The sequence below is a fragment of the Neolewinella persica DSM 23188 genome, from assembly GCF_000373105.1.
Taxonomy (GTDB): domain Bacteria; phylum Bacteroidota; class Bacteroidia; order Chitinophagales; family Saprospiraceae; genus Neolewinella; species Neolewinella persica.
Window position 1 is genome coordinate 30,203 of record NZ_KB890440.1, and the last position, 57,671, is coordinate 87,873.

35 protein-coding genes (1 of these 35 cut by a window edge) are annotated in these 57,671 nt (G+C 52.7%); 12 read left to right on the top strand and 23 right to left on the bottom strand.

Annotated elements, in window-relative coordinates:
• Nucleotides 1-126: 126 nt before the first annotated feature.
• Together B036_RS0117200 and B036_RS29835 are read right to left on the bottom strand one after the other, a co-directional pair.
• Nucleotides 127-1,845 (bottom strand): amidohydrolase, encoded by a 1,719-nt coding sequence (locus tag B036_RS0117200; protein WP_020569973.1) that lies wholly within the window; start codon nucleotides 1,843-1,845, stop codon nucleotides 127-129.
• Between the two features lie 370 nt (nucleotides 1,846-2,215).
• Nucleotides 2,216-2,470, bottom strand: a complete 255-nt coding sequence (locus B036_RS29835; RefSeq protein WP_052333972.1) for a transposase — start codon at nucleotides 2,468-2,470, stop codon at nucleotides 2,216-2,218.
• 408 nt (nucleotides 2,471-2,878) lie between these two features.
• Here B036_RS29835 and B036_RS0117210 point away from each other — a divergent pair, with 408 nt between their 5' ends.
• Nucleotides 2,879-5,227, top strand: a complete 2,349-nt coding sequence (locus tag B036_RS0117210) for a TonB-dependent receptor (RefSeq protein ID WP_020569975.1) — start codon at nucleotides 2,879-2,881, stop codon at nucleotides 5,225-5,227.
• Nucleotides 5,228-5,294: 67 nt separating this feature from the next.
• A complete protein-coding gene (locus B036_RS0117215; protein WP_020569976.1) occupies nucleotides 5,295-6,218 on the top strand; it encodes a DUF4249 family protein in 924 nt (307 codons plus the stop codon).
• A gap of 313 nt (nucleotides 6,219-6,531) precedes the next feature.
• On the opposite strand, the gene B036_RS0117220 is transcribed toward B036_RS0117215, so the two are convergent.
• The 4 genes from B036_RS0117220 to B036_RS0117235 form a co-directional block, all read right to left on the bottom strand.
• Nucleotides 6,532-7,800 carry a 1-acyl-sn-glycerol-3-phosphate acyltransferase gene (locus B036_RS0117220; RefSeq protein ID WP_020569977.1) on the bottom strand — a complete coding sequence of 423 codons (1,269 nt, stop codon included), beginning with the start codon at nucleotides 7,798-7,800 and terminating at the stop codon, nucleotides 6,532-6,534.
• A gap of 80 nt (nucleotides 7,801-7,880) precedes the next feature.
• A complete protein-coding gene (locus B036_RS0117225) occupies nucleotides 7,881-10,046 on the bottom strand; it encodes a xanthine dehydrogenase family protein molybdopterin-binding subunit (protein ID WP_020569978.1) in 2,166 nt (721 codons plus the stop codon).
• A 7-nt stretch (nucleotides 10,047-10,053) separates the two neighbouring features.
• On the bottom strand, nucleotides 10,054-10,524 hold the full coding sequence (locus B036_RS0117230; protein ID WP_020569979.1) for a (2Fe-2S)-binding protein: 471 nt from the start codon (nucleotides 10,522-10,524) through the stop codon (nucleotides 10,054-10,056).
• Between the two features lie 186 nt (nucleotides 10,525-10,710).
• Nucleotides 10,711-11,307 carry a hypothetical protein gene (locus B036_RS0117235; protein WP_020569980.1) on the bottom strand — a complete coding sequence of 199 codons (597 nt, stop codon included), beginning with the start codon at nucleotides 11,305-11,307 and terminating at the stop codon, nucleotides 10,711-10,713.
• Between the two features lie 152 nt (nucleotides 11,308-11,459).
• Between B036_RS0117235 and B036_RS0117240 the strand changes: the two genes are divergently transcribed.
• A complete protein-coding gene (locus B036_RS0117240) occupies nucleotides 11,460-12,497 on the top strand; it encodes a bestrophin family protein (protein WP_020569981.1) in 1,038 nt (345 codons plus the stop codon).
• Between the two features lie 112 nt (nucleotides 12,498-12,609).
• On the opposite strand, the gene B036_RS29840 is transcribed toward B036_RS0117240, so the two are convergent.
• Nucleotides 12,610-13,524 (bottom strand): CPBP family intramembrane glutamic endopeptidase, encoded by a 915-nt coding sequence (locus B036_RS29840; RefSeq protein WP_020569982.1) that lies wholly within the window; start codon nucleotides 13,522-13,524, stop codon nucleotides 12,610-12,612.
• Between the two features lie 297 nt (nucleotides 13,525-13,821).
• Here B036_RS29840 and B036_RS0117250 point away from each other — a divergent pair, with 297 nt between their 5' ends.
• Nucleotides 13,822-23,133 carry a PKD domain-containing protein gene (locus B036_RS0117250; protein ID WP_020569984.1) on the top strand — a complete coding sequence of 3,104 codons (9,312 nt, stop codon included), beginning with the start codon at nucleotides 13,822-13,824 and terminating at the stop codon, nucleotides 23,131-23,133.
• Between the two features lie 285 nt (nucleotides 23,134-23,418).
• The gene (locus B036_RS0117255; protein WP_020569985.1) at nucleotides 23,419-25,359 is read left to right on the top strand and encodes a glycosyltransferase family 2 protein; all 1,941 of its coding nucleotides are present in this window, start codon (nucleotides 23,419-23,421) and stop codon (nucleotides 25,357-25,359) included.
• Nucleotides 25,360-25,508: 149 nt separating this feature from the next.
• Here B036_RS0117255 and B036_RS0117260 read toward each other — a convergent pair whose 3' ends face one another.
• The 4 genes from B036_RS0117260 to ppk1 all read right to left on the bottom strand — a co-directional run bounded on the left by B036_RS0117260 (nucleotide 25,509) and on the right by ppk1 (nucleotide 30,547).
• A complete protein-coding gene (locus B036_RS0117260; RefSeq protein WP_020569986.1) occupies nucleotides 25,509-27,110 on the bottom strand; it encodes an ATP-binding cassette domain-containing protein in 1,602 nt (533 codons plus the stop codon).
• A gap of 317 nt (nucleotides 27,111-27,427) precedes the next feature.
• Nucleotides 27,428-27,907, bottom strand: coding sequence for a type I restriction enzyme HsdR N-terminal domain-containing protein (locus tag B036_RS0117265; protein WP_020569987.1), 480 nt, complete (start codon nucleotides 27,905-27,907; stop codon nucleotides 27,428-27,430).
• The gene (locus B036_RS0117270) at nucleotides 27,879-28,469 is read right to left on the bottom strand and encodes an acyl carrier protein phosphodiesterase (protein WP_020569988.1); all 591 of its coding nucleotides are present in this window, start codon (nucleotides 28,467-28,469) and stop codon (nucleotides 27,879-27,881) included. The genes B036_RS0117265 and B036_RS0117270 overlap by 29 nt, the downstream gene beginning before the upstream one ends.
• Before the next feature lie 17 nt (nucleotides 28,470-28,486).
• Complete coding sequence (ppk1, locus tag B036_RS0117275) at nucleotides 28,487-30,547, bottom strand: polyphosphate kinase 1 (RefSeq protein WP_020569989.1); 2,061 nt, start codon at nucleotides 30,545-30,547, stop codon at nucleotides 28,487-28,489.
• A gap of 431 nt (nucleotides 30,548-30,978) precedes the next feature.
• Here ppk1 and B036_RS0117280 point away from each other — a divergent pair, with 431 nt between their 5' ends.
• Nucleotides 30,979-31,422 (top strand): DinB family protein, encoded by a 444-nt coding sequence (locus B036_RS0117280; RefSeq protein ID WP_020569990.1) that lies wholly within the window; start codon nucleotides 30,979-30,981, stop codon nucleotides 31,420-31,422.
• A 15-nt stretch (nucleotides 31,423-31,437) separates the two neighbouring features.
• Here B036_RS0117280 and B036_RS0117285 read toward each other — a convergent pair whose 3' ends face one another.
• Together B036_RS0117285 and B036_RS0117290 are read right to left on the bottom strand one after the other, a co-directional pair.
• Nucleotides 31,438-32,349, bottom strand: coding sequence for a CHAT domain-containing protein (locus B036_RS0117285; RefSeq protein WP_020569991.1), 912 nt, complete (start codon nucleotides 32,347-32,349; stop codon nucleotides 31,438-31,440).
• Nucleotides 32,350-32,402: 53 nt separating this feature from the next.
• The gene (locus B036_RS0117290) at nucleotides 32,403-35,825 is read right to left on the bottom strand and encodes a caspase family protein (RefSeq protein ID WP_044103018.1); all 3,423 of its coding nucleotides are present in this window, start codon (nucleotides 35,823-35,825) and stop codon (nucleotides 32,403-32,405) included.
• 237 nt (nucleotides 35,826-36,062) lie between these two features.
• Here B036_RS0117290 and B036_RS0117295 point away from each other — a divergent pair, with 237 nt between their 5' ends.
• Nucleotides 36,063-37,637 carry a protein adenylyltransferase SelO gene (locus B036_RS0117295; RefSeq protein ID WP_020569993.1) on the top strand — a complete coding sequence of 525 codons (1,575 nt, stop codon included), beginning with the start codon at nucleotides 36,063-36,065 and terminating at the stop codon, nucleotides 37,635-37,637.
• A gap of 213 nt (nucleotides 37,638-37,850) precedes the next feature.
• Here B036_RS0117295 and B036_RS0117300 read toward each other — a convergent pair whose 3' ends face one another.
• From B036_RS0117300 to B036_RS32990, 3 genes are all read right to left on the bottom strand, one after another.
• Nucleotides 37,851-38,927 (bottom strand): AI-2E family transporter, encoded by a 1,077-nt coding sequence (locus B036_RS0117300; RefSeq protein WP_020569995.1) that lies wholly within the window; start codon nucleotides 38,925-38,927, stop codon nucleotides 37,851-37,853.
• A gap of 272 nt (nucleotides 38,928-39,199) precedes the next feature.
• Nucleotides 39,200-40,579, bottom strand: coding sequence for a HEPN domain-containing protein (locus B036_RS0117305; protein WP_020569996.1), 1,380 nt, complete (start codon nucleotides 40,577-40,579; stop codon nucleotides 39,200-39,202).
• Nucleotides 40,580-40,802: 223 nt separating this feature from the next.
• A complete protein-coding gene (locus B036_RS32990) occupies nucleotides 40,803-42,473 on the bottom strand; it encodes an N-acetylmuramoyl-L-alanine amidase (RefSeq protein ID WP_071596790.1) in 1,671 nt (556 codons plus the stop codon).
• A 428-nt stretch (nucleotides 42,474-42,901) separates the two neighbouring features.
• On the opposite strand from B036_RS32990, the gene B036_RS0117315 reads away from it, so the two are divergent.
• Nucleotides 42,902-45,655 carry a putative LPS assembly protein LptD gene (locus tag B036_RS0117315; RefSeq protein WP_157472198.1) on the top strand — a complete coding sequence of 918 codons (2,754 nt, stop codon included), beginning with the start codon at nucleotides 42,902-42,904 and terminating at the stop codon, nucleotides 45,653-45,655.
• A gap of 180 nt (nucleotides 45,656-45,835) precedes the next feature.
• Here the strand turns inward: B036_RS0117315 and B036_RS0117320 are convergent, their stop codons facing one another.
• Both B036_RS0117320 and thyA read right to left on the bottom strand, forming a co-directional pair.
• Nucleotides 45,836-46,315, bottom strand: a complete 480-nt coding sequence (locus B036_RS0117320) for a YkgJ family cysteine cluster protein (RefSeq protein WP_020569999.1) — start codon at nucleotides 46,313-46,315, stop codon at nucleotides 45,836-45,838.
• Nucleotides 46,316-46,574: 259 nt separating this feature from the next.
• Entirely contained in the window at nucleotides 46,575-47,480 is a 906-nt protein-coding gene (gene thyA, locus B036_RS0117330; protein ID WP_020570001.1) for a thymidylate synthase, read from the bottom strand.
• A 354-nt stretch (nucleotides 47,481-47,834) separates the two neighbouring features.
• Between thyA and B036_RS0117335 the strand changes: the two genes are divergently transcribed.
• On the top strand, nucleotides 47,835-48,710 hold the full coding sequence (locus tag B036_RS0117335) for an SDR family NAD(P)-dependent oxidoreductase (protein WP_020570002.1): 876 nt from the start codon (nucleotides 47,835-47,837) through the stop codon (nucleotides 48,708-48,710).
• Nucleotides 48,711-48,947: 237 nt separating this feature from the next.
• Here the strand turns inward: B036_RS0117335 and B036_RS0117340 are convergent, their stop codons facing one another.
• The 5 genes from B036_RS0117340 to B036_RS0117370 form a co-directional block, all read right to left on the bottom strand.
• The gene (locus B036_RS0117340) at nucleotides 48,948-49,592 is read right to left on the bottom strand and encodes a protein-L-isoaspartate(D-aspartate) O-methyltransferase (RefSeq protein WP_020570003.1); all 645 of its coding nucleotides are present in this window, start codon (nucleotides 49,590-49,592) and stop codon (nucleotides 48,948-48,950) included.
• 66 nt (nucleotides 49,593-49,658) lie between these two features.
• Nucleotides 49,659-50,123: a pyrophosphohydrolase domain-containing protein gene (locus B036_RS0117345; protein ID WP_026232078.1), complete on the bottom strand. Its 465-nt coding sequence runs from the start codon at nucleotides 50,121-50,123 to the stop codon at nucleotides 49,659-49,661.
• A gap of 137 nt (nucleotides 50,124-50,260) precedes the next feature.
• A complete protein-coding gene (locus tag B036_RS0117350; protein ID WP_020570005.1) occupies nucleotides 50,261-51,136 on the bottom strand; it encodes a choice-of-anchor V domain-containing protein in 876 nt (291 codons plus the stop codon).
• A gap of 158 nt (nucleotides 51,137-51,294) precedes the next feature.
• Nucleotides 51,295-52,401 (bottom strand): choice-of-anchor V domain-containing protein, encoded by a 1,107-nt coding sequence (locus tag B036_RS0117360; protein ID WP_020570006.1) that lies wholly within the window; start codon nucleotides 52,399-52,401, stop codon nucleotides 51,295-51,297.
• A 388-nt stretch (nucleotides 52,402-52,789) separates the two neighbouring features.
• Nucleotides 52,790-54,295: a hypothetical protein gene (locus tag B036_RS0117370; protein ID WP_020570007.1), complete on the bottom strand. Its 1,506-nt coding sequence runs from the start codon at nucleotides 54,293-54,295 to the stop codon at nucleotides 52,790-52,792.
• 294 nt (nucleotides 54,296-54,589) lie between these two features.
• Between B036_RS0117370 and B036_RS0117375 the strand changes: the two genes are divergently transcribed.
• The 3 genes from B036_RS0117375 to B036_RS29850 form a co-directional block, all read left to right on the top strand.
• Nucleotides 54,590-54,928 (top strand): P-II family nitrogen regulator, encoded by a 339-nt coding sequence (locus tag B036_RS0117375; protein WP_020570008.1) that lies wholly within the window; start codon nucleotides 54,590-54,592, stop codon nucleotides 54,926-54,928.
• A gap of 261 nt (nucleotides 54,929-55,189) precedes the next feature.
• Nucleotides 55,190-56,473 carry an ammonium transporter gene (locus B036_RS0117380; protein ID WP_020570009.1) on the top strand — a complete coding sequence of 428 codons (1,284 nt, stop codon included), beginning with the start codon at nucleotides 55,190-55,192 and terminating at the stop codon, nucleotides 56,471-56,473.
• A 304-nt stretch (nucleotides 56,474-56,777) separates the two neighbouring features.
• Nucleotides 56,778-57,671: the 5' portion of an outer membrane beta-barrel protein gene (locus B036_RS29850; protein WP_020570010.1), read on the top strand. 267 nt of this gene lie beyond the right edge of the window; only the first 894 of its 1,161 coding nucleotides appear in the window; the start codon lies at nucleotides 56,778-56,780; its stop codon lies beyond the right edge, outside the window.

Consider the following 57,671-nt stretch of genomic DNA (forward strand, 5'->3'; position numbering starts at 1 on the left):
TGGTTCCCCCACTTCCCTTAGTGTAGCTTCTTAGTGCCCTGAATGCCTTAGTGGTTCCCCCCACTTCCCTTAGTTGTAGCTTCTTAGTGCCCTTAATGCCTTAGTGGTTCCTCTTTCAGAGCTCGATTAAAAAGCCTTCTTCCCCGCCACATAAGTACCCAGCACCTCAGTATCCATGATTTCTTCATCCTGGCAGCTGAGCAGGTTCTTAGACAGCAGGATAAAGTCAGCCTGCATCATCGGAGCCAGCGTGCCCAGCCGATCTTCCTGAAAGGCGCCGTAGGCAGCTGCACCGGTGTAGCTGTGCAAGCCTTCAACGCGCGTCATGCTTTGCTCGGGAAAGAAAGTGGCCTTTCCGTCGGCCCGTTTGCGGGTAACGGAGGCGTAGAAACTCTCGATCGGGTCAACGTCCTCCACCGGAGCATCGGTACCGTTGACGATCACGGCACCCGCATCCAGCAGGCTACGCCAGGGGTAGGCGCCGGAAGCTGCCCGTTCGGTGCCCAGGCGATTCTCCGCAAATAGGGCATCGGAGGTACAGTGGATGCCCTGCATCGAGGCAATCACGCCCATCTCCCCAAAGCGCGGAATGTCTTCCACCGCAAGGTGCTGGCTGTGTTCGATGCGCCAACGATGGTCGTCTTCGGGCTTGACGTACTTAGCCATCACGTTCAGGGTTTCCTGATTGGCTTTGTCGCCAATGGCGTGGACACACAACTGCATGTTATGTTTTTTGGCCAGTTGAGCGATGCTGTCTACGGTCTCTACCAGGGTGGTATTCTGGCCTACGAAACCGGGGTTGTCGAAATAAGGCTCGATCAGCCAGGCGCCGTAGCTGCCCAGGGCACCGTCCAGTTCGGTTTTAATGGCGGCGCAGGTGAAATTCTTGCCGTAGTGGGGGAGGCCGTCCATGTTGCCTTCCATTTCCTCATAAGAATGGCGGAGCATAACCCACAGGTTAAGTCGCAACTGATCTGTTTCGTCAAGTTCTTTGTACCAGTCCACTTCGCGGAACTTAGTGCCCGCGTCCTGAAAGCTGGTAACGCCCTTGCGCAGGCATTCCTCCTGGGCGGCCTCGATGCCCAGGAGCCATTCTTCTTTCCGGGACTCCGGGGTCATCGTTTGGATCCAGTTTTGGTAAGAATCGGTGATCAGGTCCATGGCACGTTCCTCGAAAACGCCGGTGGGGTCACCACTGGCATCGCGGAGCACGCGGCCACCGCGTGGGTCGGGGGTCTCCCGGCTAACACCGGCAATCTCCATGGCTTTAGCGTTGGCAAACAGGCCATGACCACTGGCGTGGCGCAGGATGACGGGGTGCTCCTGCGTCAGCCGGCTAAGTTCGTCGTGGATGGGGTAGCCACCGACGGAGTGGTCGTGCGGCTTGTCCCATTTTTCCTGGTGCCAGCCCCGGCCCGAGATCCAGTCGCCCTCCGGGGTGTCTTCAGCCCGTTCGGCCACCATGGCGACGATCTCGTCCCAGTTTTTCGAGCGTAGGAAATTGAGGTTACGCAGGCTGCTGCCCAGGCCACTGAAGTGGGCGTGGCCCTCCACAAAGCCGGGCATGACGAATTGACCGTCGGCGTTCAGCCGCTCTGTATTTTTATCGATTTGGCTGCTCCAGGCCGTCGTGTCGTTGCCCACGGACAATACCCGACCGCCCTGACCGATGATCATGGCCGTAGCGCAGTAGTCTTCGGCGGCCGCGATTTCGACGCCGGGGCAGTCCACGCCGGTCCAGATTTTTGCGTTGAAGACCAATAGGTCGGCCTGGTTGCCGGTTTCGGGTTCACCCTCGCAGGCGCAAAGCAGGAGAAGGCAGGAAAGGGGAAAGAAGAGTCTCATTTAGTATTGGTTATGGGCGCGGCCGCAGGTGCAACGAAAGTTGAAGAGCAAGGGCTGCCAAATGTAGCTTGGGGCCAAAATTACGCATTATGCTGGAAGAGAGGGGGATAAATCCTTACAGATCATGATCCTGGAGGTATTGACCTTTATTTTGTCCCGGGTGTGAGGCCGGAGGCCGAAACCAGCGGGCAAGGACGGATAACTTCCCTGGCGGCGCGCAGCGCCGCAACTACTACGTCTACTACCTCCCTCCCCGGGTAAAAATCCGCTTTGCGGCTTTTCACCCGCGGCAAATAAAGTTCGACCACTCCGTGATCACCATTTTAATAGATATTTCCAGAGACATTCACCGTAGCGTTAACCGGACTAATTAACCTAAAGCGTTGCTCGAAACACTTTTCACTGCTTTTAAAATTTCGGCAATTGACTTTGTCCGGGGAAGGCTGTGCACAATGTGGATGTGATCGGACGTACCGCCAACCGCCAGCACAATGCTACCAAAATCAACGAATAAATCAGCAATTAAGAGGTGTACCTTGTTTTCAATATTTGTATCAATATAGGGCATTCGGTATTTTGTACTCCAAGTGGTGTGAAGAATAATACGGTCATAGGATTGTGGCATAGAAGACAAGTTTAGACTGTAATTGTAGCTAATTTGTTTTGTAAAAACAAATTGTGTTTATTTTGTCTAGACCCGGAGGGTCGTCTTGGGTAGCGAGGGGATTCATCCCCTCGTATTCGTTTCAACATTTGGTCGAGGCATTAGGTACCCAACAAAATCGATGGGGTAAAACCCACCGCTACATTGGGCGACCCTCCGGGTCAAAAGGCTAGGACCACTTGGCTACTTAAAACTTCACCCTGCACCCGCGGCCCCGCCCTAAACCATTAAATAAAGCACAAAGCACCATGCTCTTCTCCCTGAAGAGAAAGGTTAAATCCCGCCCAAAAGCAACCATAATCCCAATTTCCTACGTCATTACCTCAGACAAACCTTAAAACCCAACTAACTTTTTTAAACTCACTGGTTTTGAACAAACTTATTTTGTTGCTGCTGACCCTGGCAGCCATACCGCTTGGTGCTCAGACCACCATCAGCGGCTACTTTACTGATGAAGCCAGCGGAGAACCCCTCCTCAGTGCCAACGTAATCGACCTGAACACCGGCGAGGGTGCCCTGTCCAATACTTACGGCTTCTACAGCCTGACCCTACCAAAAGCCGACAGTGCCCGCCTCCGCTTCAGCTACATTGGCTACCAAAGCCGGGAGATCACGGTCGCGCTGCGCGGTGACCGTAAGATAGACGTGCAAATGAGCCCCTCCGTCGATCTACAGGTGGTGGAAGTCACCTCCGACCGGGGGGAACGCATCGAACAACAAACCCAGATGAGCCGCACGGAAATTCCGGTGGCTCAAATCAAACGCATCCCGGCCTTGCTCGGCGAAGTAGACGTGCTCAAAACGTTGCAACTACTGCCCGGCGTGCAGAGTGGTGGAGAGGGAACGACCGGCCTCTACGTCAGAGGGGGAAGCCCGGATCAGAACCTGGTGCTCCTGGATGGCGTGCCGATCTACAACGTCAGCCACCTGCTGGGCATCTTCTCCGTCTTCAACGCCGATGCCCTGCGCAACGTGACGCTGACGAAGGGCGGGTTCCCCGCCCGCTACGGTGGCCGACTCTCCAGCGTGCTCGAGATCAATATGAAGGAAGGTAATCTCAATAAATGGGAGGGCGAAGGCTCCGTTGGGCTGATCTCTTCCAAGCTTACGGTGAGTGGTCCCATCAAAAAAGGTAAAACCAGTGTCCTGCTTTCCGGCCGGCGGACCTATGCCGACTTCATCGCCAAACCGCTGATCAAAAGCGCGGCCAGCCAGGACGGCTCGGAAGTGGACCTCAGCCTGTATTTCTACGACTTGAACGCCAAGCTCCAACATAAGGTCAACGATAAGCACCGGCTGTTTCTCAGTTTCTACTCTGGCGCCGATGTCTTCGGCACGGAAATTAAAGAAGACGACGACACCTTTGGCGGCGGTACCGATTGGGGAAACATCATCACTGCCGGCCGCTGGAACTGGGAGATCAGCCCGAAGCTGTTCATGAATACGACGGCTACCCTCAGTCGCTACGAGATCAATATCGACGCGTTGGCTGACGATGGCGTGGATGACTTTCGTGCCCGCTATGTCTCGGGGATCTACGATTTCGGCGGGAAGGTCGACCTGGACTATATCCCCAGCCCCGACCACTACGTCCGCTTCGGTGGCGGTTGGACCAACCACACCTACCGGCCGGGTGCCGTCTCCCTCAAGGCAGAAAGCGACGGAGAAGTGGACCTGGATACGCTCGTGGGGTCGCAAACCGATTACAGCAATGAGTTCTACGCTTACGCCGAAGACGATTTTCGGTTGGGGGCGCTGAAGGTCAATGCTGGTCTGCACTTCTCCGCCTTCTCCGTCAATGATGAGTTGTATACAAGTCTGCAGCCACGTCTTGGCTTACGGTACCTCGTTAAGGAGGATATCTCGTTCAAGGCCAGCTTCAGCACCATGCAGCAGTACATCAATTTACTGACCAGTGAAGCGCTCAGCTTGCCTACCGATTTATGGGTGCCCAGTACCAATCGGGTCAGGCCACAAAGCAGCTGGCAGGTAGCCGCCGGCGCAGCTAAAACCTTTGGGGGAGATCAGTTCGAGATAAGCCTGGAGGCCTATTACAAGCAGATGAAGAACGTGGTGTCTTTCCGCGAAGGTGCTTCTTTCATCCTCGGCCTGGAGGATGCCTGGGAAGATAAAGTTACCCAGGGCGATGGCGAAGCCTATGGCCTGGAGCTGTTCATTCAGAAGAAACAGGGCCGTTTCACTGGATGGCTGGGCTACACCCTGAGCTGGAATTGGCGGCAGTTCGACGAGATCAACAGCGGGGAACGTTTTCCTTTTCGGTATGACCGGCGGCATGACTTAAGCATCGTTGGAAACTACAACCTGAGTGACCGCGTCTGGGTGTCTGGTGCCTTTGTGTATGGTACGGGGAACGCCGTTTCGCTGCCGACCTTTGGCTACCAGACGGCCCAAAGAAATGATGGCTCCGGTTTCACATCTTCTTTTGTGGAGGCCGGTGTGGAAAAAAATGGTTTCCGAATGTCGAATTATCACCGGTTGGACCTCAGCATATCCTTCCGGAAGAAGAAGCGAAAATGGGAACGTACCTGGGTAATCGGCGCGTATAATGCCTACTGGCACCGTAACCCGTACTTCCTTACCGCCGGGAACTTCACCACCTGCGACGATAATACCGGCCAGTGCACCACCAAACGCCGGGTGCGGGAGATCAGTATCCTGCCCATCATCCCCTCCGTTTCCTACCAATTCAAATTTTAAACCAGGACACTGTTCCCCAGCATTTATGCTGGTAACCTTTTTCCCGCCATCCTAACTTTAAGCCCCGATGCGTACCCTAATCTACCTTTCCTTAATCATCGTCTTCCTGGCCTCTTCCTGCGACGAAGACAGCTTCAGCCAAACCGTAGATATTCCCATCCCGGAACACGAACCGCTGCCGGCACTTACCCTTGATTTAAGAAGCGGAGATACTATTGCTAATTCGGTCCTGGACCTCAGCCGGGGGATACTGGAGGAAGCCGACCAGACCATAGGAAATAAGCAGGTGGAGCTGTACCGCGACGATGTCCTGATAGCAGCCAGTGATCCGAACAGCCAATCCGTTCGATTCTTTGATTTGATGCTGGCTGCTCCAATAGGTACGGAAGAAGCTACGTACCGGTTAGTGGGGAAAATTGACGGTTTCACGGAGGTGGAAGCAACGCAAATTATGCCGGTAATTCCCGAATTTACCTTGATCAGTTACGAGCCGGAGGGGGCTATCGACATCGATGGATTTCGTACGGATGAAATTATACTTGATCTCGAAGACGACCCCGCTAAGGAAGACTTCTACGGTTTCCGGGTCACTAACACGCCAAGGGACCAAATATCCTGTTTTATCAATAGCAGTGGTGATACGATCGTTTGTGATACTTTTCGAAATGAGTTCGTCCGGGACTACTACCTGCAAAGCCCCGACCCTTTGTTGAATGAGGGTACTGGTTATGGACTTGTCTTGAGCGACCAATCGTTCAACGGCAATACTTACCGGGTACGGTTACAGGCCGACAACTATAACCGGGACTCCATGCCGACCCTGGTAGTGTATCGCCTGACTGAGGATGCTTACCGCTACGCCGTTTCTCGCAACGCTTATGAGGACTCGGTGGGCAATCCGTTCGCAGAACCGGTCAATGTGCACAATAATGTAGCGGAGGGGTATGGGTATTTTGTACTTAGTAACGGGGTTAGGGTGGTGTTGGAGTAGCTCGTCGGCCGAGGGGTTTTAGCCCTACTCCAGCTAACGTGAATTAAGCGCTAAAATGGGCACTTTTCTGTTGAAACATTTGCGATGGCAATCAAATGGTGAATAATTTATCGAGGAAGAAGCGAAGTGCAGCGTAGCTAAGTGAGTGGTTAGTGCGGCAGCCTATTCTCTCCTTCCTTCTTTCAATTAATCGCTTATTCATTATTCGCTGAATCCCAAGCTAATTGTAAAATAGTGAGACTCACTTTAGCTCTTGGGGTTAACGTTGCTAATCTAATTGCCCAGGATTTGGAACGTCATTAGCCGTCCGAATTTACCCCACAACCTCTTCAGCAGAAAATGACTTAATACCAGCAGAAACCTCCTCACGCATTTTTACCAGCCTTCCCCGCTCAGCGGCCACCATCCTTTCCATCTTCCGGTTGGCATACCATTGCTGCACCTTTTCCAGCTGGCGTAGCGACCACCCGACCGTGAAGATGCTGACCAAAAGCCAGGTTTTTCCAGCCCAGGGCAACAGCAATAATAGGGTAGGGTAGATAAGCAATGTGCCAACGGCCAGAGCCGCAAAGCGGACGGGACTGTAGAATTCGATGTGCCTGGGCTGTGAAGCACCGATGAATTCTGCCAGCAGCCAAAGGGGGAGTTGTGGAAGCTGGAAGAGGCTTGCCAGAAAGACTTTTACCCACGGTACAGCACCTTGCTTTTGTCTTTTCTTTGCACCTACGACCGCGCCATCTACTATTCCTTGCTGGTATAAAGCATTGAAATAGTGAGCTAGTTCCGGGTCTTTCTCCGGGGTGTTGGCGGCAATACCCAGCTCCTGATCAAGCTGTTTGCCGTCGTGGGTAATGCCGTAAGTCTGGCCTGCCTGAACGTCGTTTCGATGCAGAACTAATCTCCCCTCCCCAATATTTGCCCGTGCCTGGTCGGGGAATTGCACGACGAGGGAACTCAGGCGCGAACGCAGGTGGGAAGTAAGGTTTTTAATAGCATTGGCCTCTCCGCTCCGATACTCCGCCAGGTACTCCGAGGCCAGGATCGGTTTGCCACAACGAACCATGACCTGCCCCCGTACACGATCTGCATTCGTGAAATTGGCACCGACGGGCACGATGTACACCTCTTTCAACGCCGGGTCACGCTCAAGCGCCCCAAGCGCGATACGCGCCGTCCCTTTCCGGATGGGCCGAAGTGCCTTTTCATGGATGGTACGCCCTTCCGCAAGGATCATGATGGCCCGTCCAAGACTAAGTGCCTTATAACAGGCGTCAAACGTATCAAAATTATCTTTAAGCTTTGTGTAGCCACCATCTTCTAAACGGTAGACTGGCAATATGTTAACGGCATTGAGCAAAGCGATAAAGAAACTATTTTTGAACAAATTTCCCCGGGCCAGAAACCATAAAGTCCTGGGCTGGAAGCAGGCCATGATGCATGGTTCGATGAAGGCGGTCGGGTGATTGGCCGCCAGGATCACCGGTGCGTCGGCAGGAATGTTTTCCAGGCCAGTGATGTCGATGTTCCGGTAATAGTAGCGTAGGATATAGCGGGCAACGGGGCGAACGAGATAGTAGACCATGGCGCGCAAGGTACAAGTTGCAGGTTACAAGTTGCAACCTGTAACCTGTAACCTGCAACCTGCAACTTGTAACCTGCACCCTAAAGCGGCACCCGTCGCCGCCGCTCCCCGGTAAGCCGGTAAACAGCATTGGCAATAGCCGCACCAATTGGCCCCAATGGCGGTTCACCTACCGCACCGGGTTTGTCATCGTTCTCGAGCAACACCACGTTGATTTCTTTTGGCGCGTCCCGCATCAGCGCCATTTTGTAGGCACCGTAGATAACGGGGTAGAGGGATCCGTCTTTTACCGTCATGCGCTCATGCAGGATCGCACTCATGCCCATGATGATGCTGCCTTCGCACTGGGCGCGCACCTGGTCGGGGTTGATGACCATTCCGGGGTCCATTACGCAGGTGACTTTATGAACCTTGATGTCACCGTCCTCTATGGATACCTCCGCAACGTGGGCGCAGGGCGTATTCGCATCGGTGCTGGCGGCAAAGCCCATTGCCCGGCCATCCCTTGCTTCGTTGTGGTAACCGGCTTCTTCGGCGGCTCTTTGGATGACCTTAGCCAGCCGGAGATCGGCCTTGGTTTCCGTCAGGTGATCCAGCCGGAAAAGCACGGGGTCTTTGCCAGCCTTCTCGGCCAGTTCATCCATAAAACTCTCGATGGCAAAAGTATTCGCCAGCAGCCCCAGGCTGCGCCACCAGCTGGTAGCAAAGGGGAGTTTGACCCGCCAGGACACCGCCCGGTAATTTGGGATGCCGTGGTACTGGATCATCCCACCGCGCCAGGCGCCAACGTCGGTCCCGACAACCGTCTGTAACAAACGGGGAACCAAGGGGCTACCAAAAAAAACATCCCCACTGGAAACATTGTGTTCGATGGCCTCGATCTTGCCGTCAGCAGTGAGTTTTCCCTTCATCACATTGTGAGTTGGCGGTCGAAAGGTATCGTTCTGAAACTCTTCCTTTCGATTGAAAAAACTCTTTACCGGTTTGCCGACAGCCCTGGACATGACCGCCGCCTGCATGGCGTTCGGCGTATGTAACCGACGGCCGAAGCCGCCGCCCAAAAACGTTGGTTGAATGACCACCTGCTCTTCTTTAAACCCCATTCGCTTGGCGATCTCCCCACGGGTGATGTTGATGACCTGCGTAGACATGATTACCGTAGCCTTATCCGCCTCCACATAGGCAACGGCACCGTTAGGCTCCAGTTGGGCATGCGCGCCGATGGGGCTGTAATATTCGGAGATGATCACGCCTTCTTCTCCATCGGCAAGCAGTTGTTTGGCATTCCCTTCTTTCTGGATAACCGCCGGCTTTCCCTGTCCGACTCTGATCATGGCTTCAATGTCTTCCGACTGCCATACTTTCTCCGTGCTCCAGTTCGCCTTAATCTTCTTCTTGGCGTTTTCTGCTTCGACATAAGAGTTGGCGATTACGCCAACGAAGTCCTCCTCCAGCACAATTTTGACCACTCCCGGCATACCTTCAGCCTCCGATGTATCTGCTCCCAAAAATGTAGCACCAACACTACTTGGGCGGACAACCGCCCCGTACAACATGCCCGGCATGGTGGCGTCCATCCCGAAGATGGGCGCGCCCATCACCTTGTCTTCCAGATCGACCCGAGGAATAGGTTTTCCGACGAACTTGTAGGCTGTTGAAGCCTTCAGCGCGGGCGTGTCTGGCACTTCCCATTCTTCTGCTTTCGCAACAACTTCTCCGTAAGTGATCGATTTTCCCTCACCGGAAATGATACCGTTCAGCGCAGAAAGGGAGGATACTGCTACACCCATTTGACCGGCTGCGGCATTGAGTAGCATAACCCGCATGGTGGCGGCGATCTCCCGCAGCGGCACCCAGAGGCTGGCGATACTGGTGCTGCCGCCGGTAGCGAATTGATCGATGTTACCAGTTGCCGTACTGGCATGGACGACTTTAATCTGCTCAATGCCTACTTCCAGTTCTTCGGCGGCAATTTGTGCGAGGCCGGTAAAGGTGCCTTGCCCCATCTCTACCTTGGGGCTGTGGAAGATCAGGGTATTATCGGCCGTTACCTCAAACCAGATGGTCGGATCATCGGTTGGCCCCATGTAGGGTGATTCGGCCGTGTTGACCACTCCCGCAATTTTTCGGCGGATGAACGGCGCGCTGCAATAAGTAGCACCCAGCATCACCCCAGTACCAATGGCGGCACGAACCAGAAATTTTCTTCGCGAGAAACCTTTCTTTTCTTTCTTGTTCTCAGACATGGCTGGATTATTTAGTTGTTGCGTTCTGTAATTCCGCCGCCCGGTGAATGGCCTTGCGCATGCGGTAGTAGGTGGCGCAACGGCAAACGTTGACAATGTTGTTGTCAATGTCCTCGTCAGTTGGGTTAGGAATCTCCTTTAGCATAGCCGCCGTCGCCATCATAAATCCGGGCTGGCAATAGCCGCATTGGGGTACAATTTCCTCCATCCAGGCTTGTTGAACGGGGTGCATATTCTCTTCCGTACTTAATCCCTCTATGGTTGTTACTTCTTTGCCTGCGGCAAATTTTACCGCGTAGGAGCAGGAGCGGACTGCCTTGCCATCAACGTGGATGGTGCAGGCACCACAGGCAGCTTTGCCGCAGCCGAATTTGGTGCCCTTGAGGTCCAGGGTGTCCCGGATAACCCATAGGAGGGGGCTGTTGCCGTCGGCATCAACGGATACTTGTTTGCCGTTTAAGGTGAATGTTGTAGTCATTGTTGGAGAGGTAAGGTTGAAGCGAAGCGTAAGGCGTCGGATGAAATCAGCAAATAATGGGAGGTGGATATATTTTACGAAGTGGTTTGGGCAAAATACTGTGGCGCTGAGCGCCTGTAAGCGCTGCTGCTCTCGGGTTAACGGTATCCCAAAATCTTAGGGTACAGTAAGCGGGGCCGTTGATCACTATTGTTCAGGGATAACCGCCCCCGCCGCTGCCCATGCTTTTACTGCGGCAGTGAATTCGTCTTTTGCCACCGGGACGGGTTCACGTGGTTTGCCCTCGTGATCAATGCCCGGATTCCAGGCCCAGCCGACTAATTCGTCTTCCGTTAAGTGCTTAACGATTTCGTCAAGGTTTTTACCGCCGTTGCGGGCGGGGTCCATCATCTGCGTGGCAATTTCCACGCGGGTTTTCCCGGCCCAGGCCATTTCTACCGGAGCCAGCCCCCAGTGCGGAGCACCGGGGACGCCGGAAAAATCATTGTTTTCCGATTGGTGGCAGGTGCTGCACTGCAGGCCGGCAAGGCCGTGGTCGTCGGCACCACGCTGAACGTTAAAGTTGTGGATGTGGCTGTCCTCTCCCTGCCGGGGCCGGTTGCCGCTTGGATGGCAGTTGACACAGCGCTTATGGGTGAGCACTTTCATCATGATGTCAAAGGGGGCCTCGTCCAAATTGGCTTCGGAGGACCGGTTGCTCTCACCGAAAGGGCTTACCTCAGTAAAAGCTACGCAGACACCCATAAAGGCCAAAATGAAAAGGCTGGTCAGTAAATGCTTCATGCTCAAAAAATAAATTGATCTGTGGATACTGTAAGCTTAAAAGGGTACTCAAGGTTCTCATCTATTGCCAGAAGTGCCACCCGAATATAATGTATTCAGGCGCTGTCCAGTATTTTTTGGCATCTTTCCCACTCAAATAAACCCTTTGTCCAATGTTCATTAACAAGAATTTTACCCTCAGGCAAATCTGGCAATTCACGGGTAAACATATCCCATGGATAGTTACCTGGATGACGCTGGTGGCCTTTTTGTACGAATACGCCGACCTGAAATGGTTGTCTCTTCCATGGCTTCCTCTCTCGGTGATCGGTACTGCGGTGGCCTTTTACGTCGGTTTTAAAAACAACAGCGCCTATGACCGGATGTGGGAAGCCAGGAAAATATGGGGGGCCATCATTAACAGCAGCCGTGCCTGGGGGGCTACCGTAAAATCCTTTGTTTCTAATCAGTTCACGGCGGAAGAAACCTCTGCCGCAGAGTTGGACAGCATCGTCAAAACCTTACTGTACCGCCACATTGGTTGGTTGTATGCTTTGCGAAGTCAACTGCTCGTTCCTACGCCGTGGGAACACATTAGTCAGGGTGGGCACATTGGTAAGGTGGCCGAACGGTACCGGGAGGTATTCGGCGTCGGGTTGATCAAGGATGAAGTGACGGAAGAAGAGTTGCGACAGTTTCTTTTGCCCAATGAATTTAACCGCCTGATCAACTACAAAAACACCGCTACGCAAATCATTGATCAGCAGTCGCAGGACCTCAAAGCGCTGCGGCAGCGGGGCATCATCGAGGATTTTCGACACATGGAGTTGCAGAAACTACTCAACGATTTTTATGTGCATCAGGGAAAGTGTGAGCGGATCAAAAAATTCCCGCTTCCCCGGCAGTACGCAAACATGAGCTTCATCTTTGTGGGGATTTTTATTTTCCTCCTGCCCTTCGGCATGGTTTCGGAGTTTGCTAAATTAGGAGAATACGGAAGCTTGCTATCGATTCCCTTTTCCGTGCTGGTCGCCTGGGTGTACGTGATGATGGAGCTGGTTGGCGATTATTCAGAAAACCCGTTTGAGGGCCTCGGGAACGACATTCCGATGCTGTCCTTGTGCCGGGTGATTGAAATCGATCTCCGGGAAATGCTGGGGGAAACAAACTTACCTCCGTCCATCGAGCCAGTCAACGGGGTGTTGATGTAGGGCTTTTAGTCATAGGGGCGCGGCCGCAGGTGCATGGAAAGGGACAAAAGTAGCAAAGATTGGAAGGGGGGGGACAGCTATTGCTCCCCTTTGTCCCTTGCTCCTTATCCCTTTACTCAGCACCCGCGATCCCGCCTGATGTTGATGCTGCTTCCGGGCGGAACTTTTTTTCTGCTATCCAACCAATCCAAACCACCAGGCTGAGGCTGATTAACCCAGCCCACCAGGGTGGGATGGTGCCAACTTCGGTACTTGGGTCAAACTCACCAGTAAAGTAAGCCACGCTTACCTGGAACCCGTTGAACAGGAGGTGCAACAAAATTGGCACCCACAACGAACCAGACCAGGCGTACCCATATCCGAGCAGCAGGCCCAGCAGCAGCCGGGGAACGAATCCGGCAAATTCTACGTGTATGGCACTAAATAAAATGGCTGCTGCCCAAATGGCGGCGTGGTGATTGCCAAACCATGGTTGAAAAACCCTTCTTTGTAATACGCCCCGCATCAGCAGCTCTTCTCCGATCGCTGGAGTTACTGCGGCAGCAAGGAAGGCCAGGATAAATTCAGGAACGCTTTCCATCGTCAGTATCCCCTTCAAAAGGGCATCTGCGTTATTTTCCGCTGATTGCATCCATTCCGGGAGCGGAATCTGCATATTGAGATAAGCAAGCCAGGCGACAAATGGCAGTGCTACTATGAAAAGCAGCGTAGCGAAAAGGGCGGACCCGGGAAGTGGCCTAGCCGACAAGCCAGAGGCCGCGATCCATTGCCTCTTGAAAACAAGCAGCAGTGCAAGTAAAGCCGTACCGGCAAACGGGATTAAATTACTGAGTAATAGATAGCTACGTAGCTGTTGTCTTTGAAAGCCGGAGGTGCTTGTTTCTCCGATCGTTGAGAGGTCAATCCAGCCCAATGACTTGAACGCAATAGAGATGCCCGTCATCACCATTGCGCAGATGAAAAAGGCGACCAGGGTTGATAGAAAGAGCCGGCCGGGAGCTTCAGATTTGTCCGAAATGGGTGTCATGACAAGTTAATGTTTCAAAAATGTAAACTTATGGCGTATTTTGCGGACAATTAGATGGGAAGGTTGTAAAATTCCCCATTTTTATTTTTCCTCTTTGGCTTTTTTGCAAATTGCCTGAGAACTTCATTTTTTTGTTAATCGTAGCTTATTTCAGCATTTTACATTTTGAACTCAGGTCTTACTTCATTGCGCCCAACTTTCGGTTTAACCGGTCCAAACACCTAGTTTTTGAAATCCATTCGATCTGACTCGAAGGTACAGTGCCTTATGTAGCTGGCTACATAGTGACTTGTCTTAATGTCATTCCACCTCCGAATAACCGCGCTTTCGCTCTTTATCATTTTATTTTCTAATACCTATGGATATTCACAGGCCACCTGCGTCAATGCAAGCTCCGGCTCGGCAACGTACGACGGAGATGCTTTTGAGGATCGCCCGATTGACATCTATCCGGCTGGTACCACGGTAGAATTTTGCTTTTTTATTGATGATTTCCAAACGCCGGACCAGGAGTGGATACACGGTGTGCTGATTGCCTCGGTTGGTCCAGGCTTTGATTTCAGCACCATGATGCCTTCAGGAACACCGCCAACTCCTTGTAGTGCGGCGGGTTCTTGGGACTGGTACCCCACTTGGTCCCGATGTATATCTTGTGGACCGTTGACGACTTTTACCAATGGATATGCCTTTGACAGCCCGGCGGGCACCAACGATGCCTGTGGCGACCAGGGCGTTCTTGATGGAGATCCGGGTAATAACTATGGTGACTTGTCTGGAAACTGTGGACTCGAATTTTGCTGGACATTTGAAACGGTCAACCCCGGAGCAGTTCCTTCTGCTGATGCCTATACCGTAGAGGTGACCGTTTACGCTGATGGTATTTCCGGAGGCTATACGGGAAGTATGGGTTTCTGTGGTTCCCCATGTGGCGCCGATCCTGATATCTGTTTTCCCGAAATCCCGGACCCCGAAATTGACATCGTCAACGAACCCTGCCCCGGAGAGCTTTTTATGCTTGAAGGCAGTCCGGTCACTCCTGGCGTAACCCCTTCCTGGTTAGATGTTGATGGTAATGTGGTTGGCACGGGCTGGACCATCAACCTTCCCGCCGGAACTTACACCTTTAGTGTAGGTAAGCCCGGTTGTGCGCCTAAGAACATTGAGTTTGAAGCAGAATTAATCGCACCGGATATCGAATTTATCGGACCGGACGACAACACTTTTCTTTGTTACGGGGATCCGTTAGATTTTGAAGTAATTGTCACTGGTGCTACGGTGAATTTTGTTAACTGGACGTTGAACGGCGGTCCGGCCCCCTACACTAACAATACCACCACCTACTCCGTCCCTGAGGTTACCACCGCCGATGCCGGTCGCTATGAAGTAACGATTAACTATGGCGATGGCTGTGATTCCATCTTCGTTCGAAACATTCAGGTAAGTCCCGAAATCAACCCCATGATTACCCCGGTAGATGAATCCGTCTGCCTCTTTGACCTGATCACCTTCACCGCTACCGACATAGGCGGAGGGCCTTTTCCTCCCGAATTTGAGCTTTCGTGGGATTTCGGCGCCGCGACCGGCCCTACCTACACTTTTGAGACTTTCGCAGTTGGTCTGCAGACGGTCATCCTGGAGATTACGGACAATACCAACCCGCTAATACCGTGTATACAAGAGTTCGAACACACCTATACGGTTAATGAGCTGCCGTCAGTAACCATCGATCCGCTATCCTCCAACATTTGCTTTGGAGACATGATCACCCTCACGGCTACGCCTTCGGGCGGTATGCCACTTTACGAATATTTGTGGGGCCCTGACGAAGTGGAGACGTCGGAGTTCTATACGGTCGCTCCGCCATACGATATGAATATGACGGACATCTTCGTCACCATACGCGATGCCAACGGCTGTGAAAATTTCTCTTTCTTCGCCGAAGTGGAACTCAATATCCCACCGGGACAGCCCAACCTGACCTGTAACCCAATCTGTGTCAGCGAGCTCGAATTTAACTGGACGGTTGGCACCGCTGATTTCTACCACATTTTTGCCTCCATTAACGGAGCACCGGAAATGCTTATTGATGACAACTACCAAACCAACAGCTACCTGTTTACCGGTCTTAACCCCGGGGATGAAGTCAACTTCCGGGTAGTTCCGTTTGCCGGAGATGCAATGATGAGTTGTGAAGGGGTTGGGCGTTCCCGCCGTTGTCAGACACCACTAACTTCCACCCCCGGCTTCGTCGTGAACTACGAGGACCCCGTCTGTATAAGTGCGGTTAATACCAGCGTAGACGTAGCCGTCTGGGCAGGAGAGGCCGGCACTTTTCTCTTCAACAGTGGTACCCTCGGTCTGGTCGACGCCCCGGCTGATGCCGATAGTGTGACCACCATTACGCTCCCCCCGCTTCCCGTCGGAACAAATACGTTGATGCATGACCTCGACATTCATTACGATGGGGTAGGAGGGCGTTGTCCTTCCGACACGACCGTCCAAATTACCGTAACCCAGGCCCCTCCGGCGGCCTTCACGCTCGACCAAACAGAGATTTGTGGTTTCACCGGCGTCTTTACCGCCACCATCGATGCGGGGGTAACCGGAGTTGATACGTATTCTCTGCAATTGGAGGATGCCGGAATTGGTGGTATGATTACTGACGATGGCACGGGAACATTTACCATCACCATCGACTCTACGGGGACACATAATATTTTCCTGAGTACCGCAAACGCCGTCAATCCTGGCTGTGTGGACACCTTCCGGGCACAGATTACGCTAACGGAACCAAGTCCTGCGCCAGAACTCGTTTGTGGTGCTGTTGGGCTTGACTTCGTAACCTTCACCTGGAATGACACCGGGGCAGACAGCTACGTCGTAAATGAGTTAAACATTCCAGCCGGTGGTGTAGTGATGCGCAGCGGGAATTCAGTGACAATTAGCAATCTGAACGTTGATGACATGGTTACCATCTCAGTTACTGCGGTAACTGCAGGTTGTCCGGATGTTACTTCGATGTCACAAACCTGTGTCGCGGAATCCTGCCCGGATATCGTGGTCGAGATTGTTGAGGTCGGCCCCTTTTGTGCGGACGATGATCAGGACATCGCTATGACAATTGACACTACTGGTAGCGATGGTTCCGGCGTCCTTTCCTGGACAATAAATAATGCGGCCTTTAACGGCGTGATTAATCCTGCGACCCTCGGTCAGGGTTCCTATTCCATCCGTGCGCTGTTTGATGAAGGCTGTGACTTTATCGACGTTTTTCAGTTGGTCATCAATCCGGTTCCTTCCTCCGTTTTTGCGCTGCCCGATGGTCCGATTTGTACGGACACAGACATCGTGGGCGCGGTCGCAGGTGCAGCACGAGTCGGTTTTACGTATCAATGGACGGCGGTTGGAGCAACCGTTATGCCGGGTACCGACGCGGCAAGCCGGACGTTCAGCTGGTCTGCCCCTGGCAGGTACTACGTCTCGCTACAGGTGACCAACCAGTTCACCTGTGTGGGAGAAGTCTATACCGACAGCATCGACGTAATTGAACCTTACCTTATCCCGGTAATTACCTGCCTCGATAATCAAATGGAAAGTGTCCTTTTCTCTTGGGATGATCAGGCTGCCGTCGATAGTTTCCAGATTATTGTAAACGGTGGCGCTCCATTCTTCCAGGATTCAACCACCTTGTTCGTTGGTGGCTTATCCGTAAATGAAACGGTAACGATTGAGGTTCTGCCGGTTGGTAATACCCCTTGTCCGATAGTTGCCGGATCCGGCAGCTGTACCACGCAGGCCTGCCCGGCCCTCATGCTGGAACGCCCGGCCGATATGGACCTTTGTGAAATGGAGGATGACCCCAGAACGCTGCTGACCGCCAACGTTACCGGCGATAATGGCATGGGCATGCTTACCTTCAGCGGACCTGGTGTAATTCAGATTGGCCCCGATTACTTCTTTGATACGGACACCGCCGGCGTCGGGGTACACCTACTCACAGTGGATTTCGTCGAAGGGATGTGTGTAGCACAGCAAATGTTTACCTACACTGTCCTGGAAAAGCCTACGTCTACCTTTGAAGTCAACGGTCTTACCAGTGGCATAGAAGTGTGTGTCGGGGAAGTGTTTACCGTCGGATACACTGGTTCGGTAACGGCCGGTACGGTGGTTAGTGATACCATCATTTTTTGTTGGGACTACCCCGTGCCTTACATTCAACCGGAGCCGGTAGATACCATAGGCTTCCAGACCTATACCTGCCGCTTTACCGAGCCGGGCCCTTTCCGGATTTGCCTGATTGTAAAGCAGGATGGTTGTCCGAGTGATACCACTTACGTTGATGGCTTTTGCTTTGCGCCGGCTCCTGCTCCTTTAGTCGTCTGTGCTGAGCCGACCGACCTGAACAGTGTTACCTTCTCCTGGGACGACGTAAGTAACGGAGAGGGCTTCACCGTAATTCGTGACGGAGGCCCTGGCGTAATAACCTTTGACACAGATGTCACCTACACCGGCCTGCTGCCGGGGGAAGAAGTCATGATCGAGGTCTTCGCTAATGACAGCGGGCCCTGTGGAGACGGCCCTTCCGCCTTTGCGGTAAGTTGTTTTGCGGATCCTTGTCCGCCATTGGATGCCGACGTCTCTTCCATACCAGACCAGATATGTATCCTGAACGGAGATGAATTCATCAGCTTGTCGGACCTGGTGGTTATCGGTGGGACCGGGAACGGAACTTATAGCTTTACCGGAACAGGCGTTGCCAGAGATACCTTCTTTGCGGCATCTGTACCTCACGACGAATCTGGTACAACCTATACCATTACCATGAATTATGTCGAAGAAGGTCCTTGTCCCTTCACGACGACCTTCGATGTAACCGTCTTCGCCCGCCCTACAGCCTTCATCACGGACCCCGGTGCCCAGTGTGTTGGGGATACCTTCCTGATCATTGTTGGCAGTACCAACTTCGTTTCCAACGACGATATAATTCTTGATTTTGACGGTGCGACAGTTGTGCCGGACGGTGACCCTGATGATTCACAATACCTGCTTACTTTCGATAGCCCAGGCGTCCGGACGATCACCGCAGAGGTAACCAGCAACATCAGCGGATGCCCAAGTAATCCGGCGATTTTAATGGTAGACGTTTCTGCTCCGCTCGCGGATCCGGTAGTAAACTGTATCAACCCGCAGCTGGAATCAGTCACCTTCGACTGGGATCCCGTTCCAGGAGCAACTGGTTACCTGTTTGCCGGGCAAGACGGAAGCATGGTTTCCCTTACCGCTGCCGAAACGGAGCATACCGTTTCGGGCCTGATGCCTTCACAAGACTTTACCGGTACGGTTCAGGCACTGGGTGACGCCCCCTGTGGGAATGGAGCACCAGTGGACGTAAGCTGTCGCACACTGGATTGCCCGGCAGGCGTAGTGCAATCTGATACGCCGGCAACGGCGATTTGTCTGGACGGAACGGAAAGCCCCTTCCTCCTGATGGCCAGCCTTACCACCGGTGCATTCAACGGCCCGGTTACCTGGAGTGGCACCGGCGTAGTGGACAACGGAGACGGTACCTTTAGCTTCGATCCGACCGGTCTGGCGGCGAATGACTATGTACTTACCGTAAACTATGATGGCCCGTCTACCTGTGACTCCGAAGACCAGGTAACCATCACCCTCAATGACCTGCCAGTCGTAACCCTGAGCCCCACACCTGCACAGCTTTGTGTTGGTCAGACCATGACGGTGTCCTTCACCGGATTGGCGGACGCAGGAGCCAGCTATGATTGGGACTTCGGCGACGCCGACGTGACCGATCTCGGCGGAGAGTCTTACGAATTAAGTTGGTCTACTCCAGGAACGAAACCCGTTTCTCTGGTGGTTACCGATAACTGTGTAAACAGTACGAGCTTTACCGTAGTGGTGGATCCAACCATGGAAGCACCGGTGCCGACCTGTATCCGACAGGATCTCGACGCCGTTGAGTTTAGCTGGCCGGCGGTAGCCGGCGCAACTGGATACCGTTACAGCATTGATGATGGAGCTAGCTTCATGACGCAAACCGGTACCACGCTCTTAGTCTCTGGTCTCGACTTCGGAGAAACGGTCACTTTAACCGTGATTGCTATCCGAACGGGAACGACCTGTAACGAAAGCCCGCCAAGTACCGCCGTTGACTGTTCGGCCAGAACTTGCCCCAACGCAACTTTTGCACCTGCGGCCGCGCAAACTGAATTCTGTGATGATGATGTTACGCCCGTACTGCTGCAAGACAACCTCAGCGGAGATGATGGAACCGGCGTCCTTACCTGGTCCGGACCAGGAGTAGTGGACAACGCAGGCACCTATTCTTTCGATCCCACGCTGGTTGGTTTGGGCGTACACCGCCTTTACGTGACCTACGTGCAGGAAGCGCTGTGTGTGTATACAGACAGCCTGGATATGGAAGTATTTGCGGTTCCGACCGTTGCCTTCAATACCATCCCAACCCAACTTTGCCAGGGAGAAGAATGGACGGTTTCTTTCACCGGAACCGCTGCTAACGGTGCCAGTTTTGACTGGGGGAATTTCGATGGCGCGATCGTAACGGACCTGGGGAATCAAAGCTACCTGCTACGCTGGGATACGCCTGGAATAAAAACGGTTACCCTTACGGTGACAGATAGCTGTACAGCTACAGCAAGCTTCATGATTCCCGTTACACCAATTCTTGAAGCTCCTACGCCGACCTGTGCGCGTCAGGATCTTGATGGGGTGCTGTTCGAATGGGCTGCCGTTGCCGAGGCTACGGTGGGCTACCGCGTGAGCATCAACGGCGGACCGTTTGGTACCCCACAGGACAGTACGAGCTTCTACGTTGGTGGGCTCGACTTCGGTGAGAACGTCACTATCCGTGTCAGTTCCGTCCGCAGCGGAACGACCTGTGATGAGAGCGCAGCTAGCACAACGGTAAATTGTGCCGCCAGGACCTGCCCTGTCGTCACCTTTGCACCTGCGGCCGCGCAAACTGAATTCTGTGACGATGAAGTTACGCCGGTACTATTGGAAGATAACCTCAGCGGTCATGACTTTACCGGCGACTTAAGCTGGCAAGGCCCCGGGGTGGTTAACAATTCAGGTGTTTACTCCTTTGATCCAACACTGGTTGGCTTAGGTATACACCGCCTTTACGTTACCTACGTGCAGGAGGCGCTTTGTTCGTACACTGATAGCCTCGACGTGGAGATCTTTGCGGTACCAACCGTTGCCTTCAATACCATTCCAACCCAGCTATGTCAGGGAGAAGAGTGGAACGTCTTCTTCACTGGAACTGCGGCTGATGGTGCCAGTTTCGACTGGGGGAATTTCGATGGCGCGGTCGTAACGGATCTTGGCAACCAAAGCTACCTGCTACGTTGGGATACGCCGGGAATAAAAACGGTTACCCTCACGGTGGAAGACAACTGTTTTGCAACTGAAAGCTTCATGATCCCCGTTACACCAACGCTTGATGCCCCGACGCCGACTTGTGTGCGTCAGGATCTCGATGGCGTATTTTTTGAATGGGCAGCGGTAGCAGAAGCGACTGTAGGCTATCGAGTGAGCATCAACGGTGGCCCGTACAGCACGTCACAAGACAGCACCAGCATTTATATCGGCGGACTCGATTTCGGGGAAAACGTTACCATCAACGTTATTTCCGTCCGCAGTGGAACGACCTGTGACGAAAGTCCACCAAGCGCGACGGTTTCCTGTGCCGCAAGGGTCTGCCCAATTGTTACGATGAATCCGGCAGCACCTCAGACTGTATTCTGTGCCGATGAAACTACTGCCGTTTCCCTGGCTGCCAACCTAAGTGGCCATGATGGTACCGGAGAAACAGTATGGATTGGTGGCGGCGTGGTGGAAGATAGTGGCAACTTCACTTTCGATCCCGCCATCGCAGGTGTTGGGACACACCGACTTTATGTCCGCTACACCCAGGAGACCCTTTGCGGCTACCTGGACAGTATGGATATGGTCGTGAACCCGATTCCTTCAGCGGATTTCAATCAGGACAACAACGTTATCTGCTCTACTGGTAGCCTCAACGTCAGCCTGACGGGAGCCGTCGATCCGGATGCTTCCTATACGTGGGACTTTGGCGATGCTGCTGACACGGATAATGGTAACCAAAGCTACGACCTGCGCTGGTCTGCCGGTGGTACTTACGACATCACCCTAACGGTAACCCGCAATGGGTGTACGGCCACTACGATGCGCTCGGTTGTTGTTGACGAACCATCCAGCTCCGGTACAGCAGTGGCCGGAATCCTGGAAGTCTGTGCGAGTAGTACGGATTTGATTGATCTCACCAGCCGTATAACCGGTGCTACGCCGGGTGGAACCTGGTCCGTAGTTTCCGGTGATGTTGCCAATGGCAGTTTGGATGCGGCCAACGGCCGCTTCAACCCGGCTGGTCTGGGTGCGGGAGGCTACCGTTTTGCCTACACGATCTTTGGCTCTTCCTGCCCGACGGTCTCTACCGAGGTAGACGTCAATCTTCTGGGGGCTCCGATAGCGGATGCCGGCCAGACACAAACGCTGACCTGTGCCATGGGTATGGTTAGCCTGAACGGTACTAATTCTGAACAAGGAGCTGGATACACTTATCTCTGGACAGGTCCGAATCCCAATGTGCCGATTGTGGATGCTGATCAACTAATGATCGATGTGGGCCAGCCGGGAGTATACCAGCTGCGGGTAACCAACGCTATTGGATGTACTTCGGTTAGCGAAGTAACGGTGACCTCAGAGACCGAAGCACCGGTAATGGAGCTTGAAATCAGTCAGATTACCTGTTTCGCCTCCGATAACGGAGCGATCAGCGTGAGTAACGTTTCCGGTGGCCGCCCGCCATACACCTACCGTGTGAACGGAGAGGACCGTGGCCGGTCAACTCTCTTTGCCGGTTTGGCACCGGGGGAGTACGACATACAGGTCACGGACGCTAACGGCTGTTTCAGTAACATCCTGCTCGACCTTTCTGAACCTGATGAGTTGACGGTACGCCTGAGGTTCCCCGGAGACAGTACAACCGTAAATGCAGGTGAAGAGATCTTCATCACAGCCTCCGTGAACGGTGGAAATACCATTGATACGCTTATCTGGCGGCCAGACAGCCTCGCTATGGCAGGTGAAGGAAACAACGGTATCAGTTTCATCGCTACTGAGACCATGATGATTTCCGTTACGGTAATCGATGAGCTCGGCTGTTCGGCTTCGGACAACCAGATGTTGTTGGTGCGTCGGGATCGTCCGGTTTACTTCCCAACGGCCTTCAGCCCGAATGGTGACAATAACAACGACATATACTTCATTGGTGGTGACCTCGATCAGATTGACTTTATCGAGAATTTCTACATCTTTGATCGTTGGGGAGAAAATGTTTACACGGCAGCCCAGGCGGGTAATGGTGGAGGAACACCGGTTACCGGCGACGGTGCCCGCTTCCTGCCCAATGACCCCGCTTTTGGCTGGGATGGCATGTTGAACGGTAAACCAATGAACCCGCAGGTACTGGTGTACACCGCTACGGTTCACTTTACGGATGGCGAAGTCATTGTTTATAAGGGAGACTTTATATTGATGCGATAATTAGTCTATTGGACTATTAGTCTATCAGACCGTCGGTACGCTGTGCCGGCGGTCTGATGGTTTTAGGAAGAGTGATAAGGCACGAATGCTGTGGATATCCTACCTGTTATAAGCAGGCGCGGCCGCAGGAGCAGGGAGAGTTGACGGGCAACGCGCCTCCAGGCTTTGTTCCCCAGCATTGATGCTGGTCTTTGGTCTGGAGGCACTTCGAAGCCAGGTAATACTGAAGGCTCCCTTCTGAGGACATTGCCCAACGAATGTCCCGACGTACCTTTGCTCATCCCTATGGACCTATCCGTCATCATCGTCAATTACAACGTCCGGTACTTCCTGGAGCAGGCCCTGCTCAGCGTGGAACGGGCCATTGTGGGGCTTGAGGTCGAAGTGTGGGTGGTAGACAATAACTCCGCTGACGCTTCGCTGGTGATGGTCCGGGAGCGATTCCCATGGGTTAAACTTATCGCCAACCAGCACAACCCGGGTTTTTCGGTCGCCAATAACCAGGCTATCCGGCAATCCACCGGCAAATACGTACTGCTGCTGAATCCGGATACCGTAGTAGAGGAAGATACGTTTCGCCGTTGCTACGACTTCATGGAAACGCATCCTGATGCCGGCGGATTGGGCGTGAGAATGATCGACGGACAAGGGCGTTTTCTCCCCGAGAGCAAACGTGGGCTACCGACCCCGTGGGTAGCCTTTACGAAGGCCTTTGGTCTGGCCAGGATATTTCCCCGCTCTAAACGATTCAATCACTACCACCTGGGCTACCTGCCGGAGGACGAAACGAACCCCGTCGAAGTATTGGCCGGTGCCTTCATGTGGATGCGCCGGGAGGCCCTTGACAAGGTTGGGTTGCTCGACGAGGATTTCTTTATGTACGGTGAAGACATCGACCTTTCTTATCGGTTGATCAAGGGAGGCTACCAGAATTATTACCTGCCGGCTACGAGCATCATCCACTACAAAGGAGAGAGCACGAAACGGGGTAGCCTGAACTATGTCCGTGTCTTTTACCAGGCCATGATCATTTTTGCCCGCAAGCATTTTGTTGGTTCTCAGGCCCGGTTACTGACCGGGCTGATGCAGCTGGCCATTTACGTCAGGGCAACACTAACAGTATTGGCAAACGTATGGAGAGCACTCCGTTATCCGCTCCTGGATGCAGCTGGTATCTACCTGGGGCTACGGGTACTGAAGTCCTTATGGTCCCAGTATCATTTTGGCGACCCGGGGTACTTCCCTGACCACATCAATTACCTTCATTTTCCGGCTTATACCTTACTGTGGACCGGTAGTATTTTCCTGGGCGGCGGCTACGACCGGCCTTTCGAGTTCGGACGGATGCTTCGGGCACTTGGTGTCGGCACCCTGCTGCTGTTTGCCGTTTACGGACTATTGCCCGAAGACCTGCGGCCAAGCCGGGCGCTGCTCTTGCTGGGCGCTGCCTGGGCGGGGGGCTGGACTTTGCTGGTAAGGGGAATCGCGCACCTGCTTAAATTCGGCCACCTGAGGGTGGCCGCGGATGCGGATCAACGCCTGCTGATCATTGGTAGTGCGGCCGAAGCGGAACGGACGCTGAGTCTTCTCCAGAAGGCGGGAGTCCAACGCAATTATTTGGGGCGCATCGCGCCCCCGGGCGAGCAGGGGAATGTTGAATCCGTCGGCCAGGCAAATCAATTGCCGACCCTGACCAAGATTTACCGGGCGGACGAACTTATCTTTTGCTCGGCCGACCTCACCGTGGAAGCTATTCAACGTTGGATGAGCCGACTGGGACCTGCAATTCAGTACCGGATTCTACCCGAAGCCAGCAGCAGCATTATTGGCAGCCATCGGTCGGATCAACGGGGAACACTTTACACCATCGACGTTAACCTGAGGATTGCCGAAGCCCGCCTGCGGCGGGCCAAATGGCTGTTCGACAAAGGGATGGCACTTGCCTTCCTTTTACTTGCCCCATTATTGATCTGGTTTTCCTCCCGGAAGGGGACCTACGTTATGGACTGTCTCAGTGTCCTATCCGGCCGTCAACACTGGGTGGGGTACGCCTTACCCGATCCGCAATTGGAGAGCCTGCCGGCCCTGAAACCCGGCGTTTATCATCCTGCCACCGGCACCCCGGTGACCGATCCGGTAACCCTGCACCAGGTCAATTTTCTTTATGCCCGGGATTATTCGGTGGGGCAGGATTGGATGGTTTTGTGGGGAGGGGTGTTTAGGTAATCTTTTTTCGCCAATATTTGAGCTTCCCTGAAATAAGTCGCTCGTTTGAACTTGGCCCATGCGTCTTTGGTCGGGGTACTGGTCGGCATCAGCTCAGGCGTCGATTCAATCACCCCGGCAAGAATTTAAACGAAGGCTTCATCAGGTTTCTAATGGTCCGGTAAAGCCGCCGCCGCCAACAGCCGCTTCCCCATTTCGCTAGCGGGTTGTCGAAAGACGGTAGCTGCCGGCCCCGTTTCAACAATTTGCCCCTGATCCATGATGATCACCCGATCGGCACGCTCGGCCACCAGGCCGAGGTCATGGCTGATGAACAGCAAGCCTATTTGTTGTTCCCGGCAAATATTCTGGAGGAGATCAAGTACGTCTCGCCGCAATGGGGCGTCTAGAGCGGAGACGGCTTCGTCCGCAATCAGTATCGTCGGCCTTCCGGCAAGGGCACGGGCAATGGCCACCCTTTGACGCTGCCCACCACTCAGCGCATTTGGTGAGCGATTGGCATATATGGCGGGGGACAATCCGACCTCCTGTAATAACCTTCCCGCCTCGTCCTGATAAGTCGCTCGTTTGCGCCCCGGCATAGCTACGCGAAGTACTTCAATTATTGACCGAAGGATAGTGTGGGCGGGGTTCAGGGAACTGAAGGGGTCCTGAAAAACAAGCTGTACACGGCCATTGGCAGGGTAGTGGAATTGGCCCTTAGTGGGAGGTAGCAGGCCGGCCAGGCAGCGGGCCAGGCTTGACTTGCCACAGCCACTTGGCCCAACGATGGCCAGCCATTCGCCAGCTCCGAGGGTGAAGGAAACGGCCTTTACTGCGGTAACCGGAGATGTTTTTGACCAGGGCCACGCCTTTGGTGTAGGGTAGGAGAGGGACAGCCCATCAACGGTAAGGCAAAGCTCATTTTGGGGCCCGTCAATAGTCTGGTGGCCGGGCGTTTCGGTCTGATGGTTAGCACCCTGTTTGTCGATAACTTCAGTTTCGTCCGATTGAAATAACCGGGCCCCTGCCTCCAGAACCGTTTGAGTGTCTCCACGCCGGACTACTTTTCCCGCAGCCATTACCATTACTTCCTCGGCACTGCGGCGCATTACGCCCAGGTCATGGGTTATGAAGAGGGTGGCCATTCCCAGTTCTGCACGAAGCCGGGCTAGTAAGTCCAGAATTCCGGCTTCGGTGATGGTGTCCAGGGCGGTTGTGGGCTCATCGGCAATGAGGAGCTGAGGTCGGCCAAGCAAGGCCAGGGCAATCAGCAATCGTTGTCGCTGCCCCCCACTGAGCTGGTGGGGGTAAGCCCGGAGCATTCGCGCCTGATCGTTAGAAAGTTCTACGCGGGTAAGCCAGTTAAGTAAGCAGGTTTTTCGGTCGGTTCTGGTGGTAAGGTCGGGCCGGAAACGTATTACGGCCTCCATCAATTGGGCACCAATTGTATGGACGGGATTCAACGCCGTCAGGGGTTCCTGGAAGATCAGGCTGAGGTGTTTGCTGCGGTAGGTACGCCATTGTTTTTCCGTTAGCTGTAGCAAGTCAACGGCGGGCCCGTCAGCCGGTTGGTACCACGCTTCTCCACTTTCTAACCGAGCTGAATCGGGTAGTAAACCCACGAGCGCCAGGGCCGTCAGGCTTTTGCCCGACCCTGAAAGGCCGAGCAGACCCAGGCGGCCTCCGGCCGCCAGCTCGAACGACAGCCGGTCAACGGCCGGTGCTTCCGCACCCGGAAAGGAAATGGTTAGGTTGGTTACCTTCAGCATGGAGAGGCAAGATAGTACGCAGGTTTCAGGATTCAGGTTTTGGGGGGCAGGAATTAGATTTCAGGATTCAGGGAACGTGAGCTCTTGCGACTTAATTTCTGGTCAACAGACATTGCCTTGCTCCTTCAAAACAGACTTTGCACCTGCGGCCGCGCCAAAAAGTAAATGATAGAATAATTGATTAGTAGAATCAATGAAAGCTTTAGTAGTTCTGCAAGTGTCTTTCGTAATCTTGCAGTTGCTCTACTGGCGAACAAGCGCAGCGCCGTGAGTTTTGGCAACGGCAGCCATTCTCTCCTTCTATCCTTCAAAAGTCACTAGCTCCACTCCGGCACCATCCCCAAAAACCGGTAGCTCTCATTCACAAAATCAATCTCCGCCACATAGCTCTCCCGACCATTAGAAACCATCAAATAAGGAACGCGCAGCGGACCATTGTACGTAGCCGCCTGGCGGAAGACGGAGGTGTTGAGTGGCACCTGCGGTGCCTTACATTCGATGAGCAGGAATGGGCGCATGTCGGCATCAAACACCAGAATATCTGTACGCCTGGCCTGGGTGTTTACGGTCATGCCGCGCTCGACGGTGATCCGGTTGCGGTTATACCGCATATCTCCGATCAGGAAATGGAGTAATAGCTGACGCACAAATTCTTCCGGTTGCAGTACCAGCCACTTCTTTCTGATGGCACAGAAGACCATACGTTTGTTGCCTTCCTGCTTCACGTTGAGTTGTGGACTGAAGCGGGGCAAGCGCAGGTCAATCGGGTCAGGTGGGGTATTCCGTTCGGTAGGCATCGGCAAGTTGTTGTAAGCGGGGAAACAAGACCAGGAAGGTCTGGTTGAACGTGTCGTAATGATCGGTTAATAATTGCTCTACATCATTGAGCAATTCTGGCTGACTCAGCCTTGGTCGTAGTCGTCCAAAAACGTGGGACATGCCTTTTTGAGTCGTGTAAAGGCTCAACCAATCGTGGTTCAGCATGCCTTCAATATAGTTCTGGACGCGAAGCGACATATGCTCCCGGCGGGCGTGCAACGCCCAGTAAGTACCCACCCGAAAGGCATCGAATTCCAGCGGTCCGAAGCGTTCCCAGTTTTGGCACAGGAAGTAGTCGAAGCAAATATCCGTGATGACGCCGGCATACCGCCCGTGTTGTTTTGCAACAAGTTGATTGAGTAGCCTGACGTCCGGGTCCTGATCCGTGAGGTGGTCGATGGCCCGATGCATGAGGATTCCCCGTTGAACGCCCTCCGGTAGTTTGGCAACGGCTTTCCCTTTGACGAAGTCGCCAAGGAAATTACCGGCCTGTAGGTCGGTGTCGAAATGGGAGAGCGTCAGGTGGGCGAGGAAATTCAATGCATGGTGTATTTAAGTTATAACGCCTCTTCCCGCCGCTCAAAATATCGATAAATATCCTCCTGTGCCCGGAACTCCCCAGGTTCCCGAAACTCATTGAGCTGAGTAGAAGAGATGATACGGGCCTTTTGGTTGTCCCGCCACTGCATATCCATGATGCGGCGCAGCTCAAGGCGCAGGAGCGGGTCCTCGATTGGGGTGATTACTTCTACCCGACGGTGCAGGTTACGCTCCATCAGGTCGGCAGAGCCGATGAATATCTTCTCCACGTCGCCACCTCCAAAGATGTAAATGCGGGCATGTTCCAGGAACCGGTCAATGATGGAGATGATTTCAATGTTCTCTTCCGGCTTGGGCAGGAGCCGGCAAATGCCCCGGACGATCATCCGGACTTCAACGCCGGCGGCGGCTGCTTCCCTAATCTTCAGGATCATGTTCTCCTCCTCCAGGCTGTTCATTTTCAGGAAGAGGTAGGCCGTCTGCCCTGCTTTGGCTCTGGCGATCTCTTCGTCGATCAACTCCATAAACCGGGAGTACATCGTGAAGGGAGCAACGAGTAACTTTTTGCAATTTGGCAGGATCAATTTACCCCGCAGCAACTGGAATACCTGGGCTACGTCTTTACCGATGCGCGGCCGGGTGGTCAACAGCGCATGATCCGTATAGAGTTTGGCCGTTTTTTCGTTGAAATTACCGGTTCCGATATAGGAGAAATGAACGGTTTCTCCATTCGCTTTCTCCTGCAGGATATGGAGCAACTTAGTATGCACCTTTACCGCCGGAAAACTATAGCGTACGTAGGCTCCGGCTTCTTCCAGTTCTTTGCCCCAATACAGGTTACTGGCCTCGTCGAAGCGGGCTTTGGCTTCAACGAAAGCTTCTACTTCCTTTCCCTTGGTCAGGGCATACAGTAGTTCCTGGACAACGGCAGACTTTCCAGCTACCCGATAAAGGGTGATCCGTATTTTCTTTACATCCGGGTGGTCAGCGGCTTCTCTGATCAGCTTGGGGACGTAGTCGTACTGCTGGTAAGGGAAACTCAACAGGAGGTCGCTGGCATCCATCGTTTCCATGATGCTGTCTTCGTGCTCCAGCCGCGGGTGCGGCAGCGGGGGCATTTCAGGGTAGGCGAGGTCTTCCCGTCCAGCTGGCACGGGGAAGCCGAAGAAGTCCATGAAATTATGGTACCGACCTCCGGGTATCATGTCGTATTTACTGAGGCTAAGGGCATTTTTTAGCCGTTTCAGGATCCAGTCCGGCATCATTCGGTCATAGAGAAAACGGGTTGGCAGCCCGTCTTCACGAGCACCGAGCCTTGCTTCTATTTTACGATGTAGTTCACCGTCAAATTCGTTTTCGATGTACAGCTCTGCATCGCGGCTCAACTTGAAGCAATAACCGAATTCAACCTTGCGGTCGATCCACCGACCGAGGTTGGCCCTGATGATGCTGTCGAGAAAGATGACGTAATAGCCGTCCGGATCGTCAGCCGGGGAGGGCAGAACAATAAACCTGGGCAGTTTTTTGGCAGGGATAGGGACAAGGGCGACCTCCTTTGCTTCCCGTGCGATTTTTTCGTCCAGGTTAACGGCCAGGCAGAGCTGACCGCTTTTTAAGAAAGGGAGATCCGTAGTGTCCTCAGCATTCTCTGGCAGCCAGTGCAGGCGCAAGTGATGTTTGACGTCTTTGTCGAAATAGTCGGCGGCAAAAGCAGCTTGCTCTTTCGTCATTTCATCACTGTGGATAAGGTGGATGTTCTCCTCCTTCAGTTGGGGCAGAATTTCTTCGCGGAAAATGGTACCGAAAATTCCCTGTTGATCCCGGACCATGGCTCTGATGGCCCTGAGTTCTTTTTTCGGTTTAAAGTCAAATAGTTTTTTGCGATCGGCCTTGTCTAATTTTTTAAACTGGCGCAGGCTTGCTACCCGGACCCGGTAAAACTCGTCGAGATTAGAACTGTAGATCGCCAGAAATTTTATTCTTTCGTAGAGTGGTACCCGTGGATCACCGGCTTCCTGCAGCACGCGCCGGTTGAAGTGAAGCCAGGAGGTGTCCCGTTTTATAAGATCGTATTTCAAGGGGAGAAGTGGTTTGCGCTAAAAGTACGAAGGAGCGGGGAAGGTTCGGTAACGGGAGGAAAGTTTAGGTAAAGTTTAGGTGGATTCGCTTTGCAGGTCCTTTTGGGGTGGGCGGGGGCGCAGGTGCAAAAAACGGGTTTAAGCAAACTGGAGCGCTGGTTACCCGGTTTTGTCGATCTGAAAATATTGGATCGTTCTTAAGACTGAAATTCGTCCGGCGACCGCATCCCAATCATAAGGCTGTTTCCTTCATTTAACATCAATTAGCCGGATAGCTCAATTCTTGACTCTAAGCTTTAACTTGAAAAATTAACAAGGCCGGGTAAGCCCCTCTTTGCACCTGCGGCCGCGCCCAAAGTAATAAATGAACCCGTACCTTTCCCGACAACCCGACAACCCGACAACCCGATAACCCCGATAACTTGAATCCAATGATCCCCATCCTCCGCCAACTCCTCCAGCGGGACCTTACCCGCCTCCACGATGAAATTTCGGCCTATACCTCCGAGGCTAACCTGTGGATAACCGGTGGCGAAATCACCAACTCCGGCGGCAACTTATGCCTGCACCTGGTCGGTAACCTCAATACCTTCATCTGCGGAGAACTCGGTCATTCGGGGTACATCCGGGACCGCCCGGCAGAGTTCAATACTAAAAATATCCCCCGGGAAACCCTGCTCCGGCAAGTGTTGGAAACCCGGGAGCTGGTCGACCAGACTTTAGCCAACCTTCCCACGGATTCTTTGGATGAGGTCTACTCCGTTCAACTCCGTCCGGAGAAAATGACCACCGGCTATTTTCTTACTCACTTAGCCATGCATCTTTCTTACCACCTGGGGCAGGTGAATTACCATCGCCGGATGTTGGATGAATAGCCAGGTAATCGGCGATCAACCCGCCGATAAGTCGACCTCTTCTTTATTGAAGAAAAGTCTTGGGATGGCATCAATATCATAGCCTTCCATCATTAAGGATGCCAGTGCATAGTCAAATGCCCTGGGAATGTCGTCGGGTGCCTCGGCGAGGCCGAGGTAAAACCCACCGGCGAAGGTGATGGCCATATTGTCGGGTATTTCTTTCGCCATCCCAATGGCATGGATGCCGTTTCCGGAAATAGCACGGGCCTGATCAACACTGTCACAAGCGTTGAGCAGGACTACTTTGATTTCAAATTCTCTTTTCAGCAGGCGAAACATATTGGCCAGTGCTGGTCCGGAAACGACTTTCGGATTCCGGTCGCGGTCCTGTAAAACGATGCCGGCCGGGCTAAAACCTTTCGTGCCTTTGTCGCCATGGCCGGCAAAATGAATATACGTAGGTTTCTCCTCCAGCAACGTTTTAATCAGGGTGTCGGGCCTTTGCTCGAACATGATGTTTAAGTTGAAGTCCGGCGCATTGTCTCCAAGTTGAGTGCGTATTTTGACGTATTCTTTTTCCAGGTTCAACCGGCCAACTTCCCTAGGGTCAGAGGCTAAGAATAAAATGCGCAGCGCATCCGCTTTCTGATCTTCCTTAGGAATTGGCGGCGGGATTGTTGCACCAACATTACCGGTATCCTCAATGTCGTGCATGCGGGCTATTTCGAGTATAGACTGCGATATCTGTGCTTTTTGACGCATCGCGGTATCCATCGAGATCAACATCTTATTTTGCTGGTCCATACTACTGTTCAGCTGAGCAGAGATCATGATGACGGAATTCTGGAACCGCCGATCGGTTCCAAATTTCGGGTGTTGCTTTAACACTTCTAATGCTTCGTCAAGACGTGCTTCGGAAACTAGGGTTATTAAGTTGTTGGGCATATGTTATTTGGTTAGTTTAATTGTTTGCCGTTATGGTAAGTGGCGGGAATTGATCAGATGGTACTTTCGTTACCGTCCCCAAACAACCCACCCAAATAACCTTCGAACAAAGTAATCGACGCCTCATTCATAAAGTAACTCATATGGTCGCTGCCGATGGCTTCCTTGAGCCCAGTAATGCCAGGAATATCCTGTTGGCTCTTTACCGATACCGCCACGTCCGTAGGCGACTGAAAGAAAAGCGCGTCGGCGCCGTCTTTCCAATCCAGTCGGGCCATGATCTTTTCGAAGAAAGTCAAGTCCTTATCGGTCACGTCCGGAATCAGCCGGATGTCTCCGTTGATGAGGGAGTAGGGGACGTTGCCCCGTCTGCCTTCCGCCTTCAGGGTGGTCAGGAATTCAGAACCGATCTTCATTTCCTTCAGGGTGGCCAGTGCAGTATTCACGAACCATCTCAGACCAAGGAGTGGTGCCAAATACGGATTGTAGGCCGCGCCCCTTGCGAGCGCAGTAGACAGCAGTGGCGTCACCCACTGCGCGGCGTTGCCATAGGGGCTGCCGCCGTTTGGCGTACCAAATTGTAACAGGTGGCTGACCACCTGCTTCCCCTCCAGCATCTCGATGAAGCACCGGCACACCAGCCCACCCATGCTGTGGCTGTACACGTGCAGCGTTTTTCCGTGGTCGGCCCCCAGGCCGATGGCCCGGAGTTGACTTTGCAGGTCTTCCGCAGTTTTTCGCAACTCCGTTTTCAGGTTTTCATAATCGTAGGTCAGTACCAGGTCATACTGGTCGGCGACGAAGGAGCCATCCGGCATCTTCGCCCGCTTCAGGATCAGGGGAGAGGTGGTCGTATCTCCAATGATGCCGTGTACGAACAGCGCGATAGGTTTGGAGGCGTTGCCTACTGCTTCCTTAATGATGTTGGGATTGTCAGATACGTACCTGACTTTCAGGTCTTCCGTAATCTCGGCCTGGCGGAGCTTGTTAACGTCTCCGTCTAGCCAGGGGATGTAGTCGCTGACCACCTTGCGGAAGAACAGTTTGACCGATCCTCCCAGGCTGCGGGTATACGCTTCCGGCACCGGTTTTGGCAGCTGCTGGATGATCATTTCGCCACTATCCTTGTCTGGGAACCCGATGGGGTAGTACCTGCCTGCTTCCTCATCGTAGGCAAAGACCAGGCAGCCGTCTTCGACGGCATTACCGGCCTTTAACTTCAGGGGAGTGGCTTCGGTTACAGCCGCTTCGTTGCTTATGCCGAAAAGCTGAACCATGTCGAGTGGTGTTTCGGCCGCAGCCATGCTGCGGCTGTTCACCAGGCTCATGGGCTCAAGAAGGAAACCCTCGGTTGGGCAGGGTGGGGCAGTGCCGGCCGTTAGTGCCCGGGTGGTACTCAGGGAGGCATCAAGCGTCATTTCTCCCATCACCAATCCTGCTGGTTTCCCACTCACGGTGACCGGCGAACCAGCAGTCTCCGCACCGTGCATTTTTAAACCGGCATTGGCGAAAAGGGGCCGGTAAATCGTGATGGGGATATCCTTCACGCCCCAGCGATCCCGACGTTCTTTGTTTTTGAAACGAGGCACGCCCATGCCTCTCATACTTTTACCATCTGGTAGTTTTTCCTGGAGTTCCAGGCCATCCTGATCGTGTTGGGTAAGCTCGATCTCCGTTTCGGATACGACGACCTTCAGGTAGTTGGTGATTTCTGTTAGCCCCCAGCTCTGGAGTTTCTCCGGCAGGCTCAGGGAGACGAAGTTATAGTAGACCTGATTCCCTTCCTCGTCCTCCGTACTCATCCGGGTGGACAGGGCTTCGTCTTGTGCGGTTAGCTTGGTTACGGGCATGGCCTCTCCTGAAACCCCGAAGGATTCATCGAGATAGAGCATGCCAACGTAAAGCGGTGCCACATAGTCGGCTTTGACCTTTACGCTCAGGCGCAGCAAAGGATTCTGAAGGTCGCCGTCTTCGTCCGCATTATAAGAGAAAACGGCAGTGCCATCGGTCGCTTTTGTTTCCGCGGGCAGTGCGTCGCCATAGGTATCGAAATACGCCTGCTCCAGTGTGATGTCTACCACCTTGTTCAGGTCAAGGATGCGCTCTTCGGGCGCCATCTTCAGGGTACTCTCGTAGTTAGCTACCTTGGAGAGCTTCTCTACGAAGCTCACCGCCCAGCCTTCCACCGCCTTGGGGACGGATTCAAATAAAGGGCGTTCCTCTTCCGGAAGCACCATGCTCACGCCGTAGCCTTCAAGAAAGGTAATGTGGTAGGTAGCGGTATTGGCCTCCTCCGTTAGCAGGAGGGTATCTTTTTGTCGTTTGATCTCGCCAGCCAACGCTGCTCTCATCACCTTGGAGAGTTTCCCCTGGTCGAGATATACGGGCATTGGCGCAGACTTCCCTTTCAGATGTACGATCGGGTAGGGGGCATTAGCGGGGCTCATCCAGGCCTCCCCGTCGATAAAGGCTTTGCCGGCATCGACGCGGGTAACGGTGATCTCTCTTTCTGTTGTTCCGTCCAGCGCTATTCCCTTGTCGCCGGCGGCAATGCCGGCCAAAGCGCCCCGGTTTACGTAGTACCGCAGTTTATCGTCGAAATGCACGACAAAGGCCCGGTTGCGTTTGAGCTTTCCGTTGAGGAATTGTTGGTTGAGGTCCGCGTTGCCTGTGGTCCCGGCAAATACGTCCTGTTTACGATACTGGTTTTTTACCCGTACCCGCACCCGGTCGATCAGTTCGGCGTAGCTGCACCCCGCCAGGTCCATACTGTTCATGGTCTCGATGAGGAACCAGGAGAAAAGGCCCCGGTTTACGCCGTGCATGGGCATCTCCATGGCGAGTTGTTCGGCGCGGCAGGCGGAGAGGGTGATGTGGTCGCAAACGGGTGGGTGGCGGTAGTCCCCTTCTTTGCGGTAAGTCTCCGAGCCGAGGAAGTCTTCGAAGGAAACCGGGACATTATTGGGGGCGGCGGTACGAGGGATGGCTTTGGCCATACGGGTGATGGTGCCGGAGTGGCAGCTGTCGACAATGGCCAGTACCTGGCCTGCAGCTTTGGTGTGGGTAGCCAGCAGGTAGCTGAGTTCTTTGTCGGCCAGGTCCCGGCCGCCGGGCCGGCGGCTGTCGTGAAGGACCATCGTTTCGCACTTCCGGTCAGTTTCTTCGTCCCAGAATTCGCGGGGGGCGGGCATCTGCGCACCGTGGCCGCTGAAGTAAAGCAGGCATACGTCGTCAGCACCCGCTTGCCCGAAGTGGTTGAAACCATTAATCACGCCTTCTCTGCTGGCGGCTTCGTTGAGTAAAACGACTGGTTTGAAGTCGACTTCGTTGATCCGGGTATATTCAGAAAAAAAGTCTTCCATGGCGGCCAGGTCTGCTTTGCAACCAGGGAGATTACTGATGCCGTCGGGATATTCGGAGACGGCGATCATCAGGGCGTAAATAGTCATGTCGGGGGCGTATGGGTAAGGAAGCACTAATATAGTTTATTCTTATTTGACGGAGTATTTTTGGGCGGGGCCGCAGGTGCATTGGGAGGGACCGAGGCGCACTTGGTGCACAGCCAGCTGGTCTTTAAGGCAAAGCCCACTCGCCCTTGAACTAATACTTCGGGGTTAAGCTCATCTGCAGTTCATCCTGCTTTCTAACCGTTTTTTGCACCCGCGGCCCCGCCCCATTAGAACCCTTCTGCCCCCTAAGTTTGTATACCTGATATGAATCTGAATATAGCTGACACCTTCAACCGGGAACTCCCCGCAGATCCGGACAGAACCAATGAGCCAAGGCAAGTAAAGGATGCCTGTTTCTCTTTCGTGAAACCGAGCGTACCCGGACAGCCGAAATTGGTCCATTATTCAAAAGAAATGGTGGAAGCCATTGGCCTGACGGAAGCTGACGCGACGTCGGAGGAATTTCTAAAAATATTCTCCGGAGCTAAGGTGTTGGAAGGAACCGACCCCTACGCTATGTGCTACGGCGGCCACCAGTTTGGCCACTGGGCCGGGCAACTCGGAGATGGCCGGGCCATCAACCTGGGGGAAGTCGTTCATGCAGGAAACCGTTGGGCCCTGCAACTGAAAGGCGCCGGAACAACACCTTACTCGCGTACTGCCGACGGCCTGGCGGTTCTGCGATCCTCCATCCGGGAGCACCTGTGCAGCGAGGCCATGCATCACCTTGGGGTGCCCACCACCCGTTCGGTTTCTCTGGCGCTTTCCGGAGACGAGGTGCTCCGGGACGTGATGTACAACGGCAACGCTGCTTATGAAAAAGGGGCCATCGTTTGCCGGGCGGCACCGTCGTTTATCCGCTTCGGTAATTTTGAAATCTTTGCCCGTCGGGGAGACGTCGATAGCCTCAGAAAATTGACGGATTATACCATCAGGCACTTCTTTCCGGAAATTGAACAAGGAACCAAAGCTGGCTACATCGCCTTTTTCAAGGAGGTTGCCCGGCGTACACTGGACATGATCATCCACTGGCAACGCGTGGGCTTCGTCCACGGTGTCATGAATACGGACAACCTCTCCATCCTCGGTCTCACGATTGACTTCGGCCCCTACGGCTGGCTGGAAGGCTACGACGACAACTGGACACCCAACACAACCGACCGCAGCCACCGCCGCTACCGCTTTGGCAATCAACCCCACATCGGTCTGTGGAATCTGGCGCAACTGGGAAGTGCTTTGGTCCCGCTAATTGAGGAGGTTAAGCCGCTGCAAGCTGTTCTGGAAGCATACAAAGCCGCCTACCAACTAAGGTACTTGTCGATGATGCGACAAAAGCTTGGCCTGCAAACGGACCGGGAAACGGACGATGCACTGGTCGGGCAGCTGGTGGCTACCCTCCAGTTGACCGAAACGGATATGACCATCTTTTTCCGGAACCTGTCAGAAATTTCCCAAGAGACTTCCGTCAATGAGGGGACGGCATTCCTAGCTCCCGTCCTCGACGCCTTCTACGAACCGGACGCATTGACGGGAGAGACATTGGCTGCGTGGCAGAGCTGGTTCAACGCTTACGTCGAACGGCTGGGCCATGAAACGGCCACCGCAGAAGAACGTCGGGCCAGCATGCATTCGGTGAACCCGAAGTACGTACTGCGCAATTACATGGCACAGCTCGCGATCGACAAAGCCGATGCGGGAGATTATACCCTGATTAACGATCTGCACCAATTGCTCAAACGTCCTTACGACGAGCAGCCGGAAGCGCAGGAATGGTTTGCCAGGCGGCCGGAATGGGCTCGGAATCGGGTGGGGTGTTCTATGTTGAGTTGTAGTTCTTGAGCAGGTTGCAGGTTATAGAGGTTGCAGGTTGCAGGATGCAGGATGCAGGATGCAGGTTACAGCTGCCGCACTTGGTAGCTCGCTTCGCTCGGTTGGGCGTTTTTGAAGGGAAGCGCTCCAAATATTTGCTTTAATTGCCTGTGGCAATTTTTACCTGCAACCTCTGCAACCTGCAACTTGCAACCTGCAACCTGCAACCTGCGCGCAGCGCCCCTAACTACTCTTCCCCCCATAATCCTTACCCATCATCTCCCAAACGGTAATGAACAGCGCCGCAATGGTAGGGCCGATAACAAAGCCACTCAGGCCGAAGTAGGTGATGCCGCCCAGCGTAGAGAGGAGAACCAGGTAATCCGGCATCTCAGTATCCCGGCCAACGAGTAGCGGTCGGAGCAGGTTGTCGACAAGTCCGATGATAAGGCTGCCGACGATGAGCAGTATAAGCGCCCGGCCGGTGTAACCTTGTGCAAACAGAATTACCACAGTCGGTCCCCAAATAATGGCACTGCCGCCAACGGGTAGCAGGGCCAGTAAAGTCATCGCAACGCCCCACAGCAATGGTGCGGGAATGCCGAGAACAGCAAACATAACACCACCTATGGACCCCTGCACTATGGCTACAACCAGGGTTCCTTTCAACGTGGCCTTACTTACCTGGGCAAACCGTTGGAAGAGCATACGCTCCCGTACGTTACCCATAGGGATGGTATTCACGATACGGTCGAGGACCGTCTTGCCGTCTTTGAGGAAGAAAAACAGCAGGTATAACATCAGCGTGAACTGAACGAAAACGTTGATCAGGTTACTGCCGAAACTTAGAACCCTGGTACCTACAAATTGGCTGATGCTTCCTGCGAATTCGGTAAATTTTTCTTTTACCGCTGCCGGGCTGATTCCCTGGTCGCCCAGCATGTCATAGATGCCAGGTAGTTTGCGTTGAACGTAATCCACTAAAAAACCGGGATCCACTTCCCCGGATTGGATAGATTCATAAAGCTCTAATCCTTGATTGACCAAAGCGATACTTAGGAAAATGAAGGGTATGATGACGAAGAAAAAGATCAGCAGAGAAGTAATCGCGGCTGCTAACCCTTTGCGTTTGTGGCCAACCCCTTTACGAATCCTGACATACAGGCCGTAGAAGATCATCGTCAAGACAATTGCCCACAAAACAGTAATTAGAAACGGACCGATCATCCCCAGAAACGCCAGCGTAGTGATGGTTACAAGGATGAAAAACAGGTTGCGCCGGACACTTTGTAAGGTTTCGCGTTTGGAATCTGAAGCCATTGTTTATTGGGTAGTAAGTAGTGGGTAGTAAGTAGTAAGTAGTAGGTAGTGCTGGATACACCGCTACTTGTAATGATCGCATCGATAGGCTCTGCGACCGGTATTAGGTTGTTGTAACCGTTGAGGCTCCGCCTCAACGGTTACAATGCAATATGTTTGGTCCCTGAGCTTGTTACAGGAGATCAACACTTGTCTATTGTTGTAAGTAGTAGTTAGTTAGACTGTAATATAATACGTGAACTACTGACTATGAACTACCTACTACTAACTAATCACCCCGGTAACTTCACCGCCTTGATCATATGACCGTCGGGGCTCTCCTTGTCGTATAATACAATGGATCCCTGTTCGATCAGGATGTTGACTAGTGAATAGGTGGTGCCAATGGCATAACCTTTATTGGCCAGAAACTGCGTAACGAACCATTTCAGGCCGACATAGTCCGTATAGTTTAAGCTCAGGGCTTCCTCGAGCTCGGTAACGATTTCTTCTTCCGTAATGACCATGTAGCCAGGGGCGGCCGTCTTGTGGTAAGACTTGACCTTATGTTCCAGTTTGATCTTGCCCAGCACCTTAGGGCCGGTAAGTTTCACCCTGTTGTCATAGTCCGAATGAGCAATTTCCTCCTGGTCACGTGGAGCGTCTGAGGGGGCACGGCTGCCAGCCATAACTTCCTGGGCCTGCTGTTCTGCGGCTTCCTCCTCTTCTTCCCGTACAACCTCAACGGCAGCCTGATGGATCGCTTGCTTCTCTTTAAGGCTCAGGACAATCTCATCGATGTGCTTTTCTGCTTCCGTGATGATCCGGGTAAGATCAGCAGAAAGCTCCTTGCCCTTCTTTAGCTCACTGTGGAAGAAAGTTGCCTGGTGGGCCACTTTGTTCCGGATCTTAGACATGTCCTTCCAGAGCTTCTCGAAATTTTTGTCCCTGAAAAAGGTCTTGAAGTACTTCGTGTAGTTGCCCTGCAGATTGCCTTTAAGCTCATTTAAGTCCTCTATGGTATCAACCTGGTCCAGCAACTCCAGCACTCTTTCCGGGTCGTTGAAGCCAGTAGATTGTTTGTAGATGAGAAGGCCAAGGTCATCAAAGTCGGCAAACTCGATGTCACTGTTGATGAAATAGCTGAATTGGTTAGAGCGGTTCCGTTGCCGGTTTTTGACCTTCTCGATCATCTTAGGCGTGGCGGTTACTTCCCACCAGTTCATCCCAACACGTTGGAAGAAGAATTTTATGAGGTATCGACGTAAGAGGTTCTCTACTGAATTGATTTTTGGATATAACTGGTTAGCAATTTCAGCAGATATGTCATCCTTAAGAATCCGGATGTGGGCAAATTTCAGGTTCTCTCGCAGATGTTTAAGCAGGCGTTGACGGTAGGGTTCGAGCGTTTCAAAATATTTTGACTCGATCCGCAAGACAAAGGCAGCTTCTACGAGGTCGGTAAGAATTTTACTGGTGTCGACCGGTAAAACGGTGAGCAACATACCTTCTTCCCCCTTAATGAATGATTGTCCGTTTTTATCCTGGGTAATAATCGGAGATTTGCCGTTCCAGACCTCCGAACTATAACTGAGGGCGTGTACAAATGCTTCCTGGTTGTTGATGTCTGCTGGGTCGATGCACAGCAGCTCAAAGGTGAAATTTCCAGACATGTTAAATTTTGATTGACCATTAGTATATGGATGGTTATTTGGGCCAAGATAGTCAAATAGTCAGGTAGTCTGTTAGTGAGATATGCAGATAGTCTGTCATGCGTTGGCCGCTTTGTCCCTATGCACCTGTCACAGACTTACCCGTGAGGAGACAACTGTTTCGAGGACGGAAACAGGCAGAAGTCGTAATAATTATTTAGCGCGTCAGTTGCAGATGGGACGGTTACCTGCTCAGCAGGTAGTTGACCTGCCCCGCCGCCAAACGAATGCCCTTATAGTAGACCACAATCATCGTATTGGAGAACCCAACTGCCTCTACCCGAGTCTTCGCGGTTGCCGCATCGGCAGCGGTGGTTAGTCCCCTGACCTGATATTTATTCCAGCCCCCTTCTTTAACCAATCGAACTGGGTAGGTAATGCGCTGCCAACGAGCCTCCGACAGGTCCAGGTCGCGCTTTGTCGCGATGATCTGAACGGCGTACGTTAATTGAGTATCATCAATCGTCGCCAGGTCTATCCTGTCCTTGTTTTCTGCAGCTTTACGGGCACCCGCATCGCCGAACGTATACTTTGGAGGAGGGACGGTGTCCGGCATGGTCATCGCTCCGGCTGCCCGACTGGCTTGTTGATAAATTGTAGGCTGGGTACGCAGGCCATTGGTCACCTCCCGGCTGAGAACACTTTCATATTGTTTACTCGCTGCACTCTGTGGAGGCAAGGCCGGGCCGTAAGTCGTTGCAGGAACCAAGGTTCCATAGCTGACCGGTGCGGGCATTGTGGCAGTTCCCGGAGCAGGAATCGGTGTGTAGGAGATGGGTTGAGGGCTTACTCCTTTTGCGGTCCACTGGCGATTAGCGGCCATGGGTTGTGGGGTAGGGTGGGCCATTATTGATCCCGTTGGCGATGCCGCAGCAGGGGTGGCTACCGTCACTTCCCGATCGTAGACATTTACTTTTCGGGGAGAGGCAACGGGATTAGCAGAAAACATGGCGGGTAACTCTATGGTGGGAGAGGTCGCCTGGGGAACCTGCGGGCGGGTCGCTACCGCAGGGGACCCTCCTCCAAGGAGTTTGTAATAATTGCTGAAGGCCTTCAGAATGGCGTTGGCCAGTTTTTGCTGACCGAGGCCACTTAGCAAGTAGGTTTCCTCATCAGTATTACTCATAAAACCGGTTTCCACCAGCACACTGGGCATGGTCGTTTCCTTAAGCACAACGAAACCAGCCTGTTTCACCCCCCGGCTTTTACGGCCAGCGTCGGCAAATTCGTTTTCCACAAATTCAGCAAACAGGATGCTTCGTTCCAGGAAGGCATGCTGAAACATGCTCATCATAATGTGGCCCTCGTCACTGTTGGGGTCGTATCCGTAGTTTTCCTGCACGTTATCTTCCAGCAGAATAGAAGCGTTTTCCCGCTTGGCTACGGCAAGGTTGTGTTTGGCTACGTGCTGCCCCATCACGAAGGTTTCCGTGCCGTAGGTGGCACTGCTCCCTGGCATGATGTTGGCGTGAATACTGATAAAAAGATCAGCCCCTTCCCGGTTGGCGATGGCCGCCCGCTCGTAAAGCGGAATGAACGTATCATCAGCCCGTGTCATGATTACCTCCACGTCGGGGAAGTTGGTACGGATGCCGATGGCCAGCAGTTGGGCTATCTTAAGGGCAATGTGTTTTTCCTGGCTGTTTTTACCCATGCCGCCGGGGTCTTTGCCCCCGTGTCCGGCATCGATTACTACCTTTTGTACGGGGTTTAAGACGGCCTGCGTACTTTTGCCCGCGTTCTCACTTAAGGTAACGTTAAATACCGATGGGAAAGGCGACGCGGAAGCGCCGGTTGCCGTCATTGCAGGGAATAAAAACAGTATCGTAATCAGTGCGTAGTAAACTCTTGACATCTTCTTTAAGTCTTCGGTGTCCGGTTCGTTCCGGTAGTAGGGATGGTACGCAAATATATGACTTTATTACGGCTCGTAACTTTCGCTTTTTCAGCGTGCTTATCCTCATTTGGGCGGGGGCGCTGGTGCAGGGAAAGGTTTTGGGAGCAGGGCTCAGTACTCAGGGTTCAGGGCTCAGTGTTCAGTGTTCAGTATTCAGTGTCCAGTGCTCAGGGTTCAGGGGCCAGTATGCAGAACTCAAGGATCACAACAATTCAGCCTACGGGGTTCAAGCTTCATCCTCCAGTATATGGGCTTATGCCGCGGCTGACAACCCGATCACAAAACGCGCAGCGTTTTCAACGAGCCCCTCTCCCGAGGAGAGGGAGTGGAGAGACGCCCCCATTGCCTTCCAACAGCCCACAGCACCAGCGTCCCCGCCCCCTACATTGCCTGTATCACGTCCAGATACCATCCCCGATACCCTGCAGCAACTACAAACGCTACAACAACCCCGGCCTTTTGATACACTCCCCGGTATAGTGGCAGATACGTTCCCGCCAGCCAAATACAGTGGTTCCTCTGCCGATTTTCGAATGTCGCCCGACTCCCTCACGGCCCCCGTCGACTACGCCGCTAACGACAGCATGTGGGTGGATTTCGAAAGCCAGGAGATTCACCTCTACGGCGATGCCTCGGTTAAATACCAGGCCATTGACCTTAAGGCGGCGCACATCGTCCTGAATTACGGCACGAACATCGTCTTCGCCGAACCCCTCCCCGACAGCATCGGCCGCCCGGCCGGCGCACCAGAATTCAGCGATGGCGGACAAAGCTTCACGGCGAAGGAAATGCGTTATAATTTTAAGACGCGCAAGGGCATCGTTTACGGTACCACCACCACTCAGGACGACATCTATGTTAGAGGAGATAAATCGAAATTCATCAGCGGCGCAGTCGCTATCGATGACACCACCCGGGCCGATGTGATTTACACCGAAGGGGCCATTTTTACTACCTGTTCGGCGGAGCACCCACACTTCGGCATCCGCACCCGAAAAGCGAAGATCGTCCCCAATAAACTGGCGGTCATCGGGCCAAGCAACCTGGAGATCATGGGTGTGCCCACACCTTTGTGGCTGCCTTTCGGCTTCTTTCCACTTAAAAGTGGTCGTTCAACTGGATTGCTGTTTCCTGCTGATTATCAGTATTCTCCAGATTTGGGTGGATACGGCCTGCAAGGGGTAGGCTGGTTCTTTCCCCTGGGAGATCACGTGAACCTGCAGCTGACCACGGATTACTTCCTCAAGGGCACTTACCGCCTCAACGCCAACGTCCGTTACCTCAAGCGATATGGGTACAGCGGTAGCTTCAACTTCAGTTACAACAACCTGCGCCGGGAACAAAACCTGGAGGTGACCCGACAAAAAGGTATCACCCTCAATTGGTCGCACCGGCAAGACGCCCGCGCCCATCCGACCTTCAATTTTGGCGGCTCCATCAACTTCCAGACCAACCTGGTCGATCAGCGCTTCCAGAACTCCTATGAGATTGCCAGCCAGAATACCATCCGGTCGAGCATGAACATTACCAAGACGTTTCCGAAACTCAAATCAACCCTGACGGCCGGTCTCAACCACAGCCAGAGTAACCGGACCCGGGAGATCACCGTCAACTTCCCCGACGCTGCTTTCACCACCCAAACCATTTACCCCCTGCGGGAGCTGCCAGGTAAGCAAACTGCCTGGTGGAAGAAATTGTCTTTCCGTTATAAAAGTGCCCTGCGTACGGAGTTTTCCGGCGCGGACTCTACCTTCTTTACCCAAGCTACGCTGGACGATGGGCAGTACGGCTTCAAGCATGATGTCACCAGCGCCGTTAGCCTCAACGTGCTCAAGTACTTCAACCTCAGTCCCAACATCAGTTACGGCGAGGTCTACTACGGCAAAACACGGGCCTACAGCCTGAACAACGAAATAGAGTCCAGCATCATCGTCGACCCCATCACCGGCGTGGAAAGCATCGATACCACCAGCCTGGGCGATATTGTTAATGACCTGAACCCCGGGCTGGCCAGCTACCGGACCTTCACGGCCGGGGTGAGCATGAGTACCCAGATTTTCGGTAAGGTGAAATTCCGAAAGAAAGGAATTTTGGGCCTGCAGGGGCTTAGGCACGTCATCAAACCATCCCTCAGCTTCGGCTATTCGCCGGATTATGCCAACGCGGTCGATTACATCAGCGGTGAGCGGTACTTCATCCCGGAGGATGAGATTGATCCCCGCTTTGGTGATTCCACCCGGCTACTCTCACCTTTCGCTAATCAAATTTTCGGCGCGCCCCCCAGTTCAGATCGGCGTCTGGGCGTCAGCTATAGCCTGGCGAACCTCTTTGAGGCTAAAATATGGAACCGCAAGGATAGTATCTCGGAAAACGTCAAACTATTCCAGAACATCGCCGTCTCCGGTAATTATGACGTTACGGCAGACACGCTGCAGTGGAGTCCGGTATCGGTGCGGGGCAGTACCCAATTCTTTAAGGGTGTTACCCGGGTCAACCTCGGCGCAACTTTTGACCCCTACATTACCCGCTACGATCCAACCCGGGGAACTTTCAAAAGAGTGGATGTAACCAATCTTTCGGAGGGGCGGCTCCCCCTTGGGCTTACCCGGTTTACCAGTTCCATCTCCACCAACATCACCGTCCAGAAAATTCGAGAACTTTTCCAGGGGGCTGAAGAAGAGGTCGTAACGGACCTTGAAGATGAACGACGGAAAAGGCGGGAAGAAGAAAACACCCTCTTCGAAGAAACGGATATCCTTAGCTTGTTCGAGCGGTTTAGCATACGTCATACGTTCAATTTTAGTTTCGACCGGGAATTCGACACGGAAGAGCCGGACATAGACGACCGGGGAACACTACGGTTCAACCAGGTGGCCAACTCCATCGAACTACGGGGCGATCTGCAACTCACCAATAATTGGAGCGTAAACATCGGTCAGATCGGCTACGACTTCACCAGTAAGCGGGTAACCTATCCCTTTATGAGCTTTGTCCGTGACCTCCATTGTTGGGAGATGCGCTTCAGCTGGGCACCGCAGCGGAATTTCTATTCCTTCTCCATTGCCGTTAAGCCCGGCACACTCGACTTCATTAACCTGCCGGTCAACCAGAACCGGTACGATGGGGGGAGGCTTTTTTGATTCTCGATTCTTGATTCTCGATTCTCGATTGGTGATTCTCGATTAGAGATTTAGCAATGTTTTTACGCTTCGCATTGTTCCGCTAAGGAGGGAGCGGCCGCGGGCGTAATGCTGAGTTGAAATGTTAGAGAAATGATCCTAAGAGCGGAAGCGAGCAAAGTTGCTTTCGCCAATCGAGACTCAAGAACCCTTCAACCTCCTGACCACTTCCCCCACTGCCGGGCAAACCAGCGTATTTCTTAGGGTGAGCGGTAAAATCTGCAACATATTCTTTCGGTCCGTATGCGGATACTCCCGGCAGGCCTTCGGCCGGGCTTCGTAGACGGAACAGTAGTTGTCGGCACCCAGAAAGGGGCAAGGTGCGACGTTCAGTACGTAATCGCCGTCCTGATCAAGGTGGAGGTGTTGTTCTACCAGCTCCGCAGGGCGGATGCCCAGGTGTCGGGCCAGCCGCTCGATGTCGATGTCGCGAAAAATCGGACTGGTCGTCCTGCAGCAGTTTGCACAAGCCAGACAGTCGATTTCCTGAAAAACTTCCTCGTGCAATTTGTGGAACTGTTCATCGAGATCCTTAGGCGGGCGGACTTTCAGCTTGCTGAAGAACTTCTTGTTTGACTTCTTTTCCTGTTTTGCGCGCTCGATGGCTTGGTCTACGTTCATTGGATACTCACTTCGTTCGAGTTGCGGAGGTCGCTTACGCTCCCGTTGCAGAGCGCCTTCGGCGCGTTGCAGAGGTCGCTTCGCTCCCGTTGCAGCTACCGCACCGGGCAGCTCGCTTTGCTCAAATTAATTTCAAATTTAAACTGAATAACTTTGGTGAATTGCCAGCGGCAATTTTTCTTCTGCAACCCCTGCAACCCCTGCAACCCCTGCAACCCCTGCAACCCCTGCAACCCCTGCAACCCCTGCAACCCCTGCCTCAAACCGCAATCGGCGCCCTAATCCCCGGCATTGGATCATAACCTTCCAGTAAAATGTCGTCGAACCCAATGGTGAAGATACCGGGAGCATTTTCGGCAAATGATAAGGTCGGCAGCTGCCGGGGGGTACGACTGAGTTGTTGTTTAGCCTGCTCCAGGTGGTTGCTGTAGAGGTGTGCATCTCCGAGGGTATGGACAAAATCGCCGACGTCAAGCCCACATTCTCTGGCAACCAGATGGGTGAGCAGCGCATAGGAGGCAATATTGAACGGGACGCCCAGGAAGGTGTCGGCTGATCTTTGATAAAGTTGGCAGCTCAGACGGCCATTTGCTACGTAGAATTGAAACAGCGTGTGGCAGGGCGGGAGGCCTGCCTTTGCCATTTCGGGAATGTCTGCCGGGTTCCAGGCAGTGACAATGTGTCGGCGGGAATCAGGGTTGGTTTTGATGGCTTCGATGACCTCGGTCAATTGGTCCACCCCGTTAAAATTTCGCCATTGCCGACCATACACCGGGCCTAACTCTCCGTAGGTCGCTGCGAAATCGGCATCCTCGGCAATTTTTGTTATGAACGACTTCATTTCAGCTTTCCAGCTGTCAGAATGCTTCGGGAAATTTTCAGCCAACCCATTTTTCTCCAGATAATATTGAAATGGCCACTCATTCCAGATGCGCACGCCGTTTTGTACCAGGTACCGGATGTTGGTATCTCCCCGGATAAACCAGATGAGCTCATGGACAACACTCTTCCAGTGGACCTTTTTAGTAGTGAGCATGGGAAACCCCTTCGCTAAGTTGAACCGCATCTGGTACCCGAATACGGAGCGGGTGCCGGTTCCGGTCCGGTCGCCTTTAACGGTGCCTTGTTCGAGAATATCCTCCAATAGCTTGAGGTAAGTTTGCATACGGTCTTTTTTCCGGGATGGTTGATTACGGACAGATTAATGATCCTGTACGTTTCGGCCGCAAAGTATCGCTTTTGTTGCTAAACTTATCATTTCGACCTGTGTAAAGCCTGATGACACAGACTCTTTTCAGGTCTGGAATTGCCTTGATTTTTGTCGATAGCTGGTTAGTCAAAATATAAAAACATGTTATCCTGATGGTTTTCTAGAACCAAACCGGGTCCTTATCCATTAACCCTCCGACGCCAAGGAGTGTATTAAATCGATAAGGAACATCTAATGAGTGGCGGATAAATTTCATCATCACCTCATGCGTACAGGTTCCTTCCCCCTTAAACTAACAAAACAGAAATAATGATCTATCAACCCTTTACTGGCAAAACGGCTATCGTCACCGGATCCGCCAACGGAATTGGCTTCGCTATTGCGCAGCATTTGGTAGCCGAAGGAGCCAAAGTTGTAATAAATGACATCGACCCGGCAGCCGCGGCTGCCGCAGTGACTAAACTCAACGCTGGAAGCGAGGTACATTCCTACGCCTTCCCTGGTGATGCCGGAGACCCGGAATTCATTAAACGTATGGTCGACTTTGCGGCCAATATCACCAACAGTCGTTTGGAGATGGTTGTCGCAAATGCCGGGCTTACCGAATTTGGCGATTTCTTCGACTTTACCCCCGAGAGTTTTACCAAAGTAGTCAACTTGAATTTGAGGGGAACTTTCTTTCTGGCACAGGCCGCAGCTAAAGTAATGAAAGCACAAGGCAGTGGTGGAAACATCGTGCTGATTGGCTCCAACGTAGGAGAAAGAGCCTACATGAATCTTGCCGCTTACGGTATGTCAAAAGCTGGTATCAGCATGTTGGCCAAGCAGCTTACGCTGCCGCTTGGACCACTCGGTATCAGCGTGAACTGTGTTGCCCCGGGGGCTACCCTGACGGAACGGACGCAGAAAGAAGAACCCGATTACGCTGGTACCTGGGCTAAACTGAACCCGAACAACCGGGTCGGACAACCCGAAGACGTAGCTGCTACCGTCGCCTTCATGCTCAGTCCCGCTTCTCGCCACATTACTGGCCAGACTTTACTGGTCGATGGTGGCTGGACATCCTACGGACCTTCACCTTTTTTCCTCCGGGAGATAGCTGAAGACCGCCCGGTCACCAACGGTCAAAACAATACGACAGCCAAAGCTGCCGAGGCCATAAAGTTGAAGCAAATGGTAAGTTAGTAATCTGTCAGGGTTGAATTCGGTTCAGTTGAACCGCACGCTTTAATGCCCTGGCGTCGACCTACTTTTGCCCGGCAAAATAAGGCCGACGCCAGGGCGGTGTGGCGGGGCACCCGTTAGGGGGCAATACAGCAAGCAGTCTACCAAAATCAAACTTGATGGAGCACCAGGTTCGTTTTGTAGTCTGGAAGTTTTGGTCTGGTAAGGCTACCCCGAGTTGACAACCCGATAATCTGACTACCCCAACCCTTCAACAAAAGGGACAAACTCACATCCCCCAAGTTTTTCTTCCGTCCAGGTTGTTTCACCGGTGCGACGAATTTTTAATAGCGTCTGTTCTTTTCCTTCCGGACCAACGGGAATAATCATGATTCCGCCAACCTTGAGTTGTTCCCGGAGTGCAGGCGGCACGGCTGCTGCGCCAGCAGTGGCCAGAATCCGATCGTAGGGAGCCAACTCCGGCAGGCCATTATTACCGTCTCGAAGGTAGCAGCGAATGCGGTCAAGCCGGAGCTTCTTCAGGGTGAGTTTGGCTTTACGCCACAAAGGCTTGTGGCGTTCTAAGGTAAAGACCCGGCCTCCTAGTAAGGACAGCACCGCCGCCTGGTAACCCGATCCGGTACCAATTTCCAAAACGTGTTGCCGTGGTAATAGCTCCAACTCTGTACTTTGCCAGGCAACAGTACTGGGCTGACTGATGGTTTGTTCACAGTCAATCGGAAAGGCTTCATCTTTATAGGCCCAACTGTGGAAGGAACTGTCGAGAAAAGCATGGCGAGGTAGGTTGGCCATCACCTCCAGTACCTTCTCATCATACCTGCCGCTGGTACGTAATTGCTCGATAAGTTGTCGTCGTTGACCCCGGTGGTGAAAATCATCCATTTATTTGATCTGAATAGTTGAACTCGTTCGAAACGTGTAAAATAAGGAATAGACTGTTTCCCTTCTTTATTTTATCATGCTTTTCAAATCAGCCGGAGAGTAAAACTTGTTTTTAAGTACTTTCCGATCTGAGGTGCGGTACACGAGATATACTTTACCGGACGGTTCGATAACGCCAGTTTGTCCCTTAGCAGCATAGTGCGCCACCGTGGCTTCTGCTTCCTCCATTGTGGCACATGTTTTACTCATGTTGGAGCGGTGGACTTCTTCAAAAAGACCCCTGAATTTTTCTCCAAGGCCAAACTCCAGGATGGCACCGCTAAGCACGTATTGAAGGTCGGCAAAAGCATCGGCCGCCTCTACCAGGTCATTGTTTTCAATGGCTTCCGCAAGTTCGTTGAGTTCTTCCTGAAGCAGGTTCATCCGCAGGCGGCAACGATCAGCGTCGGGAATCTGCGGGGTGTCCAGCACCGGAAGGTGAAAGGTTCGGTGGAATTCGGCTACGTCTTCGAGTGCGCGCGGGCTGGTCATATCGGTTACTTTGGGGCGAAAGTAATGTGCTAACATGGCAAGTTCAGGTATGTCGGCAAAAAAAAACGGCGCTACCTCCTTATGTGGAAGTAGCGCCGAAACCATCAGTCCGGTTTTGTACTGGCTGTGGAAACGTTTTAATTTACCAGCAGTCGTGTTACCAGACGGCTTTCTGTACCGGTTAGACTTACGACGTAAACACCCGTTTTCAGACCTTCCAACGGTACCGCTAATTGTGTAGCTCCAGCAGTAAGCTGCAAGCGTTCGGTACGTAAGGTTTGACCATTCATCCCGGTTACGCTCAGCTCGTAGCTTCCGGAGGTGGGCGGAGACACTTGCAGCGTAGCCGACCCGTAGGCCGGGTTAGGGAACAAGCGGTGAGGAATGGCCGCGAAATTGTTAACGGCAGATGGCACCCCTTCCGTAAAGGAAATGATCGTGGGAGAAGTGCTGCCACTATCTCCGCCAGTACTGCGGTTACGGTCGACCAGATTGGCAGATAAGTACATCTTTACTTCGCCAGTACCCGCTTCCGGCGCAGTCCATTCAAAAATAAAAAGACTGTCGGTGGTGTTCGGAGTACTTTGCTCAGCGTACCTGCGGTCACCGGGGGCAGAGGTTATCTGAGCACCTTCTGATGGGTTGCCGAGTACTCCGGCGGTGGCAGCAGGTGAGCTTGCAGTAAGAAACTGAGAACTGAACCCAATTGCCTCAGGTTTAGCACTGGGGTAGCCAACGGCCACCGTTACCATATAGGTCTGGCCAGGCGTATACTCGGTGATCGGATTCGTTTCACCATCGGCAACGAGAGAAACGTTAATGATCGGTTCGCCGTAAGTACTCGCGCCACTGCTGTGACAAGTGTTACAAGTACCTTCGGTGCCTCCTCCGAGGGTTGGAGCACCAGTGAAGTAATTGCCGGCGGCAGCGGGGCCTCCGGAACTGGCTAAAAAGAAGATCGCCAGGCCAAGGGCCGCGAAAATCGCTAAGTAGCGATGGTTGAAAATTGTCATGTAAGGAGTTAATTAAGAGCAAAAAAAAGAGGTTGTACAATGTTTTGGTGCAGTATCACACACCGTATTTCCAAGCATTACCAGTATTGACTGATAAGTACCAAAAGCTGGAAATAAAAAGTAACGTGGAGATGGCCTTCCTGGCTAAACGGTAATACTTACTGTCTGACCAGGGTTTTTACCAAACGCTCCCGGCCATTCTGGACTTCGATCAGGTAAACACCTGAGTGGAAGCTGCTGACATCAAGGGTCGGTTGCTGCGCGCCGGAATAAACCTCCCTTCCATTCATGTCTAACACCCGGAGCCGTCCGCCGTCCAGTACCGGAGCGTCAATATTGACTTCCGCTATGGCAGGGTTCGGGTACAGGCGCAGGGCAAGATCACTACGTTCGACTTTGGCAGAGACTACGGGACTAAAGGTAAAAGTTTCATCGAAATCAACCATACGCAGTCGGTAAAAATGTTCCCCATTGGGAGCATTCGCGTCCTTAAAATTGTAGCCTTCGCCAGACGTAGTAAATCCGGTGGCTGCCACCCGGCCAATCGATACGAATGTTTCTGCGTTATTGGTGCTGCGTTCCACCTCAAAATGGGAAACGTTGTCTTCTTCTGCGGTTTCCCAGTTTAGCAGGACGTCATTTTTCTCTGCACGGGCTTCGATGCCGGCCAGGGTGACGGGCAATGCTGCTTCCATCAGGTTAACGATGGTGGACATCGAGGAACCGTTGTCGCCCTGGTTGCCACTCATGCTGTTTACTGAGTTACCGACACTGTAGATGCGAACATCGCCGGTACCCGCAACGGGGGCAGTCCATTGGAAATTCCAGGTACCGGAAGGCGTGCGCTTATTGTGCTCGGCGTAGGTTCGGCCGCCACCAGGAGAACCCTGGGAATTTGCGTCGAAGCCCGAAAGGGTACCTGCCTGGGTATTACCGGTCGTTTCTAAGAAAACGGACTGGAATCCGTAGGCAGCAGGAGAACCCATTGGTGCGGATACGTTAATGGTAACGAAGTAGGTCTCCCCGGGAAGATATCTGGAGATGTTGGTCCCTCCTAAAGTGGTCGCAATGTTCCAGGTTACTGTGGGCTCGCCAAAGGCGCCAGTATTATGGCAGCCGCTGCAGGTGCCTTCCGTCCCGCCACCGGCACTTGGGGCTCCGGTCCTGAAAGTGCCGCTGGCACCTGGTCCGCTAGAAAAGGCGACACCTAAGAAGAGTGTTAGGCAGGCCACGATGGTGGCCTGAATAAGGGTAGAAATTCTCATATGTGTAGGTTGTGGAGTATAGTTCTAATGCATCCTAAAGCTAAGATATTTTATATACGTAGTAGCGGGCATTTTGGATTTCGGGCGCGGTCGCAGGTGCAAAGACAAGTATTAAGGAGCAAATGAAGGCCAACGCCGCAGAAAGGTTCTGCCAAATATTGCTCCCGTCAAATTTCATACTGCACCTGCGGCCGCGCCATAAAAATACTTTTATTACTCTACTGGACATTTTGCTTAAATCGCTGCTTAATGGCTACTTCTAAGGAATTTAGTTGCAGTAGTTGCAGTTGCTGTACCCCCTGCAACCCTTACCACTCGGAGGCGACAGGAAGTTTCGAGCTGAAATAAAAATGTCCAGTGAGTGTGTACTTTTATAGTTGAAGAGTAATTACAAGTGTAAGTCCAGCCATTGCTCCAGGTCAAGATAGGCCAGGGCCTTGTTTTCAAAGGGCTGGTCCTGAAGAATGGCAAGATTTTTTCTGATCTCTGTATAAACGGGCGTACGTTCCGCCGCAGGTAAATTCAGTAGCCGCCGTATGCCCGATACCGCCAGCCGGTGCACCTCAGCGGTCTCCCGGCTGCGCCGTAATAACCGACTCAGGCTCGTCAGGTGATAATCAACCAAGGAATAGTTACTCAATTCAAAATTGCATAAAGCATGGAGAATCCGGGTGTTGATCAGGAGATCTTCACGGAAAATTCCACTCCTCATATTAATAATGTTGTTCAGGTGATCCAGTGCTTCGTCGTACCGATTCACCAGGAAGCAGGCTGCGGCAATCTTGTAAAGAAAAAGTCCCCATCGATGATTGTTCGGTCGGAAGGCGCTTTCATTATAAGCACCGATCAACTGTTGACCGTGCGCATAAGCGCGTTCTTTTTCACGTTGCAGGAAGTGGAGGTTGAAGAGGCTCAGGTTAAAGTAAATCCTGCCAATATTCCGTGAGTTTTCATTTAGGTGGATTTTGTCATCATCCAGGAATACCTGCATTCGTTGAACATAACGAACCACCGTTTTCTCATCCTTATCTAAATAAGCGAGCATGGCAACGTAATACAGGCAGCGGAGGTATAAATCCGGATCTTTGACGATCATTTGGCGGCTAAGTGTAAATAAGGTCTGGGCATTGATCGCCGCCTCCAGCGCGGTGCCGATGTCCAGCTGGATATAGTGATACCACATTCCTGCCTGGAAACGATGCACCTGTTGGTGAAAGGTGTTCGGTGCAGAGGCCCGACCAACCCTTTTTGCCTGGATAGAATCCCAGAATTGACGTGTAGCCAACCGTTCCTCCTCCGCTCGGCTATGGCCGAGCTCAATATAGCGACCGTGAATCTGGATACTTAAACTAAACAGTTCGCTGGTGTTGAGCACATTATGACTGCGTTCGCCGGATTCGTTGAGGAGTAAATCCATTTTATTAGACACCTGACGGGACAAAGTAATGTGCCTTGCTTCGATAAGTTTCTGAAATTCCAGAATCTCAAGGTGCAGGAGGTCCTGATTATGCTCTACGGCCTTAGCCTTGGCACGTTCCAGCGTCCGGAGTGCGTCCAGGTAATGCCCTTTGCCGTAAAGAATACGGGTGAAGTCAACTTGCTCCCGCAACTCTATATCTATTTCTTTACTGATGAAGATCATGCGGAGGCTCGTCAATAACTCCTGATACAAATGCCGCTTCAGGTTACTGTACTGTCCGGTAGTGATCTTCATCCGTTTCATGGCCAAAGCGTCATCGGGATCCGCCATCCGGTCGATCACGTCAAATAGCTGGATAAACTTACTGGTCCCGTTAGCCCCTGCTCGTTTGGCGTAAAGCTTAAAATTGCGTTTCTCCGCTTTCGTTAGCGATTTGATCAATCGCCACAGTTGGTATTTAACTTCTTTTGGCATTATAAAGTGGGCATTAACGAAAAAATGGCGAGCGAAATGATCTTTGGATAAGCTACTAAATGTAATTTTTATTAGATGATTGTCAGGTATTTATGGTAAATGTTGTTGTATTGGATGTCACAAGGTACGAACCTAAGTGGTTCTTTGGTGCCGCCCTACTGTCGGACATTTGTTATTATCAAAGCAAAGGTGACGATCTTTAGCTGAGTTGTTCTGACCACAAAACTGTTTTATCTACCTTAAAAGCGTTCCGGTTCTTCTTACCAAAGAGCCGTTACCCGAAAAAACCACCAAATGAAGAAAATTGAAGCAATTATCCGGTTGTCCCGCTTTGAGGCTATTCGTGATGCGCTCGCTGAAATTGATGTTAAGTTCTTCACGCTTTCCGAAGTGAAAGGGTTTGGCCTCCAGCGCGGAGAACAATTAACTTACCGGGGAAGCGTCTATGATGCGGACTACATTGCCCGCCTTCAACTGGACCTCCTGGCTCCCATTGATATGGTTGACCCCATCATCGAGGCCATCACCTCGGCCGGTCGGACCGGAAATGTAGGCGATGGTAAAATCTCTGTTTTTGACATCGAGCGCGTTGTCCGGATTCGCACCGGCGAAGAAAACGAAAGCGCAATTTAAACTTATTTAACTACCCATTTCAGGCGCGATTTAACCACTCGCCACAGTATTAGGAACCACTACCACACACTATTTTCGGCAAGAATTAATGCCGCATCCTTTAGGTTCCAAACCTTCCTTAGCCATAACCAATTAAGACCATTTTCCTCCTCATTCCCGGAGAAGGACCTGCCTGCTTCATTTATAGTAGGTTGGGTTAATCCTTCGGAGGTGAATCTACAGTAACCCCTCGAATTACTAGTTCAAAAAATCTCCTTTGCTATGGAAGCATTGTTTACAGTAAATAACCTCTGGATTCTGGTGGCGACTTGTTTCGTCTTCATTATGCACCTTGGTTTTGCCAGCCTCGAAGCTGGCTTTGTACAACGCAAAAACGTTGTCAATATCCTTTTCAAAAACTCGATGATCATCAGCATCGGTTTGTTAACCTACTACATTGTAGGCTATAACCTTATGTATCCGGGAGACGAGCAGCTGATTGCCGGTTGGCTCGGCCGCTTCGCGCCGATGGACTGGGCCGCAGGTGCCATCGAAACCGTTGATGGAGTAGCCCAGTACGCTGCTGCCGCCGAAAGCGGAGCAACCTACACTGGTTATTCCGACTTCATTTTCCAGGGCATGTTTGCTGCTACTTGTGCCACCATTGTTTCTGGTGCCGTGGCCGAGCGGATCAAGCTTGTTCCTTTCCTCATTTTTGCCATGATCTTCGTTGCCATCTCTTACCCCATCACTGGTATGTGGAAGTGGGGCGGCGGCTGGTTGGACGCGATGGGCTTCTACGATTTCGCGGGTTCTTCCCTCGTGCATGCTGCCGGTGGTTTCGCTGCCCTTGCCTGTATCATTTTACTTGGCGCACGTAAGGGTAAGTACCGCAAAGACGGTACCATCACGGCGATTCCGGGACACAGTATGCCTTTGGCCGCCATCGGCGTATTCTTACTTTGGTTCGGTTGGTATGGTTTCAATGGCGGTTCCGTCCTTAGTGCCGACCCCAACGGTGTTTCCCTGGTTTTTGTAACCACTTCTCTGGCCGCTGCTGCGGGTGGTGTTGCAGCCTTCTTCATGTCCTACTTCATGTTCAAGACATACGACCTTAGTATGGTACTCAACGGTATTCTCGGCGGCCTCGTCGGTGTTACCGCTGGAGCCGACAGTTTCACTGGCCTCGGTGCCATTTGCGTAGGTGCTATTGCCGGTGTGATCATTCCATTAAGTATCGTCTTCTTCGATAAGACCCTCAAGATTGATGACCCGGTTGGTGCAACCTCCGTACACGGTGTTTGTGGCATATGGGGAACCCTCGCAGTGGGCATCTTCAGTACTAACCCAGAGCACAGTTTCTTCACTCAATTGATCGGAACCCTGTCTATCGGTGCCTTCAGTTTCGTGGCTGCCTTCGGCATCATGGGCGGTCTCAAAGCCATCATGGGTATCCGCGTCGACGTAGAAGAAGAGATTAAAGGCCTTGACATTGGTGAGCACGACATGCACGCCTATACTGCCAGTAAAGAAGACGGCATCTTTCAGCTGACTTCCGAAGGATGAGCAAGTGTTGCAGGGGTTGCATGTGTTGCAGAGTAATAATCTGCTGAAATTCTCGAAACCCCTGCAACAACTGCAACTCCTGCAACAACTCCTGATCGCAACGCGATCCAAAAAAGGCCCGCCAGCGCTGCAACGCCAAACGGGCCCGTCGGAAACGACCAGGTCGCCCCCAACTAAGGATTTTTCTCTGCTTTACCGCAGAGAGTCAAAGGTAAGCAAGCAATCCGTTTTGCCCAACTGCCTTGGGGTCTGTTCGTGTCCGGCTTTAACCACAACAATTCACGAGCTTTTAACTCCACCAAACATGAAACTTATCAACAAACTAACTTTTACGGCTTTGCTGTTATCTTCTTTTCAACTTTTTGCTCAGGATGCCGCAGAACTGCCGGTTACTGATCCGATTCCTGCTCCCGTAGCAGAAGAAAAAGAAGCGGAAGAACCATCTTTCAGCCTGACGGGCTACGTCGATGCGTACTACCAGGGTAACCTGAGTACGGATGCAGGAGACAACCCCCTCACCTTTCCAACGAGCTTCACGCCAGCACCAAACACATTCGGAATCGGCATGGTAAACCTCTTGGCGGAAAAAACCGTTGGCAAAGTAGGATTCGTTGGCCAAATAGGCTTTGGCCCTCGTGCGGTACAGGCAAACGGAGACGGTAACTACGGTGAATTCTTCGGTGCCAACTGGAGCCAGACCGTCCAGCAATTGTTTGTCACTTATTCTCCAAGCGATGCCATAACTTTTTCCATGGGTAACTTCGGCACTTTCGTCGGTTACGAAGTGATCGATGCACCTGCTAATATGAATTACAGCACCAGCTACTTATTCAGTAATGGGCCATTCTACCACACTGGCGTTAAAGCTGACTTTGCACTTGCAGAGGGCTTTGGGGCAATGATTGGCATATTCAATGATACGGACACTAAAATCGACGCCGTGGAAGGCAAGCACATTGGTGCCCAGCTAAGTGCCGAGGCCGGTGGCCTGGCCGCCTACCTCAATTTCCTTGCCGGTAAGGAAGAAGACAACGGTGATGAAAACGATATGGACCAAAATGGTTTCCAGGTCGATCTTACCGCGACTTACGAAGTAAGCGAAAGCTTCATGCTTGGCCTCAACGTTTCCGATAAAAACAGTTCTATCGACGGTAACACCGTTGGTGGTTTCACTGGTGCGGCACTCTACGCTACGGCC

What these genes read in the sequence shown, in the direction of transcription:
- B036_RS32990 (WP_071596790.1), bottom strand. Translation starts at nt 42,473, where the DNA reads ATGTCAAGAGTTTACTACGCACTGATTACGATACTGTTTTTATTCCCT.
- B036_RS0117360 (WP_020570006.1), bottom strand. Translation starts at nt 52,401, where the DNA reads ATGAGAATTTCTACCCTTATTCAGGCCACCATCGTGGCCTGCCTAACA.
- B036_RS0117335 (WP_020570002.1), top strand. Translation starts at nt 47,835, where the DNA reads ATGATCTATCAACCCTTTACTGGCAAAACGGCTATCGTCACCGGATCC.
- B036_RS0117215 (WP_020569976.1), top strand. Translation starts at nt 5,295, where the DNA reads ATGCGTACCCTAATCTACCTTTCCTTAATCATCGTCTTCCTGGCCTCT.
- B036_RS0117235 (WP_020569980.1), bottom strand. Translation starts at nt 11,307, where the DNA reads ATGAAGCATTTACTGACCAGCCTTTTCATTTTGGCCTTTATGGGTGTC.
- B036_RS29840 (WP_020569982.1), bottom strand. Translation starts at nt 13,524, where the DNA reads ATGACACCCATTTCGGACAAATCTGAAGCTCCCGGCCGGCTCTTTCTA.
- B036_RS0117340 (WP_020570003.1), bottom strand. Translation starts at nt 49,592, where the DNA reads ATGGATGATTTTCACCACCGGGGTCAACGACGACAACTTATCGAGCAA.
- B036_RS0117305 (WP_020569996.1), bottom strand. Translation starts at nt 40,579, where the DNA reads ATGTCTGGAAATTTCACCTTTGAGCTGCTGTGCATCGACCCAGCAGAC.
- B036_RS0117295 (WP_020569993.1), top strand. Translation starts at nt 36,063, where the DNA reads ATGAATCTGAATATAGCTGACACCTTCAACCGGGAACTCCCCGCAGAT.
- B036_RS0117260 (WP_020569986.1), bottom strand. Translation starts at nt 27,110, where the DNA reads ATGCTGAAGGTAACCAACCTAACCATTTCCTTTCCGGGTGCGGAAGCA.
- B036_RS0117380 (WP_020570009.1), top strand. Translation starts at nt 55,190, where the DNA reads ATGGAAGCATTGTTTACAGTAAATAACCTCTGGATTCTGGTGGCGACT.
- B036_RS0117265 (WP_020569987.1), bottom strand. Translation starts at nt 27,907, where the DNA reads ATGCCTACCGAACGGAATACCCCACCTGACCCGATTGACCTGCGCTTG.
- B036_RS29835 (WP_052333972.1), bottom strand. Translation starts at nt 2,470, where the DNA reads ATGCCACAATCCTATGACCGTATTATTCTTCACACCACTTGGAGTACA.
- B036_RS0117320 (WP_020569999.1), bottom strand. Translation starts at nt 46,315, where the DNA reads ATGAACGTAGACCAAGCCATCGAGCGCGCAAAACAGGAAAAGAAGTCA.
- B036_RS0117300 (WP_020569995.1), bottom strand. Translation starts at nt 38,927, where the DNA reads ATGGCTTCAGATTCCAAACGCGAAACCTTACAAAGTGTCCGGCGCAAC.
- B036_RS0117250 (WP_020569984.1), top strand. Translation starts at nt 13,822, where the DNA reads ATGTCATTCCACCTCCGAATAACCGCGCTTTCGCTCTTTATCATTTTA.
- B036_RS0117240 (WP_020569981.1), top strand. Translation starts at nt 11,460, where the DNA reads ATGTTCATTAACAAGAATTTTACCCTCAGGCAAATCTGGCAATTCACG.
- B036_RS0117370 (WP_020570007.1), bottom strand. Translation starts at nt 54,295, where the DNA reads ATGCCAAAAGAAGTTAAATACCAACTGTGGCGATTGATCAAATCGCTA.
- B036_RS0117285 (WP_020569991.1), bottom strand. Translation starts at nt 32,349, where the DNA reads ATGCCCAACAACTTAATAACCCTAGTTTCCGAAGCACGTCTTGACGAA.
- B036_RS0117280 (WP_020569990.1), top strand. Translation starts at nt 30,979, where the DNA reads ATGATCCCCATCCTCCGCCAACTCCTCCAGCGGGACCTTACCCGCCTC.
- B036_RS0117225 (WP_020569978.1), bottom strand. Translation starts at nt 10,046, where the DNA reads ATGTCTGAGAACAAGAAAGAAAAGAAAGGTTTCTCGCGAAGAAAATTT.
- thyA (WP_020570001.1), bottom strand. Translation starts at nt 47,480, where the DNA reads ATGCAAACTTACCTCAAGCTATTGGAGGATATTCTCGAACAAGGCACC.
- B036_RS0117345 (WP_026232078.1), bottom strand. Translation starts at nt 50,123, where the DNA reads ATGACCAGCCCGCGCGCACTCGAAGACGTAGCCGAATTCCACCGAACC.
- B036_RS0117230 (WP_020569979.1), bottom strand. Translation starts at nt 10,524, where the DNA reads ATGACTACAACATTCACCTTAAACGGCAAACAAGTATCCGTTGATGCC.
- B036_RS0117350 (WP_020570005.1), bottom strand. Translation starts at nt 51,136, where the DNA reads ATGACAATTTTCAACCATCGCTACTTAGCGATTTTCGCGGCCCTTGGC.
- B036_RS0117375 (WP_020570008.1), top strand. Translation starts at nt 54,590, where the DNA reads ATGAAGAAAATTGAAGCAATTATCCGGTTGTCCCGCTTTGAGGCTATT.
- B036_RS0117200 (WP_020569973.1), bottom strand. Translation starts at nt 1,845, where the DNA reads ATGAGACTCTTCTTTCCCCTTTCCTGCCTTCTCCTGCTTTGCGCCTGC.
- B036_RS0117220 (WP_020569977.1), bottom strand. Translation starts at nt 7,800, where the DNA reads ATGGTCTACTATCTCGTTCGCCCCGTTGCCCGCTATATCCTACGCTAC.
- B036_RS0117255 (WP_020569985.1), top strand. Translation starts at nt 23,419, where the DNA reads ATGGACCTATCCGTCATCATCGTCAATTACAACGTCCGGTACTTCCTG.